We start from the raw sequence: 56,665 nt of genomic DNA, 5'->3' as shown, positions 1-56,665 counted from the left end.
ACTCAGCGCCATTGGTTACTGCCGCTGCGAAAGGATGCTCAATACGAGGTGCTGCGTAAGTTAGGGCGCCACGATGCCATCGTCTCACTAAAGACCTCGCCGCAGGCGCGTAAACAATGGCCCGACCTGCCAGACACGCTACAGGCTCGGTTATTAAGCAAGACCATCAAGGGCAAAGTGCGGCAGGTACTGACCTCAATGATCGATCCTCTGCGCTTCCCTCCAGACGAAATCGTGGATCTGTACAGCCAGCGTTGGGAAATCGAACTGGGCTATCGAGAAATGAAGCAAGGCATGCTCGCGGGTCACTACACACTGCGTAGTAAAACGCCGGAGATGATTGAACAAGAACTGTGGGGCGTACTACTGGGGTACAACCTGCTGCGTTATCAAATGCTGGAAATGAGTCGCCACTGCCCTGGCATCTACCCCTGCGAAATGAGTTTCACCGCTTGCACCTGGGCGATTCTGGGCTTCTTGAACGGGGTCTCTTTGAATCATCCAGGCAACATCCCTCGCTACCTGGCTGAACTACAGGCCTCAGCCATGCACTACGTCCTACCTCATCGTCGTGAGGATCGCAGTTATCCGCGAGCGGTCAAACCCAAGCCGTCCAAGTATCCGACCAGAAATAAAAATGCCAGTCAGCTTAACTGACTGGCATTAGCCCAGTGCTTCCTTTTTCTTTTGCGCAAAGACAAACCCCCGATCATCTTTCGATGGTCGGGGGTTTGGTGTAGAAGCTTGACGATGACCTACTCTCACATGGGGAGACCCCACACTACCATCGGCGATGCGTCGTTTCACTGCTGAGTTCGGGATGGGATCAGGTGGTTCCAACGCTCTATGGTCGTCAAGCAATTCGGTTGGGGAGTCGGTGTTGAGTCGCTTCCCCTAATTGGGCATGTGATGTGTTGTGTTGCGCTGTTGCTTTGTCTTGGTTCGCTTTGCGAGCGATGCGTCTTTTCGGTTTGTTTGTCGACTTCAACCGTCTGACACGCAAACATCAAATTGTTTGGGTGTTATATGGTCAAGCCTCACGGGCAATTAGTATGGGTTAGCTCAACGCCTCACAGCGCTTACACACCCCACCTATCAACGTCGTAGTCTTCGACGGCCCTTCAGGGAGCTCAAGGCTCCAGTGAGATCTCATCTTGAGGCAAGTTTCCCGCTTAGATGCTTTCAGCGGTTATCTCTTCCGAACATAGCTACCCGGCAATGCCACTGGCGTGACAACCGGAACACCAGAGGTTCGTCCACTCCGGTCCTCTCGTACTAGGAGCAGCCCCTCTCAAATCTCAAACGTCCACGGCAGATAGGGACCGAACTGTCTCACGACGTTCTAAACCCAGCTCGCGTACCACTTTAAATGGCGAACAGCCATACCCTTGGGACCGGCTTCAGCCCCAGGATGTGATGAGCCGACATCGAGGTGCCAAACACCGCCGTCGATATGAACTCTTGGGCGGTATCAGCCTGTTATCCCCGGAGTACCTTTTATCCGTTGAGCGATGGCCCTTCCATACAGAACCACCGGATCACTAAGACCTACTTTCGTACCTGCTCGACGTGTCTGTCTCGCAGTCAAGCGCGCTTTTGCCTTTATACTCTACGACCGATTTCCGACCGGTCTGAGCGCACCTTCGTACTCCTCCGTTACTCTTTAGGAGGAGACCGCCCCAGTCAAACTACCCACCATACACTGTCCTCGATCCGGATAACGGACCAGAGTTAGAACCTCAAAGTTGCCAGGGTGGTATTTCAAGGATGGCTCCACGCGAACTGGCGTCCACGCTTCAAAGCCTCCCACCTATCCTACACAAGCAAATTCAAAGTCCAGTGCAAAGCTATAGTAAAGGTTCACGGGGTCTTTCCGTCTAGCCGCGGATACACTGCATCTTCACAGCGATTTCAATTTCACTGAGTCTCGGGTGGAGACAGCGCCGCCATCGTTACGCCATTCGTGCAGGTCGGAACTTACCCGACAAGGAATTTCGCTACCTTAGGACCGTTATAGTTACGGCCGCCGTTTACCGGGGCTTCGATCAAGAGCTTCGCTTGCGCTAACCCCATCAATTAACCTTCCGGCACCGGGCAGGCGTCACACCCTATACGTCCACTTTCGTGTTTGCAGAGTGCTGTGTTTTTAATAAACAGTCGCAGCGGCCTGGTATCTTCGACCGGCATGGGCTTACGCAGTAAATGCTTCACCCTCACCGGCGCACCTTCTCCCGAAGTTACGGTGCCATTTTGCCTAGTTCCTTCACCCGAGTTCTCTCAAGCGCCTTGGTATTCTCTACCCAACCACCTGTGTCGGTTTGGGGTACGGTTCCTGATTACCTGAAGCTTAGAGGCTTTTCCTGGAAGCATGGCATCAACCACTTCGCTTTCTAAAAGAAAGCTCGTCATCAGTTCTCGGCATTAAGATCCCGGATTTACCTAAGATCTCTGCCTACCACCTTAAACTTGGACAACCAACGCCAAGCTGGCCTAGCCTTCTCCGTCCCCCCATCGCAGTAACCAGAAGTACGGGAATATTAACCCGTTTCCCATCGACTACGCTCTTCAGCCTCGCCTTAGGGACCGACTCACCCTGCGTCGATTAACGTTGCGCAGGAACCCTTGGTCTTTCGGCGTGCGAGTTTTTCACTCGCATTGTCGTTACTCATGTCAGCATTCGCACTTCTGATACCTCCAGCCAACTTCTCAATTGACCTTCACAGGCTTACAGAACGCTCCTCTACCGCTCATCTTACGATGAACCCGTAGCTTCGGTACCTGGTTTGAGCCCCGTTACATCTTCCGCGCAGGCCGACTCGACTAGTGAGCTATTACGCTTTCTTTAAAGGATGGCTGCTTCTAAGCCAACCTCCTAGCTGTCTGAGCCTTCCCACATCGTTTCCCACTTAACCAGGATTTTGGGACCTTAGCTGACGGTCTGGGTTGTTTCCCTTTTCACGACGGACGTTAGCACCCGCCGTGTGTCTCCCGTGCTGACACTTGCTGGTATTCGGAGTTTGCATCGGTTTGGTAAGTCGGGATGACCCCCTAGCCGAAACAGTGCTCTACCCCCAGCAGTGATACACGAGGCGCTACCTAAATAGCTTTCGAGGAGAACCAGCTATCTCCGAGCTTGATTAGCCTTTCACTCCGATCCACAGGTCATCCGCTAACTTTTCAACGGTAGTCGGTTCGGTCCTCCAGTCAGTGTTACCTAACCTTCAACCTGCCCATGGATAGATCGCCCGGTTTCGGGTCTATTCCCAGCGACTAGACGCCCTATTAAGACTCGCTTTCGCTACGCCTCCCCTATTCGGTTAAGCTCGCCACTGAAAATAAGTCGCTGACCCATTATACAAAAGGTACGCAGTCACCTAACAAAGTAGGCTCCCACTGCTTGTACGCATACGGTTTCAGGTTCTATTTCACTCCCCTCTCCGGGGTTCTTTTCGCCTTTCCCTCACGGTACTGGTTCACTATCGGTCAGTCAGTAGTATTTAGCCTTGGAGGATGGTCCCCCCATATTCAGACAAAGTTTCTCGTGCTCCGTCCTACTCGATTTCATGACTAAGAGATTTTCGCGTACAGGGCTATCACCCACTATGGCCGCACTTTCCAGAGCGTTCCGCTAATCTCAAAGCCACTTAAGGGCTAGTCCCCGTTCGCTCGCCACTACTAAGGGAATCTCGGTTGATTTCTTTTCCTCAGGGTACTTAGATGTTTCAGTTCCCCTGGTTCGCCTCACACACCTATGGATTCAGTGTGTGATAACCATCTTATGATGGCTGGGTTCCCCCATTCAGAGATCTCCGGATCAAAGTCTGTTTGCCGACTCCCCGAAGCTTTTCGCAGGCTACCACGTCTTTCATCGCCTCTGACTGCCAAGGCATCCACCGTATGCGCTTCTTCACTTGACCATATAACCCCAAGCAATCTGGTTACTGTCTATAACGTGAAGACGACATTCGCCGAAAATCCGCATTTCGCTCTCTCGAGCAACTCGCAAATTTTACCTTAGCCTGAACAACCACCAGTGAAAGTGATCACTCAGTCTATTTCTATCACATACCCAAATTTTTAAAGAACGATACTGGTAAAGACCAGAAATCAACATTCAACTGCCTACGCAGAAATGTTCATTTCTGAACCCTATCCCGACGAGTGGTGGTGGAGCCAAGCGGGATCGAACCGCTGACCTCCTGCGTGCAAGGCAGGCGCTCTCCCAGCTGAGCTATGGCCCCAATGTCTTGAAGCCTGCGCCCCACACAACATTGGTGGGTCTGGGCAGATTCGAACTGCCGACCTCACCCTTATCAGGGGTGCGCTCTAACCAACTGAGCTACAGACCCAATCGTCTTCGCAATGAATCAAGCAATTCGTGTGGGTACTTATGAAGAAGCTGATGTCTTCGATTAAGGAGGTGATCCAGCCGCAGGTTCCCCTACGGCTACCTTGTTACGACTTCACCCCAGTCATGAATCACTCCGTGGTAACCGTCCCCCCGAAGGTTAGACTAGCTACTTCTGGAGCAACCCACTCCCATGGTGTGACGGGCGGTGTGTACAAGGCCCGGGAACGTATTCACCGTGACATTCTGATTCACGATTACTAGCGATTCCGACTTCACGCAGTCGAGTTGCAGACTGCGATCCGGACTACGATCGGTTTTATGGGATTAGCTCCACCTCGCGGCTTGGCAACCCTTTGTACCGACCATTGTAGCACGTGTGTAGCCCAGGCCGTAAGGGCCATGATGACTTGACGTCATCCCCACCTTCCTCCGGTTTGTCACCGGCAGTCTCCTTAGAGTGCCCACCTTAACGTGCTGGTAACTAAGGACAAGGGTTGCGCTCGTTACGGGACTTAACCCAACATCTCACGACACGAGCTGACGACAGCCATGCAGCACCTGTGTCAGAGTTCCCGAAGGCACCTATCCATCTCTGGAAAGTTCTCTGCATGTCAAGGCCTGGTAAGGTTCTTCGCGTTGCTTCGAATTAAACCACATGCTCCACCGCTTGTGCGGGCCCCCGTCAATTCATTTGAGTTTTAACCTTGCGGCCGTACTCCCCAGGCGGTCAACTTAATGCGTTAGCTGCGCCACTAAGCTCTCAAGGAGCCCAACGGCTAGTTGACATCGTTTACGGCGTGGACTACCAGGGTATCTAATCCTGTTTGCTCCCCACGCTTTCGCACCTCAGTGTCAGTATTAGCCCAGGTGGTCGCCTTCGCCACTGGTGTTCCTTCCTATATCTACGCATTTCACCGCTACACAGGAAATTCCACCACCCTCTGCCATACTCTAGCTTGCCAGTTTTGAAAGCAGTTCCCAGGTTGAGCCCGGGGCTTTCACTTCCAACTTAACAAACCACCTACGCGCGCTTTACGCCCAGTAATTCCGATTAACGCTTGCACCCTTCGTATTACCGCGGCTGCTGGCACGAAGTTAGCCGGTGCTTATTCTGTCGGTAACGTCAAAACAGCAAGGTATTAACTTACTGCCCTTCCTCCCAACTTAAAGTGCTTTACAATCCGAAGACCTTCTTCACACACGCGGCATGGCTGGATCAGGCTTTCGCCCATTGTCCAATATTCCCCACTGCTGCCTCCCGTAGGAGTCTGGACCGTGTCTCAGTTCCAGTGTGACTGATCATCCTCTCAGACCAGTTACGGATCGCAGCCTTGGTGAGCTTTTACCTCACCAACAAGCTAATCCGACCTAGGCTCATCTGATAGCGCAAGGCCCGAAGGTCCCCTGCTTTCTCCCGTAGGACGTATGCGGTATTAGCGCCCGTTTCCGGACGTTATCCCCCACTACCAGGCAGATTCCTAGGCATTACTCACCCGTCCGCCGCTAAATCAGGGAGCAAGCTCCCCTCATCCGCTCGACTTGCATGTGTTAGGCCTGCCGCCAGCGTTCAATCTGAGCCATGATCAAACTCTTCAGTTCAATACTGCTTGGGTTTTGAGAAAACCCTAAACTTGGCTCAGCAATCGCAATCTCTTCTTAAGAAAACTCAAGAAGAGCACTCAATGATTTCTCGTTGAGTACATTGTGATGCTGATAATCTTGCTGACTACCAGTCTTACCTCACAAGCACCCACACGAATTGCTTGATTCAGTTGTTAAAGAGCGTTTCGATCAAGCCTTTCGTCTCAACCGAGGCCGCGCATTCTACAGCAGCCTTGTATCTCGTCAAGCTGTTTTTGAAGAATTTTTCTTTCTTCTCAACCGCTTATGCTGTCGATCGACTCAGCGTCTCTCGTCAGCGGGAGGCGAATTCTACAGCGTTCAAAACCGCTGTCAACCACCTCTTTCAACCGCTTGCGATCGAACCGACCGAAGCACCAACAGGACTCAACCACCGCCCTGTCAGCCCGGCGCATTCTACTTGAATTTGCCGTCCGTGCAAGCCCTTATTTTTAGCTAACTTCTTGATTTACAAGAGGTTTTACCAAGGGCCTGCGCCGGAGAAGGTGCGCATTATAGGCCCACAGAACGAGCCGTCAACGAGTTTTTGAGGATTTATTCCGCCAGCAGCGAAATACGGCCAAAAGCCTTCTTGCCAGCCTGGCAGACGTGGGTCGATCCAATCCTGAAAACAAAGGCGCGATCCACTACTTCTCCATCTACCCGCACGCCACCAGAGCCAAGCAGATCTCGCGCCATAGCGGCATTCTTGACCAGCCCCGCCCGATTCAACACCGAGGCTATCGGCATATCCTCCACGGAGCGCAACTCGATATCAGGAATGTCCTCTGGCAGCTCGCCTTCTTTCATTCTATTGCCTGCCGAACGATGCGCCGCCGCCGCCGCTTCCTCGCCATGGAAGCGCGCGACAATTTCCTCGGCCAGCTTGATCTTGATATCGCGCGGATTGGCACCGCCCTGCACGTCCGCCTTGAAGGACTCGATCTCCTCCAGACTGCGGAAGCTGAGCAACTCAAAATAGCGCCACATCAGAGCATCCGGAATCGACACCAGCTTGCCGTACATGACACCAGGCGCTTCCTGGATGCCCACGTAATTACCCAGAGACTTGGACATCTTCTTGACGCCATCCAGCCCCTCAAGAAGCGGCATGGTCACGATGCACTGGGATTCCTGCCCGTAGGAGCGTTGCAACTCCCGCCCCATCAGCAGGTTGAATTTCTGATCCGTTCCGCCCAGCTCGACATCAGCCTTCAGCGCAACCGAGTCATAACCCTGAACCAACGGATAGAGAAACTCGTGTATCGCAATCGGCTGGCTGGACGCATAACGCTTGCTGAAGTCGTCGCGCTCCAGCATGCGGGCGACGGTGTACTGCGAGGCCAGACGAATGAAATCCGACGGCTTCAGCTGATCCATCCAGGTGGAATTGAAAGCCACCTCGGTCTTGGCCGGATCGAGGATCTTGAACACCTGAGCCTTATAGGTTTCGGCATTCTCCAGCACCTGCTCACGGGTCAGGGGTGGGCGAGTCGCGCTTTTGCCACTCGGATCACCAATCATCCCGGTGAAATCACCTATAAGGAAGATCACCTGATGTCCCAGATCCTGAAGCTGACGGAGCTTGTTGATGAGTACCGTATGGCCCAAGTGAAGATCAGGAGCTGTCGGGTCAAACCCGGCCTTGATTCGCAGCGGCAGCCCCCGCTCCAGTTTCGAGACCAGTTCCGCCTCAACGAGCACCTCATCAGCGCCCCGCCTGATCACCGACAACTGCTCTTGAACCGACTTCATTGGAGGCCCCGCACCGAGAAATAAAAGGGCGTCAACCTTACAAGATCGACCAAAAATTACAACGTCGCAGCATGCGGGACAGTGACAGCTCCTGCATTTCAAGGGTTGCCTCGACAGCACTTTGCTTATATTTTAGGCAGATATTTTTCCTGTACAAAAAATCGCCAGACATCCAATGACCCATTCAAAATCGAAAGCACCTTACTACCCGAAGAGCCATCTCCTGGCTGCAAGCGGTGTAGCTGCGCTTCTGAGCCTGGCACTGCTGGTGTTCCCATCACGTGAAGTCGAGGCGAAGAAAACCTTTCTCGACCTCAGACTGGATGCCGCTAGCGAGCTGGCACCCGTGGAAGCAGAGCCTTCATCAAGCATCAGCACCGCTGATAGCCCATTCGTACAAATAGAGTCCCCTGAACCGCAAACAGCCAGCGAAGCCCTGCAAGACGAAGTCGAGGAAGCTCAGGCCGATATCAATCCTCTGCTGAAGGAAGTCATAGTCGCCAATGGCGACACCTTGTCGACCGTCTTCGCCAAGGTCGGCCTGCCTCAGTCCACCGTTCATGATGTCCTGGCAAGCAGCAAGGAAGCGAAGCAGCTTACCCGTCTGCGAATCGGCCAACGCCTGGAGTTCGAGATGGATGAACAGGGCGGACTTGCGCGTTTGAGCAGCCCGATAAACAGACTGGAAAGTCTGCAGCTGGAAAAAGCCGATAGCGGTTATGTCTTCAAGAAAGAACAGCTCAAGCCGGACGTCACCACGACCTATGCCTACGGACAAATCGAAAGCAGCCTCTTCCTCGCGGCCAAGCGTGCAGGTTTGAGTCACAACCTGACGATGGATCTTGCGAATGTTTTTGGATACGACATCGACTTTGCTCTGGACATCCGCAAAGGCGACACTTTCGAAGTCGTCTATGAGGAAAAGACCATTGAAGGCGAACGAGTAGGCACAGGCAATATTCTTGCCGCTCGCTTCACCAACCGCGGCAAAAGCTATACAGCCGTTCGCTACACCAACAAGCAGGGCAACACCAGCTACTACACCGCTGACGGGACCAGCATGCGCAAGGCATTCATCCGCACCCCCGTCGACTTTGCCCGCATCAGCTCGCGCTTCTCCAACGGTCGCAAGCATCCGATCCTGAACAAGATCCGCGCCCACAAAGGTGTGGACTATGCAGCCCCGCACGGCACGCCGATCAAAAGTGCAGGTGACGGCAAGGTCGTTCTGGCAGGCCGCAAAGGTGGCTACGGCAACACCGTGATCATTCAGCATGGCAACCGCTATCGCACGCTGTACGCGCACATGCAGGGTTTCGCCAAGGGCGTGAGAAACGGCTCGCAGGTCAAGCAGGGACAGATCATCGGCTACATCGGCACCACAGGCCTTTCAACCGGCCCGCACCTGCATTATGAATTTCAGGTAGATGGCGTCCATGTCGATCCACTTGGCCTGAAGTTGCCCATGGCCGATCCGATTGCCAACAATGAAAAGCAGCGCTTTCTTCAGCAGAGTCAGCCCCTGATGGCGCAGATGGACAAAGAGCGCGCAACCATGCTGGCCATGCAGACTCAATAGCAATGGCGATGTATGTCGGCATCATGTCCGGCACCAGCCTCGACGGGCTGGACTTCGCCCTGATCGAGCACGACGACCATACCAGGCTGCTCGCCACTCACTACGAACCCATGCCGGAACAGCTGAAACAGGACCTGCTCGAACTCTGCTCGACAGGTCCCGACGAGCTGGCACGCGCGGCAATCGCTGAACAGGCCTGGGCCAGACTGGCTGGCCGCGGTTTGCTCAGGCTTCTGCAGCAGGCGCAAGTCTCGCCCAAGGCGGTTCGGGCCATCGGTAGCCATGGGCAAACGGTAAGACACGAGCCCCAGCGCGGCTTCACCATTCAGATAGGCAACCCCGCACTGCTGGCAGAGCTGAGTGGAATAAGCGTGGTTGCAGACTTTCGTCGGCGCGACGTAGCCGCAGGCGGCCAGGGCGCGCCACTGGTGCCGGCCTTTCATGAAGTGATATTCGGCGACGCCGAACACGCCAGGGCGGTGCTCAATGTCGGTGGATTCAGCAACCTCAGCCTGCTCCAGCCCGGACAGGCGGCCCGAGGTTTCGATTGCGGACCTGGCAATGTACTGCTGGATGCCTGGATTCAACGCCATCAGGGAAACGCCTATGACCCGAACGGCACATGGGCCGCCAGTGGCGAGGTAAGCCCCCCTCTTCTTCAGGCCTTTCTAGACGATCCCTTCTTCTCGACCCAAGGCCCCAAAAGTACGGGCCGGGAGCTGTTCAACCTGGTCTGGCTGGACGCCCATCTGTCAGATTTTCCTGACCTGCCCGCCCAGGATGTTCAGGCCACGCTGCTTGAACTGACCGCGATCAGCATCTGCGAAGCGTTGCAAAAAAGCCAACCGGGAACGAAGGATGTGCTGGTTTGCGGAGGCGGCGCGCATAACGCCACACTGATGCACAGGCTGCAGGCACTTCTCCCGAATTGCCAGGTAAGCAGCACAGCCCGCTTCGGGATAGAGCCCGACTGGATCGAGGCCATGGCATTCGCCTGGCTGGCGCACTGCTGCCTGGAAGGCATCACCGCCAACCGACCGAACGTTACAGGAGCTCAAGGGTTGCGGGTACTGGGCGCGGTCTACCCGGCCTGACAGCCCAAACGCAAACGCCGCGCATAGCGCGGCGTTCATCGATAGAGCCGATCAGATGGAGAACGAAGACCCGCAGCCACAGGTGGTGGTGGCATTGGGATTCTTGATCACGAAGCGCGAGCCTTCCAGCCCTTCCTGATAGTCGACCTCCGCCCCGGCCAGGTACTGGTAGCTCATGGCATCTACCACCAGGCTGACACCTTCTCGTTCGATGATGGTGTCGTCTTCGGCCAGGTCTTCATCGAAGGTGAAGCCGTACTGGAACCCGGAGCAGCCGCCGCCGGTGACAAAGACGCGCAATTTCAGACGCGGATTACCTTCTTCCTCGACCAGGCTCTTCACCTTGCTCGCAGCATCCTGACTGAACTGGATGGCGGTGGGCGTGAAGGATTCGACACTCATTTGGTTCTCCTGGCGCAAAGCGCCCTGCACTGCATTGATGGGGCATTATCGGCTTACCCTACGAAATCGGTCAACTATTGCCAGCAGATCGACTTTCAGACCCAAACGCGCCCGCACCGGCAATTCCGAAAAGAGCGCAACAAGAACTATGGCAACAACGCCACATTCCCCAGGCCAAGACGCTCTTCAAGCCCGAAGATGATGTTCATGTTCTGCAGCGCCTGGCCGGAAGCACCTTTCACCAGATTGTCGATGACTGACAGCACCACGACCAAGTCACCATCCTGCGGGCGGTGCACGGCAATGCGGCACACATTTGCCCCACGCACACTGCGGGTTTCCGGGTGGCTTCCGGCAGGCATCACATCAACGAAAGGCTCGTCGGCATAGCGCTGCTCATACAGCGCCTGCAGATCGACCGAAGTATCGGCAACCGTCGCATAGAGCGTTGCATGGATGCCACGAATCATAGGTGTCAGATGCGGAACGAAGGTCAGGCCCACATCGCCCCCAACCGCGCGACGCAACCCCTGGCTGATCTCAGGCAGATGGCGATGTCCCTTGACTGCGTAGGCCATCATGCTTTCGCCCGCCTCGGTGAACAGTGAGCCGATCTTTGCCGCACGTCCGGCACCGCTGACACCGGACTTGCAGTCGGCAATCAGCCGCGATGCATCCGCCAGGCCGTTTTCCAGCAGCGGCAGGAAACCCAACTGGGTCGCCGTTGGATAACAGCCAGGGACAGCGATCAATCGCGCGTTCCTGATCTGCTCACGATTGACTTCGGGCAAGCCATAGACAGCCTCCGGCAGCAGCTCGGGCGCGCCATGGGGCTGGCCATACCATTTTGCCCACTCATCAGCATCCTGCAGGCGGAAGTCCGCTGACAGGTCGATGACCCGAGTGCCGGCATCCAGCAACTCTTTCGCCAGAGCATGTGCAACGCCATGGGGGGTCGCGAAGAACACCACGTCACAGGCGCCCAGGGTCGCCGTGTCCGGCACACTGAAGGCCAGCCCGTCATAATGGCCGCGCAGGTTCGGATACATATCCGTGACCTTCACGCCATTTTCCGAGCGCGACGTGATCACGGTTACGTCAGCCTGGGGGTGCTGCGCCAGCAATCGCAGCAACTCGACCCCGGTATAGCCTGTACCGCCGACAATTCCGACCTTGATCATGAGCCGCCTCTCGAATGGAACGATAAAGACCGCTGATGATAAAGCTGCCCGCGCCTGGGGCCAACCATTGAGGTGACGCATGGCGGCTCCAGCCACTACTATCTACGCCCAACACCGGACCAGGGAAACTCGGAATGCTTTATCTATGGCTCAAAGCCCTGCACATCATTGCAGTCGTCTGCTGGTTCGCCGGGCTGTTCTATCTGCCGAGGCTGTTCGTCTACCACGCCATGAGCGAGGACCAGACCAGCCGTGAGCGCTTCCAGGTCATGGAGCGCAAGCTTTATCGCGGCATCATGATCCCCTCGATGATCGCGACGCTGCTATTGGGCATCTGGATGATCGTGCTCAACCCCTCGTTGTTCAGCACTGGCGCATGGCTGCATGCCAAGCTCACGCTGGTGGTGTTGCTGATCGTTTATCACCACCTGTGCGGGGCACAGCTGAAGCGTTTTGCGCGCGGCGAGAACACCCGCAGTCATGTGTTCTACCGCTGGTTCAACGAGGTTCCGGTGCTGTTCCTGCTGGCCATCGTCATTCTGGTGGTGGTCAAGCCCTTCTGAGCCGAAGCCAGGCCGGAGGCGTGATGCAGCACACATTTCGCACACCGCCGCCTCTGGCGTCACGAGCGCTGCTTGTTGCCACATCAGAGGCAATCTAGGCTTTGCCGGACCATCACCCACAAGGACGTCACATGCAGGCCAATCAGTACCGAATCGTTTTCGATGGCGAGCTTATGCCGGGCATGTCAGCTGAAACCGTCAAGGCCAATTTGGCCCTGCTCTTCAAGATCGATAGCGACAAGATCGATCGGCTATTCGGCCAGGGCTCGGTCAACATCAAGCGGGAACTGAGCGAGACGCAAGCCGACAAATACCTGCACGCCCTGCAGTCTGCCGGCGCGAAGGCCCGCAAGGAGCCGGAAAACAGACAGCCGTTCAGTCTCGCCCTGGTGGACAATACGGACGACTCGACTGCCACATCCGCCGCCGCGCAAATGGAATGCCCCAAGTGCGGACATGCTCAGGCGCAGGCCATCCAATGTGAAAGCTGCGGGATCGTCATCGAAAAATACCTAGCCCGGCAGGCACAGGCCGAGGCGCAAAACAACAGGACCGAGGCCAGCCTGCCCTATGCACCGCCACGTGCGAAGGTGGCCGAGCCCATGCCGGAATATGGCGCACTCAAGCCCTTCTCTGTGCAAGGCCGTATCGGGCGCCTGCGCTACCTCGCCTGGTCCATGATCCTGTCACTGACCGCCCTGGGCCTGCTGACCGTCGCAGGTGCCGCTTTCGCCCTTTCCAGCCTGATCGGTATACCGCTGATGGTATTGGTCATCATTGGCTTTCTGGTGGTCAGTATCCAGATCGGCGTGCAGCGCCTGCATGACATCGGCTGGTCAGGCTGGCTACTGCTGCTGACACTGGTTCCGGTGGTCGGCTCGATATTCCCGCTGGTCATGCTGGTGACCCCCGGCAGCAGTGGGATCAATCGCTTCGGCCCGCCTCAGCCACCGAACAGCAGGTCAGTGAAGATTCTCGCCGTCCTCTGGCTACTGGTACCGGTCATCGGCATTATCGCCGCCATCGCTCTGCCGGCCTATGAGCGATACCTGCAGCAAATACCACTTTGAAAAAAACTGTCGATCAGGCCAGAACCGCGCGCCCCGAAGCCCAGTTGCGAAGATCGTCCAGGGCTTCGGCCATCACCACCGAAAGCGGGGAAGTCGCCCGGACAGAGTCGAGCAGAACCTGCTGGTCCGGCTCGCGTGACTGCGCCTGCCCGGCGTAGACCGCCGACACTACCACCTGCTCGATTTCCGCTCCGGAAAAGCCATCACAGACCATCGCCAGCTCGGCAAGATCGAACAGCCCGGGGTCCAGCTCACGCCGCTTCAGATGGATACGGAAGATATCGGCACGCACCGCAGCGTCGGGCAGATCGACGAAGAACAGCTCGTCGAAACGCCCCTTGCGCAGCAGCTCGGGTGGCAGACGATCGACCGCATTGGCCGTTGCCACCATGAACACCGGAGCCTGTCGCTCGGCCATCCAGGTCAACAGGGTGCCGAGGATGCGCTGGCTCACACCGCCATCCATCTCACCCGTGGCCAGGCCTTTTTCCAGCTCGTCCATCCAGAGCACGCAAGGCGCCATCTGTTCGGCAAGTTTCAGGGCTTCGCGCAGGTTGCGCTCGGTCTCTCCGAAGAACTTGTTATAGAGGCAGGCGAAGTCCAGCCGCAGCAGCGGCAAGCCCCAGAGCCCCGCGACGGCCTTGGCCGCCATGCTCTTGCCGCCACCCTGAACGCCCACCAGCATCACGCCGCGCGGCATGTCCGCCTTACCTGCGGCCATGAACGCACCCTGGCGCTCACCCAGCCAGCGCTTGAAGTTCGGCAGCCCTCCGACATCGGCAAAACGCGCCGTTTCATGCTCGAAACCCAGCACGCCCTGCATGTCCAGCAACTCGAACTTCTTGCGGTTGAGTTCTGGCAAATCCTTCTGGGTAATCGCGCCGTCATCGCAGATCAGGCTATGGGCCAGACTGCGAGCCTCGGCATGACTGAGGCCACGCAGGTTCTTCACCACCTGCTGCAGGGTTCGATTGTCGGTCCGCACCCGTGCACCACGATTACGCTCGCTCCAGCGGGTCGCCTCGTCGCGCACGATGCTCAGCAGCTCTTCTTCCGACGGCAGGGTCAGACTGAAACGGGCGGCGTAGCGCTGGATCTCGGCAGGCAGCGTGAAGGCATGGGAAACCAGCACCAGCGTGGGCGCCGACGGCCCTTCAGCCATCGCGATTTCCTTGATCAGCCGCACCACTTGCGGCTCACCGAGAAAGGGATGCAGGTCGCAGAACACATACAGGCCGGGCTGCGGATCATGCCTGACGCGCTTGAGCGCGACTTCCGGCGAACAGCTTTCACCTTCATCCAGCGCCTCGCCGCCAAATGCCAGCCGGCGCAACCCCTCGGTCACGGACCAGACCTGCAGCGCCATGCCACGAGCTATCGCCAGGCCCGTCAGGGTTTCCAGCACACGGCGTTCGTCCCAGGATTCGATGACCACCAACCGCAGCCTCGATTCCAGCACCAGCGCCAGATCATGGATATCGTTCTTCATCGCTGTCCTCTTTCGCGCAAGCTGACCCATCACTTGATGGCCTGCTAAACTGCCAGCCGATCATATTTCCGGAGACATGCCATGGATTGTCTGTTCTGCAAGATCGTGGCTGGGGATATCCCCGCGCACAAGCTGTATGAAGACGATCAGGTCATTGCCTTCAATGACATCGCCCCTCAGGCGCCGGTGCATTTCCTGGTTATTCCGAAGAAGCACATTGCGACCCTGCACGACCTCAGCGAAGAGGACGACAAGGCGCTCGCCGGTCATATTCTCTTCACTGCCCAACGCCTCGCCGAAGAGCAGGGTTGCCAGGAAGGCTTCCGCGTCGTCATGAACTGCAACGACCTCGGTGGCCAGACGGTCTACCACATACACATGCACGTGCTCGGACAGCGCCAGATGCACTGGCCGCCGGGCTGACAGACATGCACGGCCCTATCGAGACCGCTCCGCAAACATGGAGGCGACATGCCCAACCAGCGTGAATATTCACCTGCCGACCGCCTGCTGTTGCAGGCCGATGCCGCATTAAGAACGCTGCTGCCTTTCAGCGGTCAGCCCAATCGCCCGAACCCGGCGCTATTGAAAAACGAGACCGAGCTGAGCGACAGCGAAACACGTCACGTTGCCGGCCTGATGCGCATCAACCACACCGGAGAAGTCTGTGCACAGGCGCTCTACCAGGGCCAGGCGCTGACAGCCCAGTTGCCTAAGGTGCGCAAGGCGATGGAGCAGGCCGCCGAAGAGGAAATCGACCATCTGGCCTGGTGCGAACAGCGTATTCACCAGTTGGGCAGCCACACCAGCGTGCTCAATCCGCTCTTCTACGGGCTGTCATTCGGCATCGGCGCCACGGCTGGGCTGATCAGCGACCGGGTCAGCCTGGGTTTTGTCGCTGCCACCGAGGACCAGGTCTGCAAGCACCTCGATGAACACCTTGAGCAGATCCCCGCAGGCGACGAGAAATCGCGGGCAATTCTCCAGCAGATGCGCGTGGACGAGGCACAACATTCGACTGCCGCCCTGGAGGCAGGTGGATTCCGCTTCCCGGCGCCGGTCAAGTTTGGCATGAGCCTGATGGCCAAGGTCATGACCAAGACCACCTATCGGATTTGAGGCTGGAGGCTGGAGGCTGGAGGCTGGAGGCTGGAGGCTGGAGGCTGGAGGCTGGAGGCTGGAGGCTGGAGGCTGGAGGCTGGAGGCTGGACAGGATCGCTCCGGGACAATGCCGATCCAGCTTTTTCATCCAGCTTTCCAGCCTCAAGCACTTTTAATCGGCTTTTGACTCGACAATCTCATAGTCATGGGTGATCTCGACGCCGGCCCGTCCGAGCATGATCGAGGCGGAGCAGTATTTTTCCGCCGACAGCTCTACCGCACGCTTGACCTGGGCCTCCTTCAGGCCACGCCCCTTCACCACGAAATGCAGATGAATCCGGGTGAACACCTTCGGGTCTTCGCTCGCGCGCTCTGCTTCCAGAAAGGCCTCGCAGCTTTCAACCGGCTGGCGGGACTTCTTCAGGATGCTCACCACATCGAAGTTGCTGCAGCCACCCAGGCCGAGCAGCAGCATTTCCATGGGGCGGACGCCAAGATTGCGCCCTCCGTTTTCCGGCGGACCATCCATCACCACGACATGCCCGCTGCCCGACTCGCCAAGAAACATCGCTTCGCCAGCCCATTGAATGCGCGCTTTCATCGACAGACTCCGTAGAAAAAGAGCGAAGCTTAACATGAGCGTTTCAGTCGAATGGATGCAGTGAATCGGCAAAGTCCTGTCCCAAAGATGATATTCGTGCCGCAGTTTTGTTATCGATCGATAACGGTCTGTTAAGCTCCCATGACCACGTAAAAAGCCAGCCAATAGATAATAAGAATCTGCCTCCATTGGATACATCTTCCGGGATTACAGCATGGTCGCTATAACACTTACGCCCAAGATCAAGAACATCGACAAACTGCTCGCTCACTGCCATCGGCGACGCTACACCGCCAAGAGCACCATCATCTACGCAGGTGATCGCTGCGAAACGCTCTTCTTCATCGTCAAGGGGTCAGTCACCATCCTGATCGAAGACGATGATGGTCGCGAGATGATCATCGCCTACCTCAATGCCGGAGACTTTTTCGGTGAAATGGGGCTTTTCGAGAAGGAAGGCACCGAGAAGGAGCGCAGCGCCTGGGTCCGCGCCAAGACCGAATGCGAGGTGGCCGAACTGAGCTATGCCAAGTTCCGTGAACTGACGCAGCAGGACCCCGACATTCTGTATGCCCTGGGCAGCCAGATGGCCGAACGCCTGCGCAATACCACGCGCAAGGTGGGCGACCTGGCATTCCTCGACGTCACGGGACGCGTTGCCCGCACTCTTCTGGACCTGTGCAAGCAGCCCGATGCGATGACCCACCCGGACGGCATGCAGATCAAGATCACGCGCCAGGAAATCGGTCGTATCGTGGGCTGCTCGCGGGAAATGGTCGGACGTGTGCTCAAGAGCCTGGAGGCCCAGGGGCTGGTCTACGTCAAGGGAAAGACCATGGTGGTGTTCGGCACCCGCTGAATGCTGGGCGGTGCAAGGCCGGCTTCACCAAGCCGGCCCACCGAATCGATCAGTCCGGCTCGCCAGCCGCTCTGGGACGGCTTCGCCCAGGAAAGAACAGGCGCTGCAATTCGACGCCGGGCTGCTCGGCGCGCATAAAGGCTTCGCCCACCAGAAACGCATACACCTGGTTTATCTCCATCAGTTCGACATCCGCACGATGCAGGATTCCGCTCTCGGTCACCACTACCCGATCACGGGGGATGCGCGGCAACAGATCGAGCGTGGTTTCCAGATTCAGCTCGAAGGTATGCAGATTGCGATTGTTGATCCCGAGCAATGTCGCTTCGATACGCAATGCTCGCTCCAACTCGACGGCGTCATGCACCTCTACCAGGACATCCAGGCCCTGCTCTGCCGCCACGTCGGCCAGCTCCTTCATTCGCTCGTCGGTCAACGCAGCGACGATCAGCAGAATGCAGTCGGCACCCAGCGCCCGCGCCTCGACCACCTGATAGGGGTCGACCATGAAATCCTTGCGGATGACAGGCAGGCTGCAGGCACTGCGCGCCTGCTGCAGGTACTCATCGGCACCCTGGAAGAAATCGATGTCGGTCAGCACCGACAGGCAGGTCGCACCGCCCGCCTCGTAGCTTCTGGCGATCTCGGCAGGCACGAAATCTTCACGCAGCACGCCCTTGCTCGGAGATGCCTTCTTGATCTCGGCAATCACCGCAGGCTGTTTGTTGCCAACCTGCTCCTGCAGGCGTCGGGCGAAACCACGGACCGGATCGGCGACCGCCGCCAGCTTTTCCAGCTCAGCCAGCCCCATTCGGGCACGACGTTGCGCCACTTCTTCGTATTTGCGCGTAACGATCTTTTCCAGAACGGTTGGCACGCTCATCGTCCTTTCTCCTGCTTGAACACCACCGTGAAAGACACCAGTTCCTCGAACTTGTCCCGCGCCAACCCGCTATGCAAGGCGTCGTGGGCCATCTCCACACCCTGCTTCAGGCTCGACGCCACATCGGCAGCATAAAGCGCGGCACCGGCGTTGAGCACGATCATGTCGGCAGCCTTCTGCCCGTTTTCGGTTTTTCGCCGGCCCAGTGCATCACGAATCAGCATCAATGAGCCTTGTGCGTCTTCGACGTCCAGGCCGATCAGGCTCTGGCTCTTGATGCCGAAATCCTCGGGCCGCACCCGGTATTCACTGATCTCGCCATTGCGCAGTTCGGCAATATGGGTCGGCGCCGCCAGGCTGATCTCGTCCAGACCATCCTGCGCGTGCACCACCAGCACATGGGTACTGCCCAGTCGGGCGAGCACTTCGGCCATCGGGCGGCAGAGTTCCCTGCTGAAAACGCCGAGCACCTGATGCCTGACACCGGCCGGATTGGACATCGGCCCAAGGATATTGAACAGCGTGCGCAGCCCCAGTTCGCGACGAGGTCCTGCGGCATGTTTCATGGCGCCGTGGTGCGCGGGGGCGAACATGAAGCCCACACCCACCGCATCGACACTACGCGCCACCTGCTCAGGGCTGAGATCGAGATAGACACCCGCCGCTTCGAGCAGATCGGCGCTGCCGCTCTTGCCCGACACTGCCCGGTTGCCATGCTTGGCCACCTTGCCGCCCGCCGCCGCGACGACGAAAGCCGCCGCCGTCGAGACGTTGAAAATGTTCATGCCGTCGCCGCCGGTGCCACAGGTATCCACCAGGCGATGGGTATCGAACTTCACCGGCTCGGCCAGCTCGCGCATCACCTGCACCGCACCGACGATCTCGTCGATGGTTTCGCTCTTCATGCGCATGCCCATCAGGAACGCGCCGATCTGCGCATCGCTGCACTGTCCGGTCATGATCTGGCGCATGACCGCCTTCATCTCTTCGGTGGTCAGATCCAGCTGTCCGACCACCCGATTCAGAGCTTCCCTGATGTCCATTAGCGCACGCCTCCAGTCTGTTTCAGGAAATTGGCAAAGAGTTCATGCCCCTGCTCGGTGAGGATCGACTCGGGATGAAACTGCACGCCTTCGACATTCAATGTTTTGTGCCGTAGCCCCATGACTTCATCGATGCCGCCATCGTCCAGGCACGTCCAGGCGGTGACTTCCAGACAATCAGGAAGGGTTTTGCGGTCGACCACCAACGAGTGGTAACGGGTGACGGTCAGCGGATTGTTCAGCCCCGCGAAGACGCCGGTATTTTCATGAAAGACCGGGCTGGTCTTGCCATGCATCACCTGTCGCGCCCGCACCACATCGCCGCCGAAGGCCTGGCCAATGCTCTGATGCCCCAGGCATACCCCCAGAATCGGCAGCTTGCCGGCGAAATGGCGGATCAGCTCCAGCGATATACCCGCCTCGTTCGGTGTGCAGGGGCCGGGCGAGACGACGATACGCTCGGGATTGAGTGCCTCGATCTCGGCCACGCTCAGCTCATCGTTGCGCACCACCCTGACCTCGGCGCCGAGCTCGCCGAGGTACTGCACGACGTTGTAGGTAAAGGAATCATAGTTATCCAGCATCAGCAGCATGTGCGTCACCTCGAGAATTGCCTTGTTTCCACTGGCGTTCGCCGGAGCCGTGATGGTCGCGCGGGTCAAACGGCGCAACCGATGGCGGTGGACGAAGCGGGGAGCGAATGATTTCTGGCTTGGCGCCAGCAAGACCGGATCAGGCGCGCCAACGCCATCGGGCGTTGGCCTTGAAAAGACACATCAGGAGGATGCTGCTGAATATCACAGGAAGGTCTCGCAAAACGATCGACGCAAAGTAGCCTATGCCAAGCACTGATTCAACCGGCAACGCCCTCTGCACGCCTGTCACTGGGCCAGCGCACTGTCTTGCGTATGCTTCCTGACTGTGCCCAGGATCGCGACCAGCTCCTGAGCCGGAACCGGACGCGCATAGAGGAAGCCCTGCGCTTGCCGACAGCCTAGCCGCAGCAGCTCGTCGGCAATGGCTTGGTCCTCGACACCTTCGGCCAGGGTAGTGAGCCCCAGCGAATCAGCCATCTGGATGATGGTGGCGACAATCGCATGGCCGTCCTCGGTATCGATGCCCTGCACGAAGGAACGATCGATCTTCAGCGTATCCACTGCCAGCCGGCGCAGATAGGCAAGGCAGGAATAGCCCGTACCGAAATCGTCGATCGACAGCGTCACGCCAAGCGCCTTGAGCCTGCTCAGCGTCAGCATGACCTCTGCATTGTTTTCCACCAGGCTCGACTCGGTCAGTTCAAGCTCCAGCGCAGAGGCCGGCAGGCCGGTTTTCGCCAGCGCATCCCTGACGATGCTTTCCAGCGAGCCCCTGTGCAGCTGGGCCGCCGCCACGTTGACCGCGACTCTGGGGATCGTCACGCCCTGGGCCCGCCAGCTGGCAGTCTGGCGACAGGCCTCGAAGATGACCCAGTTGCCGATTTCAACGATCAGCCCGTTCTCTTCGGCAGCCGGTATGAAACGTCCTGGCGGCACCAACCCCCATTGCGGATGCTGCCAGCGCACCAGCGCCTCGACGCCCAGCACCCGCCCCGAGGCAATATCCACCTGCGGCTGGTAATGCAGCAACAGCTCGTTGCGTGAAAGCGCAAGGCGCAGGCCGTTGACCAGATAGAGCCGCCCACGCATTTCGGCATCCAGCCCCGCATCGTAGTAGCACCAGGTTTTGCGTCCGGCCTGTTTTGCCTTGTACATGGCCATTTCGGCATTGCGCAGCAGCGTGGGAAAATCCTTACCGTCATTGGGGCCCAGCGCCGCGCCGATGGAAACTGGCACCACGATGCTTTGCCGATCCAGCACGAAGGGTTCGGACAGTTCCGTCAGCAGCGTCTGGACCACCGCTGAAGTCGTCTCGGCATCCGTCAGATCGGGCAGCAGGATCACGAATTCATCACCGCCCTCCCTAGCCAGCATGGCGCTATCGGGCAGCAGGTTCTGCAGGCGCTCCGAGGCGCGACACAGCAGGCGGTCGCCGAAGGCATGGCCAAAGGAGTCATTGACCATCTTGAAATGGTCGAGGTCCACATAGAGTACGGCGACCGAGGTTTGCAGCTTCTGCGCCGCCTCCAGCGCCTGGTGGGTCCGCTTCTGCAGAAGATCAGGCTTGGGCAGCCCGGTAAGGCTGTCGTAGGACGTCAGGTACTGGGCTTTCTTCTCGGCGGCGTCGCGTTCGGCCTTCTCCACCGCAAGACGTGCATAGGGCGCGCGCACGCTGGCGACGAACACCACTTGGTAGATGAAGCAGTAGGAGAGGATCTTGTAGAGGTGCCCGAGCAGACTGAACAGACTGTTCACATTGCCGTAAGCGGTAAAACACAACTCGGCGAAGATGGAGATCAGCGTTGCGGCGAGCATGCCGTCGGCATGCCAGGGCCGCTCCCTGCGCCCGATCCAGAAGCGCCAGGCGGCGATGGCCAGCAGCCCGATGATCAGCCATTCGGCAGCGATCTTGAATGCAGTCAGTCCTGTGCCTTCGATAAAGGTGCGCGGCCAGAGCTGCGGCTGATAGAGCTGCAGATAGATAGTCACGCCGGCCACAGCCAACGCAGTGGCGAGCAATGCCGGGCGTGGCAACGAACGCTTCGGCTCCAGGCGAAAGGCAACCGCAAGCAGGGTACAGGCAAGCAGCACCCGCGAAACCAGCCAGAACCCTATGGCCTTTTCCGCCGAGGCCTGGGTTATCCAGTCCGGCATGCCCTTGTAGGAAAGCATGTGAGCCAGATCGAGCAAGGCAATGGCGAGAAAGGCACAACCAAGCAACGGGCTCGAAGCGCGTTGCGGGCCGTGGCTGTGCCAGACCACCGCAAAGATCAGTGATGCAACGATGATCGCGAAGACTTCCACGACGACATGCAGCGACGGCGGAAACCAGGCGGTGCTCGTCTGCACATCGGTGAGGCTGGACACCAGCCAGACCAGCCCCAGCAGCAGGCCGGAGGCGATAACCAGAACATAGGTCAAGGAACGATTGCAATTGGCGGGCGATACGGCGGTACTGCTATCCGTCTGATACGACATGCGGGATACCGGCTGGTAATTCGTCAAGAGCCCTGTATAGGCGAATTCGGACTATATACAGGGCAATTGGCCATTACCATACGCACAGCATGGAATTTCGTCGTACCTCCTGCGTACGAATCAATGTTCGGCCTTCTCCGCCAGAGCCACCGCTCGGAACATCGCGCGACGCTTGTTCAGCGTTTCTTCCCACTCCAGCGCCGGCTGCGAGTCGGCAACGATGCCAGCGCCAGCTTGCACATGCAGTTCGCCGTTCTTGATCACCGCGGTGCGGATGGCGATGGCGGTGTCCATGTTGCCGTTCCAGGCCAGATAGCCCACGGCGCCCCCGTAGACACCACGCTTGACCGGCTCCAGCTCGTCGATGATCTCCATCGCACGCACCTTGGGCGCCCCGGACAGGGTGCCCGCCGGCAGGATCGCGCGCAGTGCATCCATCGCCGTCAGCGGCGCCTTGAGCTGGCCGGTGACGTTGGAGACGATGTGCATCACGTTGGAATAGCGCTCGATGACCATCTTCTCGGTCAACCGCACCGAACCGTTCTCGGCGACACGACCGACGTCGTTGCGGCCCAGGTCGATCAGCATCAGATGCTCGGCCAGCTCCTTGGCGTCGCTGAGCAGATCCTGTTCCAGCGCCAGATCAGCCTCCTCGGTGGTGCCACGCGGGCGGGTGCCGGCGATGGGCCGGACCGTGACCAGGCCGTCCTCGACTCGCACCAGCACTTCCGGCGACGAGCCCACCACATGGAAATCGCCGAAATTGAAGAAGTACATGTAGGGCGTCGGGTTGAAGCAGCGCAGCGCGCGGTAGAGGTCGATCGGCGCGGCCTTGAACGGGATCGACATGCGCTGGGAGATCACCACCTGCATGCAGTCGCCGGCGAGGATATAGTTCTTGATGCGGTTGACCGCCTGCTCGTAGTTTTCACGGGTGAAGCTCGAGCGGAAATCCGGCTCGGCGGCGCCCACCCCCTCGAAGTCCAGCCCCAGGCGCGGCGTGATCGGCTGACGGAGCTTGTCACGCAGCACCTGCAGGTGCGCCAGACCGTCTTCGTAGGCATTGGGCTGCGCCGGATCGACCAGCACGATGCAGTGCAGCTTGCCGGCCAGGTTGTCGAACACGATCACCGCATCGGAGACCATCAGCAGGATATCCGGCGTGCCCAGAGGATCGGGGTTCGGGCACTGCGCCAGCTTGCGCTCGACGTAACGCACGCTGTCGTAGCCGAAGTAGCCCACCAGCCCGCCGTTGAAGCGCGGCAGCCCTTCGACCGGCGCCACACGGTAGCGCTGCTGGAAGGATTCGACGAAGGCCAGTGGGTCTTCGACTTCGGCGCTTTCGGTTTCGACGCCATCGACGAGGACACTGATGCGATGATCATGCACCCGCAGCACGGTGCGGCACGGCAGGCCGATGATGGAGTAACGCCCCCACTTCTCGCCACCCTGCACGGATTCGAGCAGGTAGGAATTGGCCGCGTCGCCCAGTTTCAGGTACAGCGACAGCGGCGTATCGAAGTCGGCGAGGGTCTCGAACGACAGGGGGATGCGGTTATGGCCTTCGGCGGCCAAACGCTGGAATTCTTCGTGGGTCATATCAGCCTCGTGGTCGGAGGGGGCTTTCGGAAACAGTTAAACAGGCCGGCCTGCAGCCGGTCAGCAGAAGTCAGGCGCGCCAGCGCCAACGCGCCAGGGCCTTGATGACCTTCATCCACTGTTTGCGAGTAACCACCACGATCTGATCTCTTCGGCAGGGTGCGGAGCGGGCCACACTAGCGCAGCGCCGAAGCCGAAGCAACCAGCTCACGCAGGTCATCCAGTACCAGCGCCGGCTGCTCGTTGGCGATGGGTTCGCCGTGGTTGTAGCCGTAGCTGAGCGCGACGCAGGGAACGGTCGCCGCCTTCGCCGCACGCACGTCGTTGCGCGAATCGCCGATAAACAGCGACTGATCCGCCGAAACGCCCGCCCTGTCCATGATCCACAGCAGCGCCGCCGGATCGGGCTTCTGCTGCGGCAGGGTGTCGCCGCCGACCAGCCACTGGAAATAGCCGCAGAGGCCCTTCTCTTCCAGCAGCGGCTCGATGAACTGCGCCGGCTTGTTGGTGATGATCGCCAGCTTCACATCACGCTCACGCAGCCAGTCCAGGCACTCGGTCACGCCAGGGTAGACCGTCGTCAGCTCATGCCCGCCGGCATAGGCCTGCATGAACAGCGCCAGCGCCTCGTCGGCCTGCCCGTCGTCGACGCACTCATGCTCCAGCTGCCCAGCCAGCGCACGGCGCACCAGCACCCGTGAACCATTACCGACCCAGTTGCGTACCTGCGCCACGCCGGCCGGCTCGCGACCGAGCTGCACCAGCATCTTGTCCACGGCAGCAGCCAGGTCCGGCACCGAATCCATCAGTGTGCCGTCCAGGTCGAACATCACCAGGCGCGGCAACTGCCCTTCGAAGAGCTGCTCCAGGCGAGTCATGAGCGGGCCAGCGCCAGTTCGGCGCGCATCTGGTCGATCACCGCCTTGTAGTCCGGCTGGTTGAAGATGGCCGAGCCGGCGACGAAGGTGTCGGCACCGGCCGCGGCGATCTCGCGGATGTTCTTCGAATTGACGCCGCCGTCGATTTCCAGCCGGATCTCGCGACCGCTGGCATCGATCAGCGCACGCGCCTCGCGCAGCTTGTCGAGGGTGCCGGGAATGAACTTCTGCCCGCCGAAGCCGGGGTTGACGCTCATCAGCAGCACCATGTCGATCTTGTCCATCACGTACTTGAGCACGTCCAGCGGCGTCGCCGGGTTGAACACCAGGCCGGCCTTGGCGCCGCCGTCCTTGATCAGTTGCAGCGAGCGGTCGATGTGTTCGGACGCTTCCGGGTGGAAGGTGATGTAGCTGGCGCCGGCCTCGAGGAAGTCGCCGATCATGCGGTCCACCGGCTTGACCATCAGGTGAACGTCGATGGGCGCGGTGACGCCGTGCTTGCGCAGTGCCGAGCAGACCATCGGGCCGATGGTCAGGTTGGGCACGTAGTGGTTGTCCATCACGTCGAAATGGACGATATCCGCGCCGGCGGCGAGAACGTTGTCCACTTCCTCGCCCAAGCGGGCGAAGTTGGCGGAAAGGATCGAAGGGGCGATGGCGAACGGCTGCATGACGACCTCGGGTAGCGCGGGCGGAATGCCGCGCATTGTACCCGAGGTGCGCGGTCAGCTCAGCTCATCGAAACACGCCTCGATGATCGCCAGGCCCCGCTCGAGCACCTCGTCCTCCACCGTCAGCGGCACCAGCACCCGCAGCACGTTGTAGTAGGTGCCGCACGAAAGCAGGATCAGGCCCTTGTCGCGGGCGCGGGCGACGACCTGCGCGGTGAGTTCGGCTGCCGGGCGCGTATGCTCGGCGTCCTCGAACAGTTCGATGGCGACCATCGCGCCCAGCCCGCGCACCTCGGCGATCCGCGGATGACGTGCCTGGATGGCCTCGAGCCCAGCCGTAAGCTTCGCCGCCACGTGCTGGCAACGCTCCAGCAGCCGTTCCTCCTCGAAGATCTCCAGCACCGCCAGCGCCGCGGCGCAGGACAGCGGATTGCCCGCATAGGTGCCGCCCAGGCCGCCCGGCGCGATGGCATCCATGAGTTCGGCCCGGCCACAGACGCCGGCAATCGGGAAACCGCCGCCGACGGACTTGGCGAAGGTGGTGAGATCGGCCACCACGCCCATCTGTTCCATGGCGAAGAAGGTTCCGGTACGGCCCGCGCCGGTCTGCACCTCGTCGGCGATCAGGACGATGCCGTGCTGATCGCACAGCGCGCGCAGGCGGACCATGAACTCCTTCGGCGCGACGTTGAAGCCGCCTTCGCCCTGCACCGGCTCGATGATGATGGCGGCGATGTCGCGCGGCTCGGCATCGTTCTTGAAAATGCGCTCGATGCTGGCGATGGACTCGTCGACGCTGACGCCATGCAGCGCGCACGGATAGAGCGCGCGGAAGATGCCGCCCGGCATCAGCCCCATGCCCGCCGAATAGGGCGCGACCTTGCCGGTCAGGCCGAGGGTCATCATGGTGCGACCATGATAGGCGCCGGTGAAGGCGATCACCCCGGCGCGCCCGGTGGCGGCGCGAGCAATCTTCACCGCGTTTTCCACCGCCTCGGAGCCGGTGGTGACCAGCAGGGTCTTCTTGGCGAAATCGCCGGGCACCCGTGCGTTGATTTTTTCGCACAGCTCCACATAGGGCTCATAGGCCAGCACCTGGAAGCAGGTATGGGTCAGCTTGTGCAGCTGAGCTTCCACTGCCTGGACGATCTTCGGGTGCAGGTGGCCGGTGTTCAGCACGGCGATGCCGCCGGCGAAATCGATGAATTCACGGCCTTCCACATCCACCACCAGGCTGTTTCGGGCATGCTCGGCAAAGATCGGATGGATCTGCCCCACACCACGCGGGACCGCGGCGACACGGCGCTGCATCAGGGATTCGTTGGTCTGGCTCATGGACTCCTCGGTGGGCCGCGTATCGGGGCCGGTCGGAATGGTTACGAAGACAGGCGCGACGCCATCGCCGCATGCCGTTCGGATTACTCTATGCCGCTGTTCGGGATATTGCACGCCCTTGGCAAAAAGATGCATTCCGTACGGCTACGGTTGCCATTAGTCTTGCCCAGGCCGGCGCAATCATGACGAACGGAAACAGCCCCGCCAGGAGATATCGATGTCTTGCCTTCACCGATTGAGGATCGGTCTTTGCGTCCTCGCACTGGCGAGCACTGGCGTCGGCGCGAGCGAAGCAGACCCCACGCCCGAGACGCCCGTCGCCCCCACCGAACGCCCAGCCCTGCCTGCCCGCAGCGCAAGCATGGCCGCCGACCTTGCGCGTCAATTGCCATCGACGGAGGTTCTCAATCTGCAGGCTGCCGATGCCCCCTTCGTGGCGCTCTGGCAACCGGCGAATATCGCCGAGCCCAAGGGGCTGGTCATTCTCCTGCCCGGAGAAGGCGAGAGTGCGGACTGGCCACGCGGCATTGGCCCGCTACGCCGCAGCCTGCCCGATCATGGCTGGCACACCCTGAGCCTCAGCCTGCCGGACTCACCGGAATTCATACCACCAGCCACACCGCTTGCCACTACAGAAGCACCAGAGCCAACCGAACCGACAACTGCCGACAGCGAACCGTCAAGCGATCCCAACGAAGCCGGCTACCTGCCTGAGGAAACTGCAGCATCGCCGGACGAAGCAGCAGCTGAGCAGGCCGCCGAAACCCGAGAAACCGACGAGGCTACCGAAACCGACGAAGCAGCCAAAGAAGCAGCCGAACTACCCGAGCGTATCGACGAACGAATCGCCGCCGCCCTGGACCACGCCCGCAACCTGCAACCGAAGACCATCATCCTGCTGGGACAGGGCTCGGGCGCCTACTGGGCCGCTCGCCATCTGCAACAATGGGCGCCGGATGACGTCGCAGGGCTGGCACTGATCCAGCCACGGCAGCCGGAAGACCAGCAGGAACCCCTCGCCCAGCTCGCCCCGGCACTCAAGCTGGCGATCGGGGATTTCTATTACCGCGATGACCCCAGCGCACTGGCCGACGCTCGCGAACGCTTGAATGCGAGCCGTCGAATCGGCCACCCGGGCTATCATCAGGTCGGTCTGACAGCGCTGGCCGGCGAGCGCAGCATCGAGCAGGAACAGCTTGTGCGCCGGGTTCGGGGATGGCTGGAGAGGACGTCGGATCGGACGAGCCGTTAACGGAATCCCCGGCGCTCACGGACCAGAGCATAGGCATTGTGCAACTCGCGGGTTCGCTCGGTCGCCTCGCGGACCTGCAACGGCGTGGCCCCGGCGCCGGCCTGCTTGTCCGGGTGGTGCTTGCTGAGCAGACGTCGGTAAGCACGCTTGATCGCCTGCGGGTCGCTGTCGGCGCGCACGCCCAGCAGCCGCAGCGCCTGTTCGTAGGCCCCGCCAGGATTGCTCGGACTGCCCTGACGCCGCCCGCCAGCCTGATCCAGCGATGCAACCGCGGCAGCGTCCCAGCCCATCCACTTGCCCCACAGCAGGACCAGCTCATGGGCGCGGGAGTCGATCCGCCCCGAGGCACGCGCCATCCGCCAGCAGGCCTGCAGGATCGCCTTCGCCTCGTCGCGCCGCCCCTGCAGACGCTGCAGGGGCTCACGCAGCCCTTCGCCACTGGCCTTGCCCCGGTAGAAAGCCTCGATCGCCGCACGCTGCGCCGTCGAGGGCAGTTGCAGCCGGCGCATCTCGCTGCGCGCCGCCTGGATATGCGCCTCGCTGACCCGCCCGCCACTCTTGGCCAGGCGTCCCAGCAGGAAAAACAACAGCTCGTCGCCTTCCATCATCCGCTTGCCATCGCCCTTCATGCGCTGGCGCAGCTCGGCCCAGGAACCCAGCCCGAGCCGGCGGTCGAGCATCTGTCCGATCAGCGCCCCGAGCAAAGCACCCGGAATGCTTGCCAGCAACCCGCCAGCCAGCGCCCCAAACAGCGTGATGGGCCAGAACATTCAGCAGCACCCTTCCAGAATTCGCTCGACTTCAGCCAGCCGCTCATGAGTTCCGACATCGACCCAGCGCCCGTCGTGACGCTCACCGCTCACCCGACCCGCCGTCATCGCCCGGCGCAACAAGGGCGCAAGCTTGAAGGCACCCGCATTGCAGCCATCGAACAGGCGAGGATCAAGCAGCGCGATGCCGCTGTAGGTCAGCCGGGCATCCACCGCCCCCCCCTCCTCCACCCGACCATCGGCAAGCGTGAAGTCACCGGACGGATGATGGGCGGGGTTGTCCACCAGCACCAGATGCGCCAATCCGGCCAGCGGCCTTTTCAGGGCGGCGAAGTCGTAGTCGGTCCAGATATCGCCATTGACCACGGCAAAGGGCTCGTCCCCCAGCAGCGACAACGCACGATGAATGCCGCCGCCGGTTTCCAGCGGCTCACCTTCGGGCGAATAGCGGATGCGGATACCGAACCTGTCGCCTGTGCCCAAATGCGCCTCGATCTGTTCGCCAAGCCAGGCGTGGTTGATCACCAGCTCATCGAAGCCGGCCCTGGCCAATGCCTGGATGTGATATTCGATCAGCGGCACGCCGCCGGCGCGCACCAGCGGCTTGGGGGTATGCAGGGTCAGCGGGCGCAGACGCTCACCCTTGCCTGCCGCCAGAATCATCGCCTTCATGGGGACACCTGCGGGCGCGGCAACTCTCGCAGCAGCTGCGCGAGCTCCGCCAACTCGGGACGGCGCGCCAGCACGCTATCGATATAGGCGAAGAAGCGCGGCACATCCGCCAGGTAGCGCGGCTTGCCGTCGCGGTGGCAGATCCGGGCGAAAATGCCGATGATCTTCAGGTGCCGCTGCAGCCCCATCAGGTCGCTGGCGCGCTGGAACTCGGCAAAGCTGTCCTGGACCGGGATGCCCGCCGCCCGCGCAGCTTCCCAGTAGTTTTGCAACCAGCCCTGCACCCGCGCCTCCGGCCAGCTGAGAAAGGCATCCTTGAACAGCGAGGTAATGTCGTAGGTCACCGGACCGATCACCGCATCCTGAAAATCCAGCACGCCGGGGTTGGGTTCGCTGATCATCAGATTGCGCGGCATGTAGTCGCGATGCACCAGCACGGTCGGCTGCGCCAGCGCAGAATCGATCAGCAATTGGCAGCTGCGCTCCCAGAGCTGTCGCTGCACCGGGCTGAAGCTGCCGCCCAGATGCCGCTGCACATACCATTCAGGGAACAACTGCAGTTCGCGCCGCAATAAAGCCTCATCATACTGAGGCATCTGCGTCGATACCGGCAGCGCCTGGAATACCAGCAATGCCCGGACCGCATCGGTGAACAGCGCATCGGCGTTATCATCGTCGATGACGTCCAGGTAGGTCTGCCGACCCAAGTCACCGAGCAGGAGAAAACCACGCTCAAGATCCTCGGCAAGAACCTCCGGCACATGGATGCCCGCCTCGGCCAGCAGCGCCGCCACCTTGACGAAAGGACGGCAGTTTTCCTGCGGCGGCGGCGCGTCCATGAGGATCAGGCTGCGATCCGCCGCCTGCCAGCGAAAATAGCGGCGAAAACTCGCGTCGCTGCTGGCTGGAATCAGGGATGCTTCAGGCACCACGCCCCAGCCACGGCGCGCGAAAATATCTTCCAGACGAGGCTTCAGCCAGGCGCAGAGGTCCAGCAGACGTTGATCTTGTTGCGGCATATCAGGGCTCTCCACGGCGCTAGCCGATAGGCGGGTCATGCTTTATTATCCCGGATCTTTCTCAGCCCATCGAGAGGCCTGCGGCCCAGCCCGGCCGATGGCTCGCCGCAAGCACGGACCAAAAAACAAGATGGCAGTCAAATACCCCGCTTTTCGCAAAAAATTCCCCCTACTGGTTACTGGCGGTCTGCTCGCACTGCAACCTGTAGCGCTACCCGTCGCCATCGCTGCCGAACAGTTCGCCTGCCAGCCGGGTGCTGGCGGTGGCTGGGACTGCGCGAGCAATACTGCCAGCCCGACGTTGCTCCCACGCCCCGCACATCGCGGCAGTCCCGCTGAAAGCAGCACCGGTGTCGCGCAAGCGTCCACAAGCAAGGCCCAGCGCCCGGCAGCCACAACCACCGATGTCACCAAAAGCAAGGGCCGCGCCCTGGCTTCGCGCAGCGCTGACTACAGCCATCTGGACTGGGTCCCGCGCGACCAGCTGACCAATGCACAACTGGCCGAGACCGGCCCCTATTGCGCCGGCGCCTATGTAGAACCGAGCCGCCCAGGGAAATTCGACGATACACCCATGAGCGAAGCGCCGACCTACGTCTCGGCGAAGGCGACCCGCCACGAACAGGAGCAGGAAGTTTCCACGCTGGCAGGCGATGTCGTGTTGCGCCAAGGCAGTATGCAGGCCGAAGCCGATGAGGCGAACCTCTACCAGCTGGAGAATCGCGGCGAACTGAAGGGCAACGTCCGCTTGCGTGACCGCAATGCCCTGATGGTCGGTGATCGCGCGGAGATCTTCCTCGACAGCGGTGAAGCCAAGATCGAAAACGCCGAATACGTCCTTCATGACAGCAGGCTTCGCGGCAGCGCGCAGTACGCCAAGCGCGAGGAAACCGCCATCATTCGCCTCAAGGATGGCACCTACACCAGCTGCGCACCGGGCGAGAACACCTGGCACCTGAAAGGCAACAACGTCACGCTGAACCCGGCCAGCGGCTTCGGCTCAGCCACCAACGTCACACTGCGGGTCAAGGATATTCCGGTGTTCTACACACCCTATATCCACTTCCCCATCGATGATCGGCGCCAGTCCGGCTTCCTGATGCCGACCATCGGCAGTTCCAGCGACACCGGCCTGTCGCTGCTGACGCCCTACTATTTCAACCTGGCGCCGAACTTCGACGCCACGCTCTACCCGCACTACATGAGCGAACGCGGCCTGCTGATGGAAGGCGAATTCCGCTACCTGACACGCAGCAGCGAAGGCCAGTTCGGCGCCGCCTGGCTGGACGACAGCGACGACGAGCGCAAGCTGCAGTCGGAGCATAAAGACCAGCGCTGGATGTACAGCTGGCAGAACCGCAGCGGTCTGGATTCGCGCCTGCTGGCCGAAGTCGACTACACCGACATCAGCGACCCCTACTATTTCCAGGATCTGGATACCCAACTGGGCATCAGCCAGCCGGACTTTCTCGATCAGCGCGGCACGTTGACCTGGCGTGGCGACACCTTTACTGCCCGCTTGAACGTGCATGCCTACGAGGCCACCAGCGTGGTCGACACCACGCCTTACGAGCGTCTGCCACAGCTGACGCTGGATGGCCGCCTGCCGTTCCAGCCAGGCGGCCTGAACTTCGCTTACAGCACCGAGTTCGTCAGCTTCCAGCGGGATCTGCGCAGCGGTAACTTCCTCAATGAAGACGGTACGCCACAGCCATGGTATGACGAGAACGTAAGCGGCATTGATCGCGCCGAAGGCGAGCGTATCCACGTGGAGCCGGGCGTCAGCCTGCCCCTGAACTGGAGCTGGGGCTTTATCAAGCCGTCGCTGAAGTACGCCTATACCCAATACGATCTGGATCTGGACGCCAAAGGCCGTGCCGGCCTGAACGGACAGTTCAAGGACTCGCCCGACCGTAGCGTGCCCATCTTCAGCGTCGACTCTGGCCTTTATTTCGACCGCGATACCCAGTTTTTCAGCAAGGATTACCGCCAGACACTCGAACCCCGACTGTTCTATCTCTATGTCCCGGAAGAGGATCAGGTCGACATTCCGGTGTTCGATACCAGTGAAAGCAGCTTCAGCTATTCATCTCTATGGCGTGAAAACCGCTTCTCCGGCAAGGATCGTATCGGCGACGCCAACCAGATTTCCCTCGGCGTGACCAGCCGCTGGGTCGAGCCCAACGGCTTCGAGCGGCAGCGCTTCAGCATCGGCCAGGCCTTCTACTTTGAAGACCGCAAGGTACAGATGCCAGGCATCGACTATCGCACGCGTGCTTCGGAACAGTCTTCAGTATCGCCCTACGCGCTTGAATACATGTACCGCTACAACCGCGACTGGCGCTTCACCTCGACCTTCAACTGGGACCCGGACAGTCATCGCACCCGTTCCGGCAGCGCCATGTGGCACTACCAGCCTGCCGACAACCCGAACAAGATCCTCAATATCGGCTACCGCTACCGCAACGACACCATGCGTTACGACCAGGCAAGCGGTAAATGGACCTACGGCAGCGACTTCGGAACGCCTGGTCAGGCGAACTACATCAAGGACTACTACAAGATCAACCAGCATGACTTCTCGTTCGTCTGGCCGGTGGTCCCGCAGTGGAGCGTGATCGGGCGCTGGCAGCATGACTACAGCCGCAGTCGTACCCTGGAAGCCTTCGGCGGCTTCGAGTACGACAACTGCTGCTGGAAGATGCGCCTGATCAACCGCTACTGGATCGATTACGACGAGACTGACCTCAACCCGGACCTGAATGACGAACCGGATACCGGCATCTTCCTGCAGATCGTATTCAAAGGCCTCGGCAACGTCATCGGCGGCGCCACTGAGACATTCCTCGACGAAGGCATACAAGGTTACCGTGAACGTGAAAATCAAGCTTTCTGACACCCTGCGCCCCTTGCTGGGCGCCCTGCTGCTGGGCAGCGCCGCACTCGCCACGACGGTTTGCGCACAGGTTCGTCCGCTCGACCGCATCGTCGCCATCGTCGATAACGACGTGGTCATGCAAAGCCAGCTGGATCAGCGTCTGCGCGAAGTGCAGCAGACCATCGAAAAGCGCGGCGCCGAAATGCCCCCGACCGATGTCATGCAGCAACAGGTACTGGAGCGTCTGATTACCGAGAACCTGCAACTGCAGATTGGTGAACGCTCGGGCATTCGCATCTCCGACGAAGAGCTCAACCAGGCCCTGGCCACCATCGCCCAGCGCAACAACATGACGCTGGAGCAGTTTCGTGACGCACTGCAGCGTGACGGCCTGAGCCTGGAAACGGCACGCGAGCAGATTCGCCGCGAAATGATCATCAACCGCGTGCGCCAGCGGCGCATCGCCGAACGCATCCAGATATCCAACCAGGAAGTGGAAAACTTCCTTGCTTCGGATTTGGGAAAGCTGCAGCTTTCAGAAGAATACCGGCTGGCCAACATTCTGATCCCGGTGCCCGAATCCTCGGATTCCTCAACCATTCAGGCAGCCGAACAAAGCGCTGCGGACACATACCGGCAGTTGCAACAAGGGGCTGATTTCGCCCAGTTGGCGGTGTCCCGCTCGGCCAGCGAAAATGCCCTGGAAGGCGGCGATATGGGCTGGCGCAAGGCCGCGCAGCTGCCGCCGCCGTTCGACACCCAGGTGCGCGAACTTGCCGTGGGTGCAGTCACCCAGCCGGTACGCACGCCACCAGGCTTTATCATCCTCAAGCTGCTGGACAAGCGCGGTGGCGACACCCAGGTGCGTGACGAGGTGCATGTTCGCCATATCCTGATCAAGCCGAGCCAGATCCGCAGCGAAGCGGAAAGCCGCCGCCTGATCGAGCGCCTGCGGGACCGGATCGAAGCGGGTGAAGACTTCGCCGAACTGGCGCGCAGTTTCTCCGAAGATCCCGGCTCCGCTCTCAATGGCGGCGACCTGAACTGGATCGATCCGAGCTCGCTGGTCCCGGAATTCCGCGAAGTCATGGCCAACAGTGCCAACGGCCAACTGTCGGAACCCTTCCAGTCGCAGTTCGGCTGGCACATCCTGGAAGTACTGGGCCGCCGCGCCACTGATGCCAGCGAAGAGTACCGTGAACAGCAAGCCATGAACCTGCTGCGCAACCGCAAGTACGACGAAGAACTGCAGGCCTGGCTGCGCCAGATCCGCGACGAAGCCTATGTGGAAGTGAAGCTGTAGGGTGGATCACGCTTTATCGATCCACGGGGTGGCCATCCACCGAGCGGAGTCATGGTGGATATAAAAAGCGATATCCACCCTACGAAGCCCGCCTTTGTAGGTCGAATTAGCCGAAGGCGTAATCCGACGATCAGAAGGCAGAAGCACAGATCGGAGACAGCATGCCCCTTCCCTTCGTTGTGACCCCCGGCGAACCGGCTGGCATTGGCCCCGATCTGTGCCTGCTCATGGCTCGCGAAGCACAGCCGCAGGTGCTGATCGCCATCGCCAGCCTTGAGTTGCTCAAGGCACGTGCCGAACTGCTCGGGCTGGATATCCATTTGCAGCCGGTGCTACCTGGTGCCTGGCCGCAAACGCCGGCCCCGGCAGGCAGTCTTTACGTCTGGGACACCCCCCTGAAAGCGCTGGCAAAACCGGGCCGGCTCGACCCTCGCAATGGACAGTACGTGCTGGAAACCCTGACCCGCGCCGGCCAGGGCTGCCTGGATGGCCACTTCGCCGGGATGATCACCGCCCCGGTGCACAAGGGCGTGATCAACGAGGCCGGCATTCCCTTCTCCGGCCATACCGAGTTTCTCGCTGAACTGACCCACACCGAGCAGGTGGTCATGATGCTCGCCACCCGCGGCCTGCGCGTGGCGCTGGTCACCACACACCTGCCGCTCAAGGATGTCGCCGCGGCCATCACACGCGAACGCCTGGAGCGGGTCACGCGCATCCTGCATGCCGATCTGGTCGACAAGTTCGGCATCACCAGGCCGCGCATTCTGGTCTGCGGCCTCAACCCGCATGCGGGCGAAGGTGGCCATCTGGGGCGCGAGGAAATCGAGATCATCGAGCCGACGCTGGCCGGGCTGCGCAACGAAGGAATCGACCTGATCGGACCGCTCCCTGCCGATACGCTGTTCACACCGAAAAACCTCGACCGTTGCGACGCAGTGCTGGCCATGTATCACGACCAGGGCCTACCGGTGCTCAAGTACAAGGGCTTCGGCGCTGCGGTCAACGTCACCCTGGGCCTGCCCATCGTGCGCACCTCGGTCGATCACGGCACCGCGCTGGATCTTGCAGGTAGCGGGCGGATCGATACCGGCAGCCTGCAGGTGGCGCTGGAAACCGCGTACCAGATGGCGAACAGCCGGCTATAGGCTGGAGGCTGGAGGCTGGAGGCTGGAGGCTGGAGGCTGGAGGCTGGACAGAATCACTCCGGGACAATGCCGATCAAGAAGCTTTTTCGTTCAGCCTTCCAGCCTCAAGCGCTCTTAATCGGCTTTATCGGCTTACCCGACACACCTGCTAAAATGTGCGCCTTGTATTCGCTTTTCAGCTTCGAGCTTCAAGCTTCAAGCTGCTCCTTGGAGCTTTCGATGTCCGACTACCAACACCGAGCGCGCAAGCGCTTTGGCCAGAACTTCCTGCATGACGCCGGAGTTATCCATCGCATTCTGCGGGCCATACATGCCAAGCCGGGCGAGCGGCTCGTCGAGATCGGCCCTGGCCAGGGTGCGCTCACTGAAGGCCTGCTGGACAGCGGTGCGCACCTGGATGTGGTGGAGCTGGATCTGGACCTGATCCCGATTCTGCAGGGCAAGTTCGCCGGGCGTGACAACTTCACCCTGCACCAGGGCGATGCGCTGAAATTCGACTTCGCCCGCCTGAGCGAGGCGCCCAACAGTCTGCGCATCGTCGGCAACCTGCCCTACAACATCTCCACGCCGCTGATCTTCCACCTGCTCGACCACGCCCACCTGATCCGCGACATGCACTTCATGTTGCAGAAGGAAGTCGTCGAGCGCCTGGCCGCGCAACCTGGCGGCGGCGACTGGGGCCGGCTGTCGATCATGGTGCAATACCACTGCCGCGTGGAGCATCTGTTCAATGTCGGGCCTGGCGCCTTCAACCCTGCACCCAAGGTGGAATCAGCCATCGTCCGGCTGGTACCACATGCGGAACTACCACACCCGGCACGCGATCACCGCCAGCTCGAGACCGTCGTCCGCCAGGCCTTCAATCAGCGCCGCAAAACTCTGCGCAATACACTCAAGGGCCTGCTCGATGCGGACGCCATCGCCGCAGCGGATGTCGACGGCAGCCTGCGCCCCGAGCAACTGGATCTGGCCGCTTTTGTCCGGCTCTCCGATCAACTACCCGCCCGTACATAACGGCATACCGAGCAGAAGCCATGCCTGAAGATCTCCGCTACCGGATCGACGTCAACGTCACGCCGCAGTACCTGCCCGAGCAGTCGCAGCCGGAACAAAACCGCTATGCCTTTGCCTACAAGGTAGTGATCGAAAACAATGGCCAGCTTCCGGCCCAACTGCTGTCGCGCCACTGGATCATCACCGACGGTGACGGTCAGGTACAGGAAGTGCGCGGTGCTGGAGTGGTGGGCGAGCAACCCCTGATCGCCCCTGGCGAGCGCCATGTCTACACCAGCGGCACCCTGATGGGCTCCAGTGTCGGCATCATGCAGGGCAGTTACCAGATGCTCGCCGAGGATGGTCACGCTTTCGATGCAATCATCGCCCCCTTTCGCTTGGCCGTTCCCGGAGTGCTGCATTGACCACTTATGCCGTCGGCGACCTGCAAGGTTGTCTGGAACCCCTTCAGTGTCTGCTGCGGGAAGTCGATTTCAGCCCCTCCCGCGACTGCCTGTGGTTGGCCGGTGACCTGGTCAACCGTGGCCCGCAATCGCTGGAAGCATTGCGCTTCGTTCGCGACCTGGGCAGCTCGGGCGTCACGGTACTCGGCAACCACGACCTGCATCTGCTGGCCGTATCGCACAATATCGATCGACTGAAGCGCTCCGATACCCTCAAGCCGATTCTCGACGCGCCTGATCGCACCGACCTGATCGACTGGCTACGCCAGCAGAAGCTCGTTCACCACGACAGTGAACGGAAAACCACCATGGTCCACGCTGGCATCCCGCCGCAGTGGACGCTGGAAAAAGCTCTCAAGCGCGCCGCCGAAGTCGAGCAGGTACTGCGTGACGATGCCCTGCTGCTGCCATTTCTCGACGGCATGTACGGCAACCAGCCGGCCAAGTGGGACAAGGAGTTGCACGGTGTGCCACGGCTGCGCCTGATCACCAATTATTTCACCCGCATGCGCTTCTGCAAGGCCGACGGCACACTCAACCTGGAAGCCAAGGAGGGCATCGATACAGCACCGCCCGGCTTCGCCCCGTGGTTCAGCCATGCCAACCGCAAGACCCGTGACTGCAGGATAATCTTCGGCCACTGGGCCGCGCTGGAAGGCCACTGCGACGCACCCAACGTGCATGCACTGGACACTGGCTGCGTCTGGGGCAATGCCATGACCCTGATGAACCTCGACAGCGGCCAAATGCACCGTTGCGATTGCGATCACGAGAAGCCCGTATGACCGATTTCAAGCGCATTTCTCCCCAGCAGGCCCAGGCACTGCGTGAACAAGGCGGCGTGGTAGTGGATATCCGCGACGCCCACAGTTACGCCAGCGGGCACATTCGCGGCTCGACCCACCTGGACAATCACTCGCTGCCGGATTTCATTGCCGCAGCCGACCTTGACCAGCCGCTGATCGTCACCTGCTACCACGGTCACTCCAGCCAGAGTGCCGCGGCCTATCTGGTCAATCAGGGTTTCTCCGACGTCTACAGCCTCGACGGCGGCTTTGAGTTCTGGCGCCACACCTTTCCACAGGATGTCGAGCACGACGACCCGACATAAAAAGTCATTCTTCCAGAGGGCGCGCACCACGCGGCCTTGAGCCCCGCGCCTGAAAAAAACATCGCCAAATCACTGCTCGCCCCCTTGAGTTTGCCGAATCCGAACTATCCTTGAGTTCAGGCCATCCAAACAGGTGAAAGTCGACAAAAGACTACCGGGCCTCAGGTCACGACCATCGGCTGTTCGGGGGGACGCCACCATCAGGCCGCTGCACAACAGCTGGCCGCCCCTGAATGCCTGATGACAACACCGGCTCCGAGCATCGTCCGAGGTGAAGTCAATGAGCATTTTCAGCCATTACCAGCAACGATTCGAAGCAACCCGCCAAGAGGAGTATTCGCTTCAGGAATACCTCGATCTGTGCAAGGAAGATCCGGGTACCTACGCCACCGCCGCCGAGCGCCTGTTGATGGCCATCGGCGAGCCCGAACTGATCGACACCTCGACCGACCCGCGCCTGTCACGGATCTTTTCCAACAAGGTGATTCGCCGCTACCCGGCATTCGGCGACTTCCATGGCATGGAGGAGTGCATCGACCAGATCGTCTCCTACTTCCGCCATGCCGCGCAGGGACTGGAAGAGAAGAAACAGATTCTCTACCTGCTCGGCCCGGTGGGCGGCGGCAAATCCTCGCTGGCGGAACAGCTCAAGCACCTGATGGAAAAGGTGCCCTTCTATGCCATCAAGGGCTCGCCGGTGTTCGAGTCGCCACTGGGGCTGTTCAACCCCGCCGAGGATGCGCAGATTCTCGAAGAGGACTACGGCATTCCACCGCGCTACCTCAACTCGATCATGTCGCCCTGGGCCACCAAGCGCCTGCAGGAATTCGGCGGTGACATCAGCCAGTTCCGTGTGGTCAAGCTCTACCCTTCGATCCTCAACCAGATCGCCGTGGCCAAGACCGAGCCGGGTGACGAGAACAACCAGGACATCTCCGCCCTGGTGGGCAAGGTGGATATCCGCAAGCTGGAGGAGTTCCCGCAGAACGACGCCGACGCCTACAGCTACTCGGGCGCGCTGTGCCGGGCCAACCAGGGCCTGATGGAGTTCGTCGAGATGTTCAAGGCACCGATCAAGGTGCTGCACCCGCTGCTGACCGCGACCCAGGAAGGCAACTACAACAGCACCGAGGGGCTGGGCGCGATTCCCTACAGCGGCATCCTGCTGGCTCACTCCAACGAGTCGGAATGGCATACCTTCCGCAATAACAAGAACAACGAAGCCTTCATCGACCGCATCTACATCGTCAAGGTGCCGTACTGCCTACGCATGACGGACGAGGTGAAGATCTACGACAAGCTGCTGTTCAACAGCTCGCTGTCCAAGGCCCACTGCGCACCCGACACGCTGAAGATGCTCGCGCAGTTCTCGGTATTGAGCCGCCTCAAGGAGCCGGAAAACTCCAACATCTACTCGAAAATGCGCGTCTACGACGGCGAAAACCTCAAGGACACCGACCCCAAGGCCAAATCGATCCAGGAGTACCGCGATGCCGCCGGCGTCGACGAGGGCATGAACGGCCTTTCGACCCGCTTCGCCTTCAAGATTCTGTCCAAGGTGTTCAACTTCGACCCCCACGAGATCGCCGCCAACCCGGTGCACCTGCTGTACGTGCTGGAGCAGCAGATCGAGCAGGAACAGTTCCCTGCTGAAGTCCGGGAAAAGTACCTGCGTTTTATCAAGGAATACCTGGCGCCGCGTTACGTCGAGTTCATCGGCAAGGAAATCCAGACCGCCTACCTGGAAAGCTACAGCGAGTACGGGCAGAACATCTTCGACCGCTACGTGCTCTACGCCGATTTCTGGATTCAGGATCAGGAATACCGTGATCCCGAGACCGGCGAAATCCTCAATCGCATGGCCCTCAACGAGGAGCTGGAGAAGATCGAGAAACCCGCCGGTATCAGCAACCCGAAGGATTTCCGCAACGAGATCGTCAACTTCGTGCTGCGCGCCCGCGCCAACAACAGCGGCAAGAATCCGTCCTGGCTCAGCTACGAGAAGCTGCGCGTGGTGATCGAGAAGAAGATGTTCTCCAACACCGAGGACCTGCTGCCCGTCATCAGCTTCAACGCCAAGGCGAGCAAGGAAGACCAGAAGAAACACAGCGATTTCGTCGTGCGCATGGTCGAACGCGGCTACACGGAGAAACAGGTTCGCCTGCTCTCGGAATGGTATCTGCGGGTACGGAAATCGCAGTAATCCAAAGGCCGCTCAAGGCCAGAGGCTGTAGGCTGGACGAAAAAAAGCAACACCTCGTCCAGCCTACAGCCTACAGCCTCAGCCCGGAGGGCTCGTATGAGTTATGTGATCGACCGTCGCCTGAACGGCAAGAACAAAAGCACGGTGAACCGTCAGCGGTTCCTGCAGCGTTACCGTGGGCATATCAAGAAGGCCGTGGAGGAAGCCGTGGGCCGGCGCTCCATCACCGACATGGAGCATGGCGAACAGATCAGCATTCCCGGTCGCGATATCGACGAACCGGTGCTGCACCATGGCCGTGGTGGCCGACAGACCATCGTGCATCCCGGCAACAAGGAGTTCGTCGCCGGTGAGCGCATCCCGCGTCCGCAAGGTGGCGGCGGCGGGGGTGGCGCCGGGCAGGCCAGCGATAGCGGCGAGGGCATGGATGACTTCGTGTTCCAGATCACCCAGGAGGAATTTCTCGACTTCATGTTCGAGGACCTGGAACTGCCCAATCTGGTCAAGCGCCATATCACCGGTGCCGACACTTTCAAGACGGTACGCGCCGGCATCAGCAACGAAGGCAACCCGTCGCGGATCAACATCGTCCGCACCCTGCGTTCGGCACATGCGCGGCGCATCGCGCTATCGGGCAGCAGCCGTACGAAGCTGCGCGAGACAAAGGCCGACCTGGCGCGGCTCAAGCTTGAGGAACCGGATAATTTCACCGATATCCAGGCCCTCGAACAGGAACTCGAACGCTTGAGCGCACGCATCAACCGCGTGCCCTTTCTCGACACCTTCGACCTGAAATACAACCTGCTGGTCAAACACCCCAACCCCAGCTCCAAGGCTGTGATGTTCTGCCTGATGGACGTTTCCGGCTCCATGACCCAGTCCACCAAGGACATCGCCAAGCGCTTCTTCATCCTGCTGTACCTGTTCCTCAAGCGCAGCTACGACAAGATCGAGGTGGTATTCATTCGTCACCACACCAGCGCCAAGGAAGTGGACGAGGAGGAGTTCTTCTATTCACGGGAAACCGGCGGCACCATCGTCTCCAGCGCATTGAAAATGATGCAGGAAATCATGGCCGAGCGTTATCCGGTCAACGAGTGGAACATCTATGCGGCCCAGGCCTCGGACGGCGACAACTGGAACGATGATTCGCCGGTCTGCCGTGACATTCTGATCAACCAGATCATGCCGTTCGTCCAGTATTTTTCCTACGTCGAGATCACGCCTCGCGAACATCAGGCATTGTGGTACGAATACAATCAGGTGGCCGAAGCCTTTGCCGATTCGTTCGCCCAGCAGCAACTGGTGAGCGCGGGGGATATCTACCCGGTATTCCGCGAACTCTTCCAGCGACGCATGGCCAGCTGAGGTACGCAGCATGAAACGACAGCCCATTTCCACCGGTTCGGAATGGACCTTCGAGCTGATCCGTGCCTACGACCGCGAAATCGGGCGGATCGCCGAAGGCTACGCGCTTGACACCTATCCCAACCAGATCGAGGTGATCACCGCCGAGCAGATGATGGACGCCTATGCCTCGGTGGGCATGCCGCTGGGCTATCACCACTGGTCCTACGGCAAGCATTTCCTCAGCACGGAAAAGTCCTATTCGCGCGGGCAGATGGGCCTGGCCTACGAAATCGTGATCAATTCCGACCCCTGCATCGCCTATCTGATGGAAGAAAACACCATCACCATGCAGGCCTTGGTCATCGCTCACGCCAGCTACGGACACAACAGTTTCTTCAAGGGCAACTACCTGTTCCGCACCTGGACCGACGCCGGTTCGATCATCGACTACCTGGTCTTTGCCCGGCAGTACATCACCCAATGCGAGGAACGCCACGGCATCAATGCGGTGGAAGACCTGCTCGATTCCTGCCATGCGCTGATGAACTACGGCGTGGACCGCTACAAGCGCCCCTATCCCATCTCCGCCGAAGAGGAGCGGCGCCGTCAGAAGGACCGCGAAGAACACCTGCAAAAGCAGATCAACGATCTCTGGCGCACCATTCCCCGCGCCTCAGGCAAAGGCGATGAAGAGGACGACGACCAGCGCTTCCCGGTCGAGCCGCAGGAGAACATCCTCTACTTCGTCGAGAAACATGCGCCGCTGCTCGAACCGTGGCAGCGCGAGATCGTGCGCATCGTGCGCAAGATCGCGCAGTACTTCTATCCCCAGCGCCAGACCCAGGTGATGAACGAAGGCTGGGCGACCTTCTGGCACTACACCCTGCTCAACGATCTCTACGACGAGGGCCTGGTCACCGACGGCTTCATGATGGAGTTCCTGCAGTCGCACACCAGCGTGATCTACCAGCCGGGCTTCGACAGCCCTTACTACAGCGGCATCAATCCCTACACGCTGGGCTTCGCCATGTACCAGGACATCCGCCGGATCTGCGAAAAACCCACCGAGGAGGATCGCCGCTGGTTCCCCGATATCGCTGGCAGCGACTGGCTGACCACGGTGAAATTCGCCATGCAGAACTTCAAGGACGAAAGCTTCATCCTGCAATTCCTCTCGCCCAAGGTGATTCGCGACCTCAAGCTGTTCAGCATTCTCGATGACGACCACAAGGAAGAACTGCTGGTGCCGGCGATCCATGACGAGAGCGGCTACCACACCATCCGCGAACTGCTGGCCGCACAATACAACCTCGGCAACCGCGAACCCAACATTCAGGTCTGGAGCGTGGACCGGCGTGGCGACCGCTCGCTGACCCTGCGCCATCAGCAACACGACCGCAAACCCCTCGGCGGCTCCACCGAAGAAGTCCTCAAGCACCTGCACCGCCTCTGGGGCTTCGATGTCCATCTGCACTCCATGCAGGACGACAATCGGGTAGCCGCCCACCATATGCCGCCCAGAACCGAGGCAGAGCCCGAAACCAGATTTCCCGGTCTGAATCTGGCGGCAAGGCAATAAGGCTGGAGGCGGCGCTTTTGTGGGAGCGGTATGCACGCGGCCATCGCGGGAGGGGCCTTAGCAGGCCTTTGAAAAACTACCTGCGTTGGCAATACTGCGTTAAAAACAGGCTCGGACTGCTCATTTAGGCCACTAAACTCCGCGTCCTCGCCTGTTTTTGCCTTGTCTTGCCTGCCTCGACTACGTTTTTCAACGGCCTGTTAGCCGCGAACGGAACCACACCGATGCTCGGGAAGCGCTTCGCGACAAGTCCGCTCCCACAAAAGCAGGAGTGCTCCACCAACACATAACGGGGACATAGCCAGAAGTGTACGGCCCGTAGCCTGGCTTAGCCGAAGGCACAATCCAGGTCATGCCTTGTCGGCTTCCCCACCTTTATCCTTTATCCTCCGCCCCAACGGAGGAAGGCATGCAAATCTACAAAGTCGGCGGGGCGGTGCGTGATCGGTTGCTGGGGCGTCCCGTAACCGAGGTGGACTGGGTGGTGGTCGGCGCCAGCGCCGAGCAGATGCAGGCGCTGGGTTATCGCCCGGTAGGCGCGGATTTCCCCGTGTTCCTGCACCCAAAAACCGGCGAGGAGTATGCGCTGGCCCGCACCGAGCGCAAGAGTGGCCGCGGCTACGGCGGCTTCACTTTCTACGCCAGCCCCGACGTCACCCTGGAAGAAGACCTGATCCGCCGCGACCTCACCATCAACGCCATGGCCGAGGATGAACAAGGTCGGCTGATCGACCCTTACAACGGCCAGGCCGATCTCGCCGCGCACACCCTCAGGCACGTATCGCCCGCCTTTGCCGAAGACCCGCTGCGGGTACTGCGCGTGGCCCGCTTTGCGGCGCGCTATGCCGAACTGGGGTTCGGCATAGCCGAGGAAACTCTGGCGCTGATGCGTCAGCTGGCCGACTCGGGCGAGCTGCAGGCCCTCACCCCGGAACGCTGCTGGAAGGAAATTTCCCGCGCCCTGATGGAGCCGCGCCCCGATGTATTCGTGCAGGTGCTGCATGATTGCGGCGCGCTCACCGTGCTGTTTCCCGAACTCGATGCCCTGTTCGCAGCGCACAGCAGCAGGGGCAAGCGTCTGCTCAAAGTGCTGCGACAGTGCGCCCACCATGAACAGCCACTGGCCATTCGCTGGGCCTGCCTGCTGCATGACCTGAGCCAGGGCTGTGCGCCTGAACTGCGCCTGATCGAGGCCGTGAATGCGCGCTACAAGGTCCCGCGCGACTGTCAGGAGCTGGCCCTGCTGGTCGGTGAATTCCACAGCCAAGCACACCGGGCGCTGGAACTGGGCGCGGCAGAGTTGTTCAACCTGCTGCAGCACTTCGACATCCACCGCCGTCCCGAACGCTTCGAACAGTTCATTGCCGCCTGCGAAATGATCGCTTGTTCCGAATCACGGGCGTATCCACCAAGCGCCTGGCTGCACACAGCCGCAACCAGCGTCAGAGCGGTGGAAGCGAAATCGCTGATCGAGCAGGGCTACAAGGGCGCGGAACTGGGCGAAGCCCTGAAACGCGAACGACTCAAGGCAATCGAGCGTTTAGTGGCCTGCCAGCGCTGACCGGGGGTTCGCGGACAAGCCCGCTACAGCAGTGGTCTGGCACAGACTTCGTCCGCAGGAGCGGCCCTGGCCGCCAATGGGAGCACAGGCGTAGCGACTGACGGCGAGGCCATCTCACCTCCCACGTCTATTTGCAGCCTGAGGTTGCCTGACCCGAATGCGCCTGCAGCAACGCCAGCGGCGTCAGCTCGGTCTCCCGCCAGCGAAAGGCCGTTGGCCACAGCGGCTGGTCGATCCGTGCCGCCTGCCAAAGCTCGGCGAAAGTCTGTCCAGCCACGGGATGCCGCATCTCGGGCGCCAGCAGGGCCAGCGGCCAGAGCACGAAGGCATTCTTCAGCACCTCCGGGCGCGGCAACTCCAGGCCGTGGAAATTGCCCACCTGATCGCCGTACATCAGCACGTCGATATCCAGCGGCAGCCCCTTGCGCTCGGGGGCGTAGCGGCCATTATCCGCCTCGATGAACTTGAGCCGGCGGTCCAGCTCCATCAGCGGCAGCTCGGTCAGGCCAGCCACCGCCAGATTGAAGAAATTGTCACCCTTGTAGCCCACCGCATGACTTTCAAAGACCGGCGAGCAGCGCATGTCACCCAGCAATTGGCTCAGCGCATCGAGCCCGGCGCTCAGGTTGCGCTTGCGCCCGACATTACTACCGAGCCCAAGCAATACGGGTATCAGCGACATCCGCGCTCGATCTCCACGCCCAGCGCCGAAGCGCGGGCATTGACGCCCGGTTTGGTTACCCGCAGGCGCAGCCAGGGAATGCCGAAGCGCTCCATCAGGCACGCCGCGAGGCGCTCGGCGAAGGTCTCGACCAGCTCGAGGCGGGCGGTCTGCGCGAAATGGTCAATAACCTTGGCCACCTCGGCATAATCCAGCGCCTTGTCCAGCTCGTCATTCTGCGCAGCGGGACGAATATCCCAGCCCAGGGTCAGATCCAGCCGCAGGCACTGCCGAATACCGCGCTCCCAGTCATAGGCGCCAATCAGCGTATCCACTTCCAGCCCTTCGATGAAAACTGTATCCACGCACCTCTCCCCACGGCATGAACATTCACCATGCCGTTGGCAGATCGTTGAAAACACAGGCGAGGCCGGTAAGACTAAGCTGTTTTTAACGAAGTATTGCCAACGCAGGTTGTTTTACAGCGGCCTGTTAGACTCTGGGACCCCTGCCCCGGATGTAATTTCATGTTCTGGCAACTGACACTGCTCGCTTACCTGATCGGATCACTGTCATTCGCCATTCTACTCAGTCGCTTGGTCGGGGCACCCGATCCACGTGGCAGTGGCTCGGGTAATCCTGGCGCGACCAACATGCTGCGGCTGGCTGGCAAGCGCCTGGCGATCGCCACGCTGTGCGGCGACCTGCTCAAGGGCCTGCTGCCCGTCCTGCTCGCCGAAGCTCTGGGGCTGCCGCTCGAGCAGCAAAGCTGGATCGCACTGGCAGCGGTGCTCGGTCACCTGTACCCGCTGTATTTTCGTTTTCGCGGAGGCAAGGGCGTGGCCACTGCAGCAGGCGCCCTGCTCGGGCTCTATCCCCCCGCCGCGCTTCTCGCGCTGACCGCTTGGCTACTGGCGTTCAAATTCTCCCGCACCAGCTCACTGGCCGCGCTGGCCGCGTTGCCGCTGTGTCTGCCACTACTCGCCTGGCAGCGCCCCGACAGCCTGCTGCCGATGGCCTTGCTGGCCAGCCTGATCATCTGGCGGCATCGCAGCAATCTGCGCGACCTGATGGCCGGACGCGAAAGGCATTTTTAAATCGCAGCCTGCTGCTCGCAACTCGGCAGGCTCTCCATCGGCCAGCGTGCCTGCACCTTGATCGCCAGGTCTTCATGCTGCCCAGCCAACAGGCGCTGGCAACCGGCGTAGGCGATCATCGCACCATTGTCTGTACAGAAGCGTGGTCGCGCATAGAACACCTGTCCTTTCCGCTCGGCGAGCATGCTTTCCAGGCTTTGCCGCAAAGCCTGATTGGCGCTGACGCCGCCAGCGATCACCAGCGTATTCAGTCCCGTCTGCTGCAGGGCGCGCCGGCATTTGATCGTCAGCGTTTCGACCACCGCCTGCTGGAAGGCCTGGGCGATGTCACAGCGTGTCTGCTCACCCTCATCACCGGCATCGCGGCAGCGCTGCCAGGTAGTCAGGGTGGATGTCTTCAGGCCGCTGAAACTGAAATCCAGCCCCGGACGGTCGGTCATCGGGCGCGGGAAGACGAAGCGCCCCGGCTTACCGCGCTCGGCCAACGCGGCGATTTCAGGGCCGCCCGGATAGCGCAGCCCCATCAGCTTGGCGGTCTTGTCGAAGGCTTCACCGGCGGCGTCATCCACCGACTCGCCCAACAACTCATAGCGGCCAATGCCGTCGACGCGCACCAGTTGCGTATGGCCACCGGAGACCAGCAAGGCAACGAACGGGAACGCCGGGGGCTGCTCTTCGAGCATCGGCGCCAGCAGATGGCCTTCCATGTGGTGCACGCCAATCGCCGGCACACCCCAGGCAAAAGCCATCGCCTGTGCGCAGGAGGCACCGACCAGCAAGGCGCCGACCAGACCGGGACCGGCGGTATAGGCCACCGCGTCGATCTGACTCGAATCGCGCCCGGCCTCATTCAGCACCTGACGAATCAACGGCAGCATGCGCTTGACGTGATCGCGCGACGCCAGCTCGGGCACCACACCCCCATAGACGCGATGCAGATCGATCTGACTGAACAGCGCATCGGCCAGCAGCCCCTGTTCGCTGTCATAGAGCGCGACACCGGTTTCGTCGCATGAAGTTTCCAGCCCCAGCACCAGCATTGGGTGTGTAACCTGCAGAAAGCGAATGAAGCCGCGCATGATAATCGCCGCAGCCGCGAAACGGGAACAACCGCTGATGCTTTTCGCTCAACGGCCTTTGCATTCCTCGCAGCAAGGCGTTAACATCCGCAACCCTTAAAACCAGCGTGCTCGCTATCTTTGCCGAAGCGCGTTGTAACCGGTAAACAAGTGAAGGTACGTCCTGGATGCCCAACGTTAAAGTTAAAGAGAACGAACCATTCGACGTAGCTCTGCGTCGCTTCAAGCGTTCTTGCGAAAAAGCCGGTGTGCTGGCAGAAGTCCGCAGCCGCGAGTTCTACGAGAAGCCCACTGCCGAGCGCAAGCGTAAAGCTGCTGCCGCAGTCAAGCGTCACGCCAAGAAAGTGCAGCGCGAACAGCGCCGCAGCGTTCGTCTGTACTGATCCACGTACAACGAAGCCGCATAAAGCCCGGCGAATGCCGGGCTTTGCATTTGCGCCGAAAAAAGACTCCGCTTCGCCAGTTGGCGAATGGGCGGAGTTTTTTCATTTCCGCGCCACTCATCGCGAGCGTACTCTAAAGCCCCTATGGCCGGCCTGATTCCACAGTCCTTCATTGATGACCTGCTCAACCGCTCCGATATCGTCGAAGTGGTGAGTTCGCGCATTCAACTGAAAAAAGCCGGGAAGAACTACACCGCCTGCTGCCCGTTCCACAAGGAAAAGACCCCCTCGTTCAGCGTCAGCCCCGACAAGCAGTTCTACTACTGCTTCGGTTGTGGCGCAGGCGGCAACGCCCTTGGCTTCATCATGGACCACGACAGCCTGGACTTTCCCCAGGCGGTCGAGGATCTGGCCAAGCGCGCCGGCATGGAAGTGCCCCGCGAGGAAAGCGGCCCCGGCCGCAAACCCAGGCAGCCGGTCGACTCGCCGCTTTACCCGCTGCTCGATGCCGCCGCCGACTATTACCGCCAGGCGCTGAAGAATCATCCGGCCCGCAAGGCCGCCGTGGAATACCTGAAAAGCCGCGGCCTGTCGGGGGTGATCGCACGCGACTTCAGCCTCGGCTTCGCACCGCCCGGCTGGGACAACCTGATCAAGCATCTTGGCGGCGACAGCCTGCAACACAAGGCCATGCTCGACGCCGGCCTGCTGATCGAAAACGCCGAAACCGGGCGCAGCTATGACCGCTTCCGTGACCGCGTGATGTTTCCCATCCGTGACAGTCGTGGGCGCATCATCGCCTTCGGCGGACGGGTGCTGGGCGACGACAAACCCAAGTACCTCAACTCGCCGGAAACCCCGGTATTCCACAAGGGCCAGGAACTCTACGGCCTCTATGAGGCACGCAAGACCAACCGCGACCTCGACGAGATCATGGTGGTGGAAGGCTACATGGACGTCATCGCGCTGGCCCAGCAAGGCCTGCGCAACGCGGTTGCCACCCTCGGTACCGCCACCAGCGACGAGCACCTCAAGCGCCTGTTCCGTGTCGTCCCCAGCGTGCTGTTCTGCTTCGACGGTGATGCAGCCGGGCGCAAGGCCGCCTGGCGCGCACTGGAATCGACCCTGCCCAACCTGCAGGATGGCAGGCGCGCGCGCTTTCTGTTCCTGCCCGAAGGCGAAGATCCGGACAGCCTGGTTCGCCGTGAAGGCACCGATGCCTTCCTTGCCCGCATCCAGCAGCAGGCACAGCCGCTGGCCGACTATTTCTTCCAGCAGCTCAGCGAGGAAGCCGACCCGCGCTCACTGGAAGGCAAGGCCCACCTGGCCACGCTGGCAGCACCGCTCATCGAAAAGATTCCCGGCACCAACCTGCGCACCCTGATGCGTCAGCGCCTGGGTGAAATCACCGGCCTGCACGGCGATGCACTGCAACAGATAACCACTGCAGCGCCAACCGCAGCGCCCCACTACGATGACAACGCCTATTACGACGCCAGCACCGGCCACGAGGAAGACACCTGGTACGCGCCGCCAGAGCCTGCCCAGCCCAGGCGCGGCGACAAGAAAGACAAAGACTGGAAAAAGGACTGGAAAAAATCCGGCCAGCGGCCAGACTTCAAGGCACGAGGCCCGCGCACTCCCACCAGTGTCGAACCTCCGGCACTGACCACCCTGCGCACCCTGCTGCATCATCCCGAGCTGGCACAAAAGGTCGAAGATGCCAGTAATTTTGCCGCAGAAGACGATACTTACGCCCAACTGCTGGTCGCCCTGCTCGGCACCCTGCAAAAAAATCCAAAGCTGCGCAGCCTGCAATTGATCGCTCGCTGGCACGGCACCGACCAAGGGCGTCTTTTACGCGCCCTGGCGGAGAAAGAATGGCTGATCTCGGCCGATAACCTTGAACAACAGTTTTTCGACACCATAACTACCCTGGCCGCCAGACAACGCGAACGCAGCCTCGAAACGCTGCTGCGCAAGGCCCGCCAGGGCGAGCTCAGCGCAGAGGAAAAAGATCAGCTGCGCAATCTCTTGAATCGCAACGCAACACCCACTAAAGGGTCCCTCTAAAAACATAGGCGAGGCAGTCAAGACAAGGCGCAACGACCAACGGGAATAACAGCCGCAGGCTGGCCCGAAGGGCGAGCGTAACGAGTCAAAACAGGCAAGGACGCGGAGTTTAGTGGTCTAAATGAGCAGTCCAAGCCTGCTTTTAACACCGTATTGCCAACGCAGATAGTTTTTAGAAGTGCCCTAAATCGACCTCAACTGGCGCGTGAGGTCCCTGCTCGGCTATAATGCTCAGCTTGTTTTCAGCCCGCCAGAACCGTCAGTGGATAGGGTTATATGTCCGGAAAAGCGCAACAGCAGTCTCGTCTCAAAGAATTGATCCAGCGTGGCCGTGAGCAGGGTTACCTGACTTACGCTGAGGTCAATGACCACTTGCCGGAGGATATTTCCGATCCGGAACAGGTGGAAGATATCATCCGCATGATCAACGACATGGGTATCAATGTATTCGAGGTTGCCCCGGATGCCGATGCCCTGTTGCTGGCCGAAGCCGATACCGATGAAGCCGCTGCCGAAGAGGCCGCCGCGGCTCTCGCTGCCGTGGAAACCGACATTGGCCGTACCACCGACCCGGTGCGCATGTACATGCGCGAAATGGGCACGGTCGAGTTGCTGACCCGCGAAGGCGAGATCGAAATCGCCAAACGCATCGAGGAAGGCATCCGCGAAGTCATGAGCGCCATCGCTCATTTCCCCGGAACCGTCGACAGCATTCTTGCCGATTACGACCGCGTCACCACCGAAGGCGGTCGCCTGACCGAAATCCTCAGTGGCTACATCGACCCTGACGACGACGGCGCCGCCGCACCTCAGGAAGTCGAGCCCGTCACACCTCCAGCGGCCGCAAAGCCTGCAGCCGACGGCAAGGAAGAAGACGAGGAAGACGACTCCGAAACCGAAGAGGAAGAAGGCGATGGCGGCCCGGACCCGGAAGTTGCCCGCGTACGTTTCGGTGCCGTTGCCGAACAGCTGGAAGTCGCCAAGAAAGCTTTGAAAAAGCATGGTCGCGGCAGCGAGCAGGCAACCGATGCCCTGCAGGAGCTGGCCATCCTGTTCATGCCGATCAAGCTCATTCCTAAGCAGTACGACGCATTGGTCGAGCGCGTGCGTGACGCTCTGAACCAGATCCGTGCGCAGGAACGCGCCATCATGCAGCTTTGCGTACGTGACGCCCGCATGCCGCGCGCCGACTTCCTGCGCCAGTTCCCCAACAACGAGACCGACCTCGACTGGGCCGACCAACTGGCCAGCGGCAAGAGCAAGTACGCCGAAGCCATCGGCGCACGCAAGGAAGACATCCAGCGCTGCCAGCAGAAGCTGATCGCACTGCAGGACGAATGCGAACTGGCCATCGCTGACATCAAGGACATCAACCGCCGCATGTCCATCGGCGAAGCCAAGGCTCGCCGGGCGAAGAAAGAGATGGTCGAGGCCAACCTGCGCCTGGTTATTTCCATCGCCAAGAAGTACACCAACCGCGGCCTGCAGTTCCTCGACCTGATCCAGGAAGGCAACATCGGCCTGATGAAGGCGGTGGACAAGTTCGAATACCGTCGCGGCTACAAGTTCTCCACCTACGCCACCTGGTGGATTCGCCAGGCGATCACTCGCTCCATTGCCGACCAGGCGCGGACCATCCGCATCCCGGTGCACATGATCGAGACGATCAACAAGCTCAACCGCATCTCCCGCCAGATGCTGCAGGAAATGGGCCGCGAGCCCACGCCCGAAGAGCTGGGCGAGCGCATGGAAATGCCCGAGGACAAGATCCGCAAGGTACTCAAGATCGCCAAAGAACCGATCTCCATGGAAACCCCCATCGGTGACGACGAAGACTCGCACCTGGGCGACTTCATCGAAGACTCCGCCATGCAATCGCCCATCGACGTGGCGACCGTGGAGAGCCTCAAGGAAGCCACCCGCGACGTCCTCTCCGGCCTCACCGCACGGGAAGCCAAGGTCCTGCGCATGCGCTTCGGCATCGACATGAACACCGACCACACGCTTGAAGAGGTGGGTAAGCAGTTCGATGTCACCCGCGAACGCATCCGCCAGATCGAAGCCAAGGCACTGCGCAAACTGCGCCACCCGACGAGAAGCGAGCACCTGCGCTCCTTCCTCGACGAGTAACCAAAACCCCCGGCCAAAACCGGGGGTTTTGCTTTCCACCACGCAAAGCAGCCGTCTCACACAGCTTCGCTTGGCGCACCCGCAACACCCCCGGTATAATCCGCCGGCCTCTGAGGGCCTATAGCTCAGTTGGTTAGAGCAGAGGACTCATAATCCTTTGGTCCACGGTTCGAGTCCGTGTGGGCCCACCATCTTCAAAGCCGCGCACTGCGCGGCTTTTGCCCTACTGAATGCTCTTCAATCAGGATTTCATAACGTCTCGACGTCCACTTTTTGTCCACGCAGGCGCTTTGGCCTGGGTACTGGAGTGGTGACTGACACGTACATCCAGCCCTCGAGATACCCATCTGGTGTCTCCGCTTCTACGCGGTACCACCCCTTATCGTTGTATTCCAGCACCTCAACCGGATGCGCGAACGGCAGCGAGGCGATGGACTTGCTTTGCGTAGTTGGTTCAGCGCGGAGGTTTGCTCCCTCGCGGTTAACCATGCGTACGTCAGCAAGCAGCACTCGCTGTTCGTTGCTCAATAGCGCAGCCCGTTCGTGCACATCGGCCGGCGCAGAAGCGCCCGACATCAGAGCCGTCAAAAATGCGTATGCCATGTAGGTGTTGAAGATGCGAAGCAGCATGTCCCAATACACCAAGACCTGAACGTAGACCGAGTGTAAGCGCTGCATCGCTGTTGGAGACAGCTTCGCTACTTCACCGTCAGAAATCGCCTGAACGATCTGAAGGTCAGCGCTGCGGACCGGATCGACCTCGAGGCCTGCAAAATCACCGACATCAAGACTGTCGAATCGCGCTACGCGCTGTACCTTGGCACCAGATTCGCCAAAGCTATCGGGGCTCGCCAAGTAGCTGGCTAAAACAGACCCGCTCAACAGCTCCTGATACGACCCTGCAACAACGGCCAGCTCTGTCTGTATCCGCGCACTACCGGATATATCTGCAAATTGCTGTTGCAGCTCATCCAGATATGACGGCCTGGTCAACTCTGCCATTTGAGCCTGGAAGCCCGTCAGGTACGACGGCCGCGTCAGCTCATCCATCCGAGCCTGGAAGTCTTCCAGGTATGACGGCCGGGTCAGCTTATCCAGTTGATCTTGGAGGTCAGTCAGAGCTGACGGCCTCGTCAGCTTTTCGAACTGCTCATGAAGGTCCGTCAGAGCCGACGGCCTCGTCAGCTTTTCGAACTGCTCATGAAGGTCCGTCAGAGCCGACGGCCTCGTCAGCTTTTCGTACTGCTCATGAAGGTCCGTCAGAGCCGACGGCCTCGTCAGCTTTTCGAACTGCTCATGAAGGTCCGTCAGAGCCGACGGCCTCGCCAGCTTATCGAACTGATCCTGAAAGTCCGTCAGGGCCGATGGCCGTGTCAGCGCAGCGATCTTTTCGAGCAAATCATCAATGGATGTCGTGCCCCCGAACTTCTGACGCACCCCCTTGTTGGGGTTGTGCTGTTTCTTCTTTTTTTCAGTCATGAGCGCATCCCTGCTCATTCGGGCTACCGCCCGGAGCGTTCTGTTTAGCCAACGGATTCAAATTCACCACATCAGCCAAATGCCCCGGACTGAAGTGGGCGTATTTCTGGGTCATGGCCAGGGTGGCGTGGCCGAGGACGCGTTGTAGGGTGAGGATGTCGCCGCCGTTCATCATGTAGTGGCTAGCGAAGGTGTGGCGCAGGACGTGGGTGAGCTGGCCTTCGGGGAGCTCGAGGCCGATCGCCTCGATCACGTCCCGGAATTTTGAATAGCTGGGCTTGAAAGGCAGGGCCGCGGTCAGGCGCTGCTGCAGCTCTGCAGAGATCGGCACCGAGCGGTTCTTGCTGGACTTGGTCTTGCTGTAGTGGATCAGCCCGTTGCGCACCTGGCGGGGCTGCAGGCCCTCCGCTTCGCCCCAGCGGGCGCCAGTGGCCAGGCAGACCTCACTGATCAGCCGCACGTGCGCCGCCTCGTCGCCCAGACCGGCCAGCAGTTCGGGGATCTGCTCGGCTGTCAGATAGGCCATCTCCGCTTCATCGAACTTCAGCGCCCGGACCTTGGCCAGGGGGTTCTCCCCTTTCCACTCGCCCAGGCGCTCCAGCTCGTTGAACACCGCACGCAGGTAAGCCAGTTCGTGATTGAGCATGTTCGCGCTGATGGGCTTGGGCTTATCGTCCGCCTTACCGCGGCCGCGCCCTGGCTTCGCCCTGGTGTGCTTGCCTTCCGCGCGCTCGGCACGGTAGGTGGCGAAGTGGTTGGCGGTGAACTTGTGGGCCTTCGGGTCGCCCATGCGCTCGGCCATCGCCAGCAGCAGAGCCAGGCGCTGCTCGCCGGTTTTCAGGCTCTGGCCATGCAGCGTGTACCAAAGGTCGATCAGCTTGCTCAGCCGGCGTTCGTCCAGCTTTGGCGCTTTCTCGAACTCGCCCCTAGACCCGTCGCCCATGATGCGGCGCTCCAGGTGCATGGCTTCGTTCTTCGACTTCACCCGACGGCGGATCCGCGGGCCCGCACGCCCCTCGGGCCGGCAGTCGACCAGCCATTCGCCGGTCTCCAGTTTCTTGATCGACATGGCTAAAGGGGACTGATCTGTTCAGGCGCATCCTTCACGTCGCCTGTCAGGATCCAGAGTGCGTACTTTCGATAACGCGGATGGCTGGCGATCTTCTGGATAGACAGGAGGCTGACCTCCCGGCGCAGGTCGGCTTCGTATTTCTTCAGGTTGCTGAGCGATAGACCTACCTCACTGCACAACACCGCCTGAGTAACTTTCTCGCGCGCTCGAACGGCCTTGAGGCGCTCTGCGAGCGTCATGGCTGCACCGGGCTTATCTGGCCGCATTCGGGGGCCGTTTCATCAGTGACCAGCCACAGCGCATATTTCTTGAAGCGAGCGTTTTTGGTGATCTTCAGCAGTTCCGTCGAGCTTACCGATGCGCTACGGCCGTATTCGTACCCCTTCCACGTTGTCAGGTTGATTCCTGCGATCTCGCAGATTTCCTGCTGCGTGAGTCGTTCGTTCAGCCTCACTTCCTTGAGCTTCTTCCCCAGATCCATCCTCACCCCTTGACCTTTGGTATGTGTACATATACTTTTAGTGTGTGAACGCACACTTTGAGCACCAATAAACACACTGAGGTTAACAGAATGCAGATCGCAATCGACACGCCCTACGTGACCGTGGGGGAGTACGCCCGCCGTTCCGGACAATCAGGAAGTGCCATCCGGAGAGAGATCGAGGCCGGCCGCTATGTCATCCGACCGAAGGAAGAAGGTTCGAAGTCGGCCGTGCTTATCAACATGGTGCACATGGCCCTGGAAGCAGCCGAGCAGGCCGAGCGCGTGCGCCAGGCGAGCGAGACCAACCGCTCAGCTCAGTGCTAAAGGGCTCTCTCATGAAGTTCGAGGAGATTTACCACCGGGATGTCGTGCACGCCCTTGAGCACGACCGGGAGCTGGATTTCGAGTCCATCACCGATGCCTACCTGCAGAAGGGCCTGTGCCCTAGCTGCGGCAAACGCAAGCTGTTCATCAGCCGGAAGAAGCCCTTCCAGCTCAAGTGCAACCGCGACAACGAGTGCCAGTTCGAGCAGAAGACGCGTGAGCGCTACGCCCACCTTTTCGAGAACCTGAGCGAGCGCTTCCCCAAGACAGAGACGAACCCCAACGCCACTGCCGATGCTTACCTGCAGCGCAACCGCGGCTTCGACACCAGCAAGCTGAAGGGCTGGTACACCCAGGCCCGGCGCAAGCTGAAAAACGGCGAATGGGCGGACACGGTGCGCTTCCCGCTGTGCGACGGCTACTGGGAGCGGA

At 60.3% G+C, this 56,665-nt stretch carries 50 protein-coding genes, 3 tRNA genes and 3 rRNA genes (2 of these 56 running past the window's edge); 28 read left to right on the top strand and 28 right to left on the bottom strand.

Going from position 1 to position 56,665, the window contains the following annotated elements; all coding sequences use genetic code 11:
* Nucleotides 1–657: the end of an IS4 family transposase gene (locus ACYCFC_RS19475; RefSeq protein ID WP_459652377.1), read on the top strand. It extends 675 nt beyond the left edge of the window; the window shows 657 of its 1,332 coding nt (coding positions 676–1,332); the start codon falls outside the window, past its left edge; it ends in the stop codon at nt 655–657.
* An 85-nt stretch (nt 658–742) separates the two neighbouring features.
* Here ACYCFC_RS19475 and rrf read toward each other — a convergent pair.
* From rrf to ACYCFC_RS19450, 5 genes are all read right to left on the bottom strand, one after another.
* Nucleotides 743–858: ribosomal RNA gene (gene rrf / locus ACYCFC_RS19470) — 5S ribosomal RNA — on the bottom strand.
* 168 nt (nt 859–1,026) lie between these two features.
* Nucleotides 1,027–3,917, bottom strand: a 23S ribosomal RNA gene (locus tag ACYCFC_RS19465).
* 248 nt (nt 3,918–4,165) lie between these two features.
* A tRNA-Ala gene (locus ACYCFC_RS19460) sits at nt 4,166–4,241 on the bottom strand.
* Nucleotides 4,242–4,272: 31 nt separating this feature from the next.
* Nucleotides 4,273–4,349 (bottom strand) — tRNA-Ile (locus tag ACYCFC_RS19455).
* Nucleotides 4,350–4,413: 64 nt separating this feature from the next.
* Nucleotides 4,414–5,950 (bottom strand): 16S ribosomal RNA (locus ACYCFC_RS19450).
* The 16S, 23S and 5S rRNA genes sit together here with 2 tRNA genes alongside, the layout of an rRNA operon.
* Before the next feature lie 164 nt (nt 5,951–6,114).
* On the opposite strand from ACYCFC_RS19450, the gene ACYCFC_RS19445 reads away from it, so the two are divergent.
* Nucleotides 6,115–6,396, top strand: a complete 282-nt coding sequence (locus ACYCFC_RS19445) for a hypothetical protein (protein ID WP_459652644.1) — start codon at nt 6,115–6,117, stop codon at nt 6,394–6,396.
* 130 nt (nt 6,397–6,526) lie between these two features.
* On the opposite strand, the gene tyrS is transcribed toward ACYCFC_RS19445, so the two are convergent.
* Complete coding sequence (gene tyrS / locus ACYCFC_RS19440) at nt 6,527–7,726, bottom strand: tyrosine--tRNA ligase (protein WP_459654032.1); 1,200 nt, start codon at nt 7,724–7,726, stop codon at nt 6,527–6,529.
* Nucleotides 7,727–7,901: 175 nt separating this feature from the next.
* On the opposite strand from tyrS, the gene ACYCFC_RS19435 reads away from it, so the two are divergent.
* Both ACYCFC_RS19435 and ACYCFC_RS19430 read left to right on the top strand, forming a co-directional pair.
* A complete protein-coding gene (locus ACYCFC_RS19435) occupies nt 7,902–9,305 on the top strand; it encodes a peptidoglycan DD-metalloendopeptidase family protein (RefSeq protein WP_459652643.1) in 1,404 nt (467 codons plus the stop codon).
* A 2-nt stretch (nt 9,306–9,307) separates the two neighbouring features.
* Nucleotides 9,308–10,399: an anhydro-N-acetylmuramic acid kinase gene (locus ACYCFC_RS19430; protein WP_459652642.1), complete on the top strand. Its 1,092-nt coding sequence runs from the start codon at nt 9,308–9,310 to the stop codon at nt 10,397–10,399.
* Between the two features lie 51 nt (nt 10,400–10,450).
* On the opposite strand, the gene erpA is transcribed toward ACYCFC_RS19430, so the two are convergent.
* Both erpA and argC read right to left on the bottom strand, forming a co-directional pair.
* Nucleotides 10,451–10,801 (bottom strand): iron-sulfur cluster insertion protein ErpA, encoded by a 351-nt coding sequence (erpA, locus tag ACYCFC_RS19425; protein ID WP_181082914.1) that lies wholly within the window; start codon nt 10,799–10,801, stop codon nt 10,451–10,453.
* A gap of 146 nt (nt 10,802–10,947) precedes the next feature.
* Nucleotides 10,948–11,982, bottom strand: a complete 1,035-nt coding sequence (argC, locus tag ACYCFC_RS19420) for an N-acetyl-gamma-glutamyl-phosphate reductase (protein ID WP_459652641.1) — start codon at nt 11,980–11,982, stop codon at nt 10,948–10,950.
* Between the two features lie 134 nt (nt 11,983–12,116).
* Between argC and hemJ the strand changes: the two genes are divergently transcribed.
* Nucleotides 12,117–12,545 (top strand): protoporphyrinogen oxidase HemJ, encoded by a 429-nt coding sequence (hemJ, locus tag ACYCFC_RS19415; protein ID WP_181082912.1) that lies wholly within the window; start codon nt 12,117–12,119, stop codon nt 12,543–12,545.
* 131 nt (nt 12,546–12,676) lie between these two features.
* Nucleotides 12,677–13,615, top strand: a complete 939-nt coding sequence (locus ACYCFC_RS19410; protein WP_459652640.1) for a DUF805 domain-containing protein — start codon at nt 12,677–12,679, stop codon at nt 13,613–13,615.
* 13 nt (nt 13,616–13,628) lie between these two features.
* On the opposite strand, the gene ACYCFC_RS19405 is transcribed toward ACYCFC_RS19410, so the two are convergent.
* A complete protein-coding gene (locus ACYCFC_RS19405) occupies nt 13,629–15,104 on the bottom strand; it encodes an AAA family ATPase (protein ID WP_181082910.1) in 1,476 nt (491 codons plus the stop codon).
* Nucleotides 15,105–15,185: 81 nt separating this feature from the next.
* Between ACYCFC_RS19405 and ACYCFC_RS19400 the strand changes: the two genes are divergently transcribed.
* Nucleotides 15,186–15,527: a histidine triad nucleotide-binding protein gene (locus ACYCFC_RS19400; protein ID WP_181082909.1), complete on the top strand. Its 342-nt coding sequence runs from the start codon at nt 15,186–15,188 to the stop codon at nt 15,525–15,527.
* Between the two features lie 48 nt (nt 15,528–15,575).
* Nucleotides 15,576–16,223, top strand: coding sequence for a 2-polyprenyl-3-methyl-6-methoxy-1,4-benzoquinone monooxygenase (gene coq7 / locus ACYCFC_RS19395; RefSeq protein WP_181082908.1), 648 nt, complete (start codon nt 15,576–15,578; stop codon nt 16,221–16,223).
* A 154-nt stretch (nt 16,224–16,377) separates the two neighbouring features.
* Here coq7 and ACYCFC_RS19390 read toward each other — a convergent pair whose 3' ends face one another.
* Nucleotides 16,378–16,806 carry an OsmC family protein gene (locus ACYCFC_RS19390; RefSeq protein WP_181082907.1) on the bottom strand — a complete coding sequence of 143 codons (429 nt, stop codon included), beginning with the start codon at nt 16,804–16,806 and terminating at the stop codon, nt 16,378–16,380.
* Between the two features lie 214 nt (nt 16,807–17,020).
* Here ACYCFC_RS19390 and crp point away from each other — a divergent pair, with 214 nt between their 5' ends.
* Nucleotides 17,021–17,665: a cAMP-activated global transcriptional regulator CRP gene (gene crp / locus ACYCFC_RS19385; protein ID WP_181082906.1), complete on the top strand. Its 645-nt coding sequence runs from the start codon at nt 17,021–17,023 to the stop codon at nt 17,663–17,665.
* Between the two features lie 49 nt (nt 17,666–17,714).
* Here crp and trpC read toward each other — a convergent pair whose 3' ends face one another.
* From trpC to gabT, 8 genes are all read right to left on the bottom strand, one after another.
* Nucleotides 17,715–18,548, bottom strand: coding sequence for an indole-3-glycerol phosphate synthase TrpC (gene trpC, locus ACYCFC_RS19380; protein WP_459652639.1), 834 nt, complete (start codon nt 18,546–18,548; stop codon nt 17,715–17,717).
* Nucleotides 18,545–19,591, bottom strand: a complete 1,047-nt coding sequence (gene trpD / locus ACYCFC_RS19375) for an anthranilate phosphoribosyltransferase (RefSeq protein ID WP_181082904.1) — start codon at nt 19,589–19,591, stop codon at nt 18,545–18,547. The genes trpC and trpD overlap by 4 nt, the downstream gene beginning before the upstream one ends.
* Nucleotides 19,591–20,184 carry an aminodeoxychorismate/anthranilate synthase component II gene (locus ACYCFC_RS19370; protein ID WP_181082903.1) on the bottom strand — a complete coding sequence of 198 codons (594 nt, stop codon included), beginning with the start codon at nt 20,182–20,184 and terminating at the stop codon, nt 19,591–19,593. Before ACYCFC_RS19370 ends, trpD begins: the two co-directional genes overlap by 1 nt.
* Before the next feature lie 288 nt (nt 20,185–20,472).
* Complete coding sequence (locus ACYCFC_RS19365) at nt 20,473–22,665, bottom strand: putative bifunctional diguanylate cyclase/phosphodiesterase (RefSeq protein WP_459652638.1); 2,193 nt, start codon at nt 22,663–22,665, stop codon at nt 20,473–20,475.
* Between the two features lie 120 nt (nt 22,666–22,785).
* On the bottom strand, nt 22,786–24,264 hold the full coding sequence (gene trpE / locus ACYCFC_RS19360; protein WP_459652637.1) for an anthranilate synthase component I: 1,479 nt from the start codon (nt 24,262–24,264) through the stop codon (nt 22,786–22,788).
* Between the two features lie 176 nt (nt 24,265–24,440).
* Nucleotides 24,441–25,142: a phosphoglycolate phosphatase gene (locus ACYCFC_RS19355; RefSeq protein ID WP_459652636.1), complete on the bottom strand. Its 702-nt coding sequence runs from the start codon at nt 25,140–25,142 to the stop codon at nt 24,441–24,443.
* Entirely contained in the window at nt 25,139–25,813 is a 675-nt protein-coding gene (rpe, locus tag ACYCFC_RS19350; protein WP_459652635.1) for a ribulose-phosphate 3-epimerase, read from the bottom strand. The genes ACYCFC_RS19355 and rpe overlap by 4 nt, the downstream gene beginning before the upstream one ends.
* Before the next feature lie 54 nt (nt 25,814–25,867).
* Nucleotides 25,868–27,148, bottom strand: a complete 1,281-nt coding sequence (gene gabT, locus ACYCFC_RS19345) for a 4-aminobutyrate--2-oxoglutarate transaminase (protein ID WP_459652634.1) — start codon at nt 27,146–27,148, stop codon at nt 25,868–25,870.
* Between the two features lie 217 nt (nt 27,149–27,365).
* On the opposite strand from gabT, the gene ACYCFC_RS19340 reads away from it, so the two are divergent.
* Entirely contained in the window at nt 27,366–28,400 is a 1,035-nt protein-coding gene (locus tag ACYCFC_RS19340) for a DUF3530 family protein (protein WP_459652633.1), read from the top strand.
* Here ACYCFC_RS19340 and ACYCFC_RS19335 read toward each other — a convergent pair.
* From ACYCFC_RS19335 to ACYCFC_RS19325, 3 genes are read right to left on the bottom strand one after another with little or no spacing between them, the layout of a single operon-like run.
* The gene (locus ACYCFC_RS19335; RefSeq protein WP_181082896.1) at nt 28,397–29,170 is read right to left on the bottom strand and encodes a DnaJ domain-containing protein; all 774 of its coding nucleotides are present in this window, start codon (nt 29,168–29,170) and stop codon (nt 28,397–28,399) included. The two genes, ACYCFC_RS19340 and ACYCFC_RS19335, sit on opposite strands and share 4 nt — an antisense overlap.
* Nucleotides 29,171–29,842 carry an N-acetylmuramate alpha-1-phosphate uridylyltransferase MurU gene (gene murU, locus ACYCFC_RS19330; protein ID WP_459652632.1) on the bottom strand — a complete coding sequence of 224 codons (672 nt, stop codon included), beginning with the start codon at nt 29,840–29,842 and terminating at the stop codon, nt 29,171–29,173.
* On the bottom strand, nt 29,839–30,861 hold the full coding sequence (locus ACYCFC_RS19325) for an aminoglycoside phosphotransferase family protein (protein ID WP_459652631.1): 1,023 nt from the start codon (nt 30,859–30,861) through the stop codon (nt 29,839–29,841). Before ACYCFC_RS19325 ends, murU begins: the two co-directional genes overlap by 4 nt.
* A gap of 130 nt (nt 30,862–30,991) precedes the next feature.
* Between ACYCFC_RS19325 and ACYCFC_RS19320 the strand changes: the two genes are divergently transcribed.
* The 11 genes from ACYCFC_RS19320 (at nt 30,992) to ACYCFC_RS19270 (ending at nt 45,451) form a co-directional block, all read left to right on the top strand.
* Complete coding sequence (locus ACYCFC_RS19320; RefSeq protein ID WP_459652630.1) at nt 30,992–33,757, top strand: LPS-assembly protein LptD; 2,766 nt, start codon at nt 30,992–30,994, stop codon at nt 33,755–33,757.
* A complete protein-coding gene (locus ACYCFC_RS19315; RefSeq protein WP_459652629.1) occupies nt 33,738–35,042 on the top strand; it encodes a peptidylprolyl isomerase in 1,305 nt (434 codons plus the stop codon). The genes ACYCFC_RS19320 and ACYCFC_RS19315 overlap by 20 nt, the downstream gene beginning before the upstream one ends.
* A 161-nt stretch (nt 35,043–35,203) precedes the next feature.
* Complete coding sequence (gene pdxA / locus ACYCFC_RS19310) at nt 35,204–36,190, top strand: 4-hydroxythreonine-4-phosphate dehydrogenase PdxA (protein WP_181082891.1); 987 nt, start codon at nt 35,204–35,206, stop codon at nt 36,188–36,190.
* Between the two features lie 219 nt (nt 36,191–36,409).
* Nucleotides 36,410–37,204 carry a 16S rRNA (adenine(1518)-N(6)/adenine(1519)-N(6))-dimethyltransferase RsmA gene (rsmA, locus tag ACYCFC_RS19305; protein WP_181082890.1) on the top strand — a complete coding sequence of 265 codons (795 nt, stop codon included), beginning with the start codon at nt 36,410–36,412 and terminating at the stop codon, nt 37,202–37,204.
* Nucleotides 37,205–37,224: 20 nt separating this feature from the next.
* On the top strand, nt 37,225–37,608 hold the full coding sequence (apaG, locus tag ACYCFC_RS19300) for a Co2+/Mg2+ efflux protein ApaG (protein ID WP_181082889.1): 384 nt from the start codon (nt 37,225–37,227) through the stop codon (nt 37,606–37,608).
* The gene (locus tag ACYCFC_RS19295; protein WP_459652628.1) at nt 37,605–38,432 is read left to right on the top strand and encodes a symmetrical bis(5'-nucleosyl)-tetraphosphatase; all 828 of its coding nucleotides are present in this window, start codon (nt 37,605–37,607) and stop codon (nt 38,430–38,432) included. The genes apaG and ACYCFC_RS19295 overlap by 4 nt, the downstream gene beginning before the upstream one ends.
* The gene (gene glpE, locus ACYCFC_RS19290; RefSeq protein ID WP_181082887.1) at nt 38,429–38,758 is read left to right on the top strand and encodes a thiosulfate sulfurtransferase GlpE; all 330 of its coding nucleotides are present in this window, start codon (nt 38,429–38,431) and stop codon (nt 38,756–38,758) included. Before ACYCFC_RS19295 ends, glpE begins: the two co-directional genes overlap by 4 nt.
* 280 nt (nt 38,759–39,038) lie before the next feature.
* Nucleotides 39,039–40,961, top strand: coding sequence for a PrkA family serine protein kinase (locus ACYCFC_RS19285; RefSeq protein ID WP_181082886.1), 1,923 nt, complete (start codon nt 39,039–39,041; stop codon nt 40,959–40,961).
* Nucleotides 40,962–41,057: 96 nt separating this feature from the next.
* Complete coding sequence (locus ACYCFC_RS19280; protein WP_459652627.1) at nt 41,058–42,329, top strand: YeaH/YhbH family protein; 1,272 nt, start codon at nt 41,058–41,060, stop codon at nt 42,327–42,329.
* Between the two features lie 10 nt (nt 42,330–42,339).
* A complete protein-coding gene (locus tag ACYCFC_RS19275) occupies nt 42,340–43,890 on the top strand; it encodes a SpoVR family protein (RefSeq protein ID WP_459652626.1) in 1,551 nt (516 codons plus the stop codon).
* Nucleotides 43,891–44,299: 409 nt separating this feature from the next.
* Nucleotides 44,300–45,451, top strand: coding sequence for a multifunctional CCA addition/repair protein (locus ACYCFC_RS19270; RefSeq protein ID WP_459652625.1), 1,152 nt, complete (start codon nt 44,300–44,302; stop codon nt 45,449–45,451).
* 127 nt (nt 45,452–45,578) lie between these two features.
* Here ACYCFC_RS19270 and folK read toward each other — a convergent pair whose 3' ends face one another.
* On the bottom strand, nt 45,579–46,133 hold the full coding sequence (gene folK, locus ACYCFC_RS19265; protein WP_459652624.1) for a 2-amino-4-hydroxy-6-hydroxymethyldihydropteridine diphosphokinase: 555 nt from the start codon (nt 46,131–46,133) through the stop codon (nt 45,579–45,581).
* Entirely contained in the window at nt 46,124–46,477 is a 354-nt protein-coding gene (gene folB / locus ACYCFC_RS19260) for a dihydroneopterin aldolase (protein WP_459652623.1), read from the bottom strand. Before folB ends, folK begins: the two co-directional genes overlap by 10 nt.
* A gap of 162 nt (nt 46,478–46,639) precedes the next feature.
* Between folB and plsY the strand changes: the two genes are divergently transcribed.
* Nucleotides 46,640–47,209 (top strand): glycerol-3-phosphate 1-O-acyltransferase PlsY, encoded by a 570-nt coding sequence (gene plsY, locus ACYCFC_RS19255; protein ID WP_459652622.1) that lies wholly within the window; start codon nt 46,640–46,642, stop codon nt 47,207–47,209.
* Here plsY and tsaD read toward each other — a convergent pair.
* On the bottom strand, nt 47,206–48,249 hold the full coding sequence (tsaD, locus tag ACYCFC_RS19250; protein WP_181082879.1) for a tRNA (adenosine(37)-N6)-threonylcarbamoyltransferase complex transferase subunit TsaD: 1,044 nt from the start codon (nt 48,247–48,249) through the stop codon (nt 47,206–47,208). The genes plsY and tsaD overlap by 4 nt on opposite strands.
* A gap of 206 nt (nt 48,250–48,455) precedes the next feature.
* On the opposite strand from tsaD, the gene rpsU reads away from it, so the two are divergent.
* From rpsU to ACYCFC_RS19230, 4 genes are all read left to right on the top strand, one after another.
* Complete coding sequence (rpsU, locus tag ACYCFC_RS19245; protein ID WP_003283508.1) at nt 48,456–48,671, top strand: 30S ribosomal protein S21; 216 nt, start codon at nt 48,456–48,458, stop codon at nt 48,669–48,671.
* Between the two features lie 144 nt (nt 48,672–48,815).
* Nucleotides 48,816–50,744 (top strand): DNA primase, encoded by a 1,929-nt coding sequence (dnaG, locus tag ACYCFC_RS19240; RefSeq protein ID WP_459652621.1) that lies wholly within the window; start codon nt 48,816–48,818, stop codon nt 50,742–50,744.
* Between the two features lie 276 nt (nt 50,745–51,020).
* Complete coding sequence (gene rpoD / locus ACYCFC_RS19235) at nt 51,021–52,874, top strand: RNA polymerase sigma factor RpoD (protein ID WP_181082877.1); 1,854 nt, start codon at nt 51,021–51,023, stop codon at nt 52,872–52,874.
* A 114-nt stretch (nt 52,875–52,988) separates the two neighbouring features.
* Nucleotides 52,989–53,065, top strand: a tRNA-Ile gene (locus ACYCFC_RS19230).
* Nucleotides 53,066–53,123: 58 nt separating this feature from the next.
* Here the strand turns inward: ACYCFC_RS19230 and ACYCFC_RS19225 are convergent.
* The 4 genes from ACYCFC_RS19225 to ACYCFC_RS19210 are packed head-to-tail and all read right to left on the bottom strand — an operon-like array spanning nt 53,124 to nt 55,906.
* A complete protein-coding gene (locus tag ACYCFC_RS19225; RefSeq protein ID WP_459652620.1) occupies nt 53,124–54,353 on the bottom strand; it encodes an SH3 domain-containing protein in 1,230 nt (409 codons plus the stop codon).
* The gene (locus ACYCFC_RS19220) at nt 54,346–55,422 is read right to left on the bottom strand and encodes a phage integrase (RefSeq protein WP_459652619.1); all 1,077 of its coding nucleotides are present in this window, start codon (nt 55,420–55,422) and stop codon (nt 54,346–54,348) included. The genes ACYCFC_RS19225 and ACYCFC_RS19220 overlap by 8 nt, the downstream gene beginning before the upstream one ends.
* A 2-nt stretch (nt 55,423–55,424) precedes the next feature.
* A complete protein-coding gene (locus ACYCFC_RS19215) occupies nt 55,425–55,664 on the bottom strand; it encodes a helix-turn-helix domain-containing protein (protein WP_459652618.1) in 240 nt (79 codons plus the stop codon).
* A complete protein-coding gene (locus ACYCFC_RS19210; protein ID WP_459652617.1) occupies nt 55,661–55,906 on the bottom strand; it encodes a helix-turn-helix domain-containing protein in 246 nt (81 codons plus the stop codon). The genes ACYCFC_RS19215 and ACYCFC_RS19210 overlap by 4 nt, the downstream gene beginning before the upstream one ends.
* Nucleotides 55,907–55,996: 90 nt before the next feature.
* Here ACYCFC_RS19210 and ACYCFC_RS19205 point away from each other — a divergent pair, with 90 nt between their 5' ends.
* Together ACYCFC_RS19205 and ACYCFC_RS19200 are read left to right on the top strand one after the other, a co-directional pair.
* Nucleotides 55,997–56,233: a hypothetical protein gene (locus ACYCFC_RS19205; RefSeq protein WP_459652616.1), complete on the top strand. Its 237-nt coding sequence runs from the start codon at nt 55,997–55,999 to the stop codon at nt 56,231–56,233.
* An 11-nt stretch (nt 56,234–56,244) separates the two neighbouring features.
* Nucleotides 56,245–56,665, top strand: the start of a protein-coding gene (locus ACYCFC_RS19200) for a toprim domain-containing protein (protein ID WP_459652615.1). 2,234 nt of this gene lie beyond the right edge of the window; the window shows 421 of its 2,655 coding nt (coding positions 1–421); it begins with the start codon at nt 56,245–56,247; its stop codon lies beyond the right edge, outside the window.

This window comes from Stutzerimonas sp. NM35, from assembly GCF_054604355.1.
The sequence above is the reverse complement of the archived record's forward strand: the minus strand, read 5'-3'. Positions and strand labels throughout refer to the sequence as shown.

What these genes read in the sequence shown, in the direction of transcription:
- tyrS (WP_459654032.1), bottom strand. Translation starts at nt 7,726, where the DNA reads ATGAAGTCGGTTCAAGAGCAGTTGTCGGTGATCAGGCGGGGCGCTGAT.
- ACYCFC_RS19435 (WP_459652643.1), top strand. Translation starts at nt 7,902, where the DNA reads ATGACCCATTCAAAATCGAAAGCACCTTACTACCCGAAGAGCCATCTC.
- ACYCFC_RS19430 (WP_459652642.1), top strand. Translation starts at nt 9,308, where the DNA reads ATGGCGATGTATGTCGGCATCATGTCCGGCACCAGCCTCGACGGGCTG.
- erpA (WP_181082914.1), bottom strand. Translation starts at nt 10,801, where the DNA reads ATGAGTGTCGAATCCTTCACGCCCACCGCCATCCAGTTCAGTCAGGAT.
- argC (WP_459652641.1), bottom strand. Translation starts at nt 11,982, where the DNA reads ATGATCAAGGTCGGAATTGTCGGCGGTACAGGCTATACCGGGGTCGAG.
- hemJ (WP_181082912.1), top strand. Translation starts at nt 12,117, where the DNA reads ATGCTTTATCTATGGCTCAAAGCCCTGCACATCATTGCAGTCGTCTGC.
- ACYCFC_RS19410 (WP_459652640.1), top strand. Translation starts at nt 12,677, where the DNA reads ATGCAGGCCAATCAGTACCGAATCGTTTTCGATGGCGAGCTTATGCCG.
- ACYCFC_RS19405 (WP_181082910.1), bottom strand. Translation starts at nt 15,104, where the DNA reads ATGAAGAACGATATCCATGATCTGGCGCTGGTGCTGGAATCGAGGCTG.
- ACYCFC_RS19400 (WP_181082909.1), top strand. Translation starts at nt 15,186, where the DNA reads ATGGATTGTCTGTTCTGCAAGATCGTGGCTGGGGATATCCCCGCGCAC.
- coq7 (WP_181082908.1), top strand. Translation starts at nt 15,576, where the DNA reads ATGCCCAACCAGCGTGAATATTCACCTGCCGACCGCCTGCTGTTGCAG.
- ACYCFC_RS19390 (WP_181082907.1), bottom strand. Translation starts at nt 16,806, where the DNA reads ATGAAAGCGCGCATTCAATGGGCTGGCGAAGCGATGTTTCTTGGCGAG.
- crp (WP_181082906.1), top strand. Translation starts at nt 17,021, where the DNA reads ATGGTCGCTATAACACTTACGCCCAAGATCAAGAACATCGACAAACTG.
- trpC (WP_459652639.1), bottom strand. Translation starts at nt 18,548, where the DNA reads ATGAGCGTGCCAACCGTTCTGGAAAAGATCGTTACGCGCAAATACGAA.
- trpD (WP_181082904.1), bottom strand. Translation starts at nt 19,591, where the DNA reads ATGGACATCAGGGAAGCTCTGAATCGGGTGGTCGGACAGCTGGATCTG.
- ACYCFC_RS19370 (WP_181082903.1), bottom strand. Translation starts at nt 20,184, where the DNA reads ATGCTGCTGATGCTGGATAACTATGATTCCTTTACCTACAACGTCGTG.
- ACYCFC_RS19365 (WP_459652638.1), bottom strand. Translation starts at nt 22,665, where the DNA reads ATGTCGTATCAGACGGATAGCAGTACCGCCGTATCGCCCGCCAATTGC.
- trpE (WP_459652637.1), bottom strand. Translation starts at nt 24,264, where the DNA reads ATGACCCACGAAGAATTCCAGCGTTTGGCCGCCGAAGGCCATAACCGC.
- ACYCFC_RS19355 (WP_459652636.1), bottom strand. Translation starts at nt 25,142, where the DNA reads ATGACTCGCCTGGAGCAGCTCTTCGAAGGGCAGTTGCCGCGCCTGGTG.
- rpe (WP_459652635.1), bottom strand. Translation starts at nt 25,813, where the DNA reads ATGCAGCCGTTCGCCATCGCCCCTTCGATCCTTTCCGCCAACTTCGCC.
- gabT (WP_459652634.1), bottom strand. Translation starts at nt 27,148, where the DNA reads ATGAGCCAGACCAACGAATCCCTGATGCAGCGCCGTGTCGCCGCGGTC.
- ACYCFC_RS19340 (WP_459652633.1), top strand. Translation starts at nt 27,366, where the DNA reads ATGTCTTGCCTTCACCGATTGAGGATCGGTCTTTGCGTCCTCGCACTG.
- ACYCFC_RS19335 (WP_181082896.1), bottom strand. Translation starts at nt 29,170, where the DNA reads ATGTTCTGGCCCATCACGCTGTTTGGGGCGCTGGCTGGCGGGTTGCTG.
- murU (WP_459652632.1), bottom strand. Translation starts at nt 29,842, where the DNA reads ATGAAGGCGATGATTCTGGCGGCAGGCAAGGGTGAGCGTCTGCGCCCG.
- ACYCFC_RS19325 (WP_459652631.1), bottom strand. Translation starts at nt 30,861, where the DNA reads ATGCCGCAACAAGATCAACGTCTGCTGGACCTCTGCGCCTGGCTGAAG.
- ACYCFC_RS19320 (WP_459652630.1), top strand. Translation starts at nt 30,992, where the DNA reads ATGGCAGTCAAATACCCCGCTTTTCGCAAAAAATTCCCCCTACTGGTT.
- pdxA (WP_181082891.1), top strand. Translation starts at nt 35,204, where the DNA reads ATGCCCCTTCCCTTCGTTGTGACCCCCGGCGAACCGGCTGGCATTGGC.
- rsmA (WP_181082890.1), top strand. Translation starts at nt 36,410, where the DNA reads ATGTCCGACTACCAACACCGAGCGCGCAAGCGCTTTGGCCAGAACTTC.
- apaG (WP_181082889.1), top strand. Translation starts at nt 37,225, where the DNA reads ATGCCTGAAGATCTCCGCTACCGGATCGACGTCAACGTCACGCCGCAG.
- glpE (WP_181082887.1), top strand. Translation starts at nt 38,429, where the DNA reads ATGACCGATTTCAAGCGCATTTCTCCCCAGCAGGCCCAGGCACTGCGT.
- ACYCFC_RS19285 (WP_181082886.1), top strand. Translation starts at nt 39,039, where the DNA reads ATGAGCATTTTCAGCCATTACCAGCAACGATTCGAAGCAACCCGCCAA.
- ACYCFC_RS19280 (WP_459652627.1), top strand. Translation starts at nt 41,058, where the DNA reads ATGAGTTATGTGATCGACCGTCGCCTGAACGGCAAGAACAAAAGCACG.
- ACYCFC_RS19275 (WP_459652626.1), top strand. Translation starts at nt 42,340, where the DNA reads ATGAAACGACAGCCCATTTCCACCGGTTCGGAATGGACCTTCGAGCTG.
- ACYCFC_RS19270 (WP_459652625.1), top strand. Translation starts at nt 44,300, where the DNA reads ATGCAAATCTACAAAGTCGGCGGGGCGGTGCGTGATCGGTTGCTGGGG.
- folK (WP_459652624.1), bottom strand. Translation starts at nt 46,133, where the DNA reads ATGTCGCTGATACCCGTATTGCTTGGGCTCGGTAGTAATGTCGGGCGC.
- plsY (WP_459652622.1), top strand. Translation starts at nt 46,640, where the DNA reads ATGTTCTGGCAACTGACACTGCTCGCTTACCTGATCGGATCACTGTCA.
- tsaD (WP_181082879.1), bottom strand. Translation starts at nt 48,249, where the DNA reads ATGCTGGTGCTGGGGCTGGAAACTTCATGCGACGAAACCGGTGTCGCG.
- rpsU (WP_003283508.1), top strand. Translation starts at nt 48,456, where the DNA reads ATGCCCAACGTTAAAGTTAAAGAGAACGAACCATTCGACGTAGCTCTG.
- dnaG (WP_459652621.1), top strand. Translation starts at nt 48,816, where the DNA reads ATGGCCGGCCTGATTCCACAGTCCTTCATTGATGACCTGCTCAACCGC.
- rpoD (WP_181082877.1), top strand. Translation starts at nt 51,021, where the DNA reads ATGTCCGGAAAAGCGCAACAGCAGTCTCGTCTCAAAGAATTGATCCAG.
- ACYCFC_RS19225 (WP_459652620.1), bottom strand. Translation starts at nt 54,353, where the DNA reads ATGACTGAAAAAAAGAAGAAACAGCACAACCCCAACAAGGGGGTGCGT.
- ACYCFC_RS19220 (WP_459652619.1), bottom strand. Translation starts at nt 55,422, where the DNA reads ATGTCGATCAAGAAACTGGAGACCGGCGAATGGCTGGTCGACTGCCGG.
- ACYCFC_RS19215 (WP_459652618.1), bottom strand. Translation starts at nt 55,664, where the DNA reads ATGACGCTCGCAGAGCGCCTCAAGGCCGTTCGAGCGCGCGAGAAAGTT.
- ACYCFC_RS19210 (WP_459652617.1), bottom strand. Translation starts at nt 55,906, where the DNA reads ATGGATCTGGGGAAGAAGCTCAAGGAAGTGAGGCTGAACGAACGACTC.
- ACYCFC_RS19205 (WP_459652616.1), top strand. Translation starts at nt 55,997, where the DNA reads ATGCAGATCGCAATCGACACGCCCTACGTGACCGTGGGGGAGTACGCC.